Origin of the sequence: Brevibacillus sp. NSP2.1 (genome assembly GCF_000470975.2) — a bacterium.
Classification (GTDB): Bacteria; Bacillota; Bacilli; order Brevibacillales; family Brevibacillaceae; genus Brevibacillus; species Brevibacillus agri.
Genome location: NZ_CP048274.1, coordinates 3,779,813 through 3,837,483 on the forward strand (window position 1 = coordinate 3,779,813; position 57,671 = coordinate 3,837,483).

At 54.7% G+C, this 57,671-nt stretch carries 58 protein-coding genes and 1 other annotated feature (2 of these 59 running past the window's edge); of the genes, 5 read left to right on the forward strand and 53 right to left on the reverse strand.

Features of this window, described 5'->3' with window-relative positions; translation table 11 throughout:
* The 7 genes from M655_RS18410 to M655_RS18440 all read right to left on the reverse strand — a co-directional run.
* Positions 1-172, reverse strand: the beginning of a protein-coding gene (locus M655_RS18410) for a RelA/SpoT family protein (RefSeq protein ID WP_005832444.1). It extends 2,000 nt beyond the left edge of the window; the window shows 172 of its 2,172 coding nt (coding positions 1-172); it begins with the start codon at positions 170-172; its stop codon lies beyond the left edge, outside the window.
* Between the two features lie 289 nt (positions 173-461).
* Positions 462-974: an adenine phosphoribosyltransferase gene (locus M655_RS18415; RefSeq protein WP_005832442.1), complete on the reverse strand. Its 513-nt coding sequence runs from the start codon at positions 972-974 to the stop codon at positions 462-464.
* 12 nt (positions 975-986) lie between these two features.
* On the reverse strand, positions 987-3,341 hold the full coding sequence (gene recJ, locus M655_RS18420; RefSeq protein WP_005832440.1) for a single-stranded-DNA-specific exonuclease RecJ: 2,355 nt from the start codon (positions 3,339-3,341) through the stop codon (positions 987-989).
* Positions 3,342-3,414: 73 nt separating this feature from the next.
* On the reverse strand, positions 3,415-4,323 hold the full coding sequence (locus tag M655_RS18425) for a cation diffusion facilitator family transporter (RefSeq protein ID WP_005832439.1): 909 nt from the start codon (positions 4,321-4,323) through the stop codon (positions 3,415-3,417).
* Between the two features lie 105 nt (positions 4,324-4,428).
* Positions 4,429-5,343 carry a protein translocase subunit SecF gene (gene secF / locus M655_RS18430; RefSeq protein WP_005832437.1) on the reverse strand — a complete coding sequence of 305 codons (915 nt, stop codon included), beginning with the start codon at positions 5,341-5,343 and terminating at the stop codon, positions 4,429-4,431.
* On the reverse strand, positions 5,333-6,571 hold the full coding sequence (gene secD / locus M655_RS18435) for a protein translocase subunit SecD (protein ID WP_005832436.1): 1,239 nt from the start codon (positions 6,569-6,571) through the stop codon (positions 5,333-5,335). The genes secF and secD overlap by 11 nt, the downstream gene beginning before the upstream one ends.
* A 178-nt stretch (positions 6,572-6,749) precedes the next feature.
* A complete protein-coding gene (locus tag M655_RS18440; RefSeq protein WP_005832434.1) occupies positions 6,750-6,986 on the reverse strand; it encodes a post-transcriptional regulator in 237 nt (78 codons plus the stop codon).
* Between the two features lie 87 nt (positions 6,987-7,073).
* Here M655_RS18440 and spoVB point away from each other — a divergent pair, with 87 nt between their 5' ends.
* Positions 7,074-8,660 (forward strand): stage V sporulation protein B, encoded by a 1,587-nt coding sequence (gene spoVB / locus M655_RS18445; protein ID WP_005832431.1) that lies wholly within the window; start codon positions 7,074-7,076, stop codon positions 8,658-8,660.
* Between the two features lie 3 nt (positions 8,661-8,663).
* Here spoVB and M655_RS18450 read toward each other — a convergent pair whose 3' ends face one another.
* The gene (locus M655_RS18450) at positions 8,664-9,377 is read right to left on the reverse strand and encodes a DUF421 domain-containing protein (protein WP_005832429.1); all 714 of its coding nucleotides are present in this window, start codon (positions 9,375-9,377) and stop codon (positions 8,664-8,666) included.
* A 68-nt stretch (positions 9,378-9,445) separates the two neighbouring features.
* A complete protein-coding gene (corA, locus tag M655_RS18455; protein ID WP_005832428.1) occupies positions 9,446-10,423 on the reverse strand; it encodes a magnesium/cobalt transporter CorA in 978 nt (325 codons plus the stop codon).
* 132 nt (positions 10,424-10,555) lie between these two features.
* On the opposite strand from corA, the gene M655_RS18460 reads away from it, so the two are divergent.
* Positions 10,556-10,957: a TIGR04086 family membrane protein gene (locus M655_RS18460; protein ID WP_005832427.1), complete on the forward strand. Its 402-nt coding sequence runs from the start codon at positions 10,556-10,558 to the stop codon at positions 10,955-10,957.
* 64 nt (positions 10,958-11,021) lie between these two features.
* On the opposite strand, the gene yajC is transcribed toward M655_RS18460, so the two are convergent.
* The 9 genes from yajC to M655_RS18505 form a co-directional block, all read right to left on the reverse strand.
* A complete protein-coding gene (gene yajC / locus M655_RS18465) occupies positions 11,022-11,342 on the reverse strand; it encodes a preprotein translocase subunit YajC (protein WP_005832425.1) in 321 nt (106 codons plus the stop codon).
* A 15-nt stretch (positions 11,343-11,357) separates the two neighbouring features.
* Positions 11,358-12,488, reverse strand: coding sequence for a tRNA guanosine(34) transglycosylase Tgt (gene tgt, locus M655_RS18470; protein WP_005832423.1), 1,131 nt, complete (start codon positions 12,486-12,488; stop codon positions 11,358-11,360).
* A gap of 118 nt (positions 12,489-12,606) precedes the next feature.
* Complete coding sequence (gene queA, locus M655_RS18475) at positions 12,607-13,635, reverse strand: tRNA preQ1(34) S-adenosylmethionine ribosyltransferase-isomerase QueA (protein WP_005832421.1); 1,029 nt, start codon at positions 13,633-13,635, stop codon at positions 12,607-12,609.
* Positions 13,636-13,677: 42 nt separating this feature from the next.
* Entirely contained in the window at positions 13,678-15,624 is a 1,947-nt protein-coding gene (locus M655_RS18480; protein WP_026558422.1) for a SpoIID/LytB domain-containing protein, read from the reverse strand.
* 184 nt (positions 15,625-15,808) lie between these two features.
* On the reverse strand, positions 15,809-16,027 hold the full coding sequence (locus tag M655_RS18485) for a DUF2905 domain-containing protein (protein WP_005832418.1): 219 nt from the start codon (positions 16,025-16,027) through the stop codon (positions 15,809-15,811).
* Positions 16,024-17,022 carry a Holliday junction branch migration DNA helicase RuvB gene (gene ruvB / locus M655_RS18490; protein ID WP_005832416.1) on the reverse strand — a complete coding sequence of 333 codons (999 nt, stop codon included), beginning with the start codon at positions 17,020-17,022 and terminating at the stop codon, positions 16,024-16,026. Before ruvB ends, M655_RS18485 begins: the two co-directional genes overlap by 4 nt.
* A 4-nt stretch (positions 17,023-17,026) precedes the next feature.
* Positions 17,027-17,644 carry a Holliday junction branch migration protein RuvA gene (ruvA, locus tag M655_RS18495; RefSeq protein ID WP_005832414.1) on the reverse strand — a complete coding sequence of 206 codons (618 nt, stop codon included), beginning with the start codon at positions 17,642-17,644 and terminating at the stop codon, positions 17,027-17,029.
* Complete coding sequence (gene ruvC / locus M655_RS18500; RefSeq protein ID WP_005832413.1) at positions 17,641-18,141, reverse strand: crossover junction endodeoxyribonuclease RuvC; 501 nt, start codon at positions 18,139-18,141, stop codon at positions 17,641-17,643. The genes ruvA and ruvC overlap by 4 nt, the downstream gene beginning before the upstream one ends.
* Positions 18,142-18,268: 127 nt before the next feature.
* Entirely contained in the window at positions 18,269-18,460 is a 192-nt protein-coding gene (locus tag M655_RS18505; protein WP_005832411.1) for a hypothetical protein, read from the reverse strand.
* A gap of 132 nt (positions 18,461-18,592) precedes the next feature.
* On the opposite strand from M655_RS18505, the gene M655_RS18510 reads away from it, so the two are divergent.
* Positions 18,593-19,675 (forward strand): hypothetical protein, encoded by a 1,083-nt coding sequence (locus M655_RS18510; protein WP_026558423.1) that lies wholly within the window; start codon positions 18,593-18,595, stop codon positions 19,673-19,675.
* Between the two features lie 83 nt (positions 19,676-19,758).
* Here M655_RS18510 and M655_RS18515 read toward each other — a convergent pair whose 3' ends face one another.
* Complete coding sequence (locus M655_RS18515; RefSeq protein ID WP_026558424.1) at positions 19,759-20,328, reverse strand: BofC C-terminal domain-containing protein; 570 nt, start codon at positions 20,326-20,328, stop codon at positions 19,759-19,761.
* 259 nt (positions 20,329-20,587) lie between these two features.
* On the opposite strand from M655_RS18515, the gene M655_RS18520 reads away from it, so the two are divergent.
* Positions 20,588-22,576 (forward strand): bifunctional 2',3'-cyclic-nucleotide 2'-phosphodiesterase/3'-nucleotidase, encoded by a 1,989-nt coding sequence (locus M655_RS18520; protein WP_007782379.1) that lies wholly within the window; start codon positions 20,588-20,590, stop codon positions 22,574-22,576.
* A gap of 86 nt (positions 22,577-22,662) precedes the next feature.
* Here the strand turns inward: M655_RS18520 and M655_RS18525 are convergent, their stop codons facing one another.
* The 7 genes from M655_RS18525 to thrR form a co-directional block, all read right to left on the reverse strand.
* The gene (locus M655_RS18525; RefSeq protein WP_005832405.1) at positions 22,663-23,691 is read right to left on the reverse strand and encodes a YutH/CotS family kinase-like spore coat protein; all 1,029 of its coding nucleotides are present in this window, start codon (positions 23,689-23,691) and stop codon (positions 22,663-22,665) included.
* An 11-nt stretch (positions 23,692-23,702) separates the two neighbouring features.
* On the reverse strand, positions 23,703-25,127 hold the full coding sequence (locus tag M655_RS18530) for a LysM peptidoglycan-binding domain-containing protein (RefSeq protein ID WP_152344145.1): 1,425 nt from the start codon (positions 25,125-25,127) through the stop codon (positions 23,703-23,705).
* A gap of 113 nt (positions 25,128-25,240) precedes the next feature.
* The gene (gene pheA / locus M655_RS18535; protein ID WP_005832402.1) at positions 25,241-26,104 is read right to left on the reverse strand and encodes a prephenate dehydratase; all 864 of its coding nucleotides are present in this window, start codon (positions 26,102-26,104) and stop codon (positions 25,241-25,243) included.
* Between the two features lie 24 nt (positions 26,105-26,128).
* A complete protein-coding gene (gene thrB / locus M655_RS18540) occupies positions 26,129-27,058 on the reverse strand; it encodes a homoserine kinase (RefSeq protein WP_005832401.1) in 930 nt (309 codons plus the stop codon).
* A complete protein-coding gene (gene thrC / locus M655_RS18545; protein ID WP_005832399.1) occupies positions 27,055-28,137 on the reverse strand; it encodes a threonine synthase in 1,083 nt (360 codons plus the stop codon). Before thrC ends, thrB begins: the two co-directional genes overlap by 4 nt.
* Positions 28,137-29,438, reverse strand: coding sequence for a homoserine dehydrogenase (locus tag M655_RS18550; RefSeq protein ID WP_026558426.1), 1,302 nt, complete (start codon positions 29,436-29,438; stop codon positions 28,137-28,139). The genes thrC and M655_RS18550 overlap by 1 nt, the downstream gene beginning before the upstream one ends.
* A gap of 24 nt (positions 29,439-29,462) precedes the next feature.
* On the reverse strand, positions 29,463-29,906 hold the full coding sequence (gene thrR, locus M655_RS18555; protein WP_005832396.1) for a transcriptional regulator ThrR: 444 nt from the start codon (positions 29,904-29,906) through the stop codon (positions 29,463-29,465).
* A gap of 185 nt (positions 29,907-30,091) precedes the next feature.
* Between thrR and M655_RS18560 the strand changes: the two genes are divergently transcribed.
* Positions 30,092-30,244 (forward strand): hypothetical protein, encoded by a 153-nt coding sequence (locus tag M655_RS18560; protein WP_007782400.1) that lies wholly within the window; start codon positions 30,092-30,094, stop codon positions 30,242-30,244.
* Between the two features lie 90 nt (positions 30,245-30,334).
* Here M655_RS18560 and M655_RS18565 read toward each other — a convergent pair whose 3' ends face one another.
* The 27 genes from M655_RS18565 to M655_RS18695 form a co-directional block, all read right to left on the reverse strand.
* Positions 30,335-31,513 (reverse strand): NAD(P)/FAD-dependent oxidoreductase, encoded by a 1,179-nt coding sequence (locus M655_RS18565; protein ID WP_005832394.1) that lies wholly within the window; start codon positions 31,511-31,513, stop codon positions 30,335-30,337.
* 39 nt (positions 31,514-31,552) lie between these two features.
* Positions 31,553-32,002 carry a DUF1641 domain-containing protein gene (locus tag M655_RS18570; RefSeq protein ID WP_005832392.1) on the reverse strand — a complete coding sequence of 150 codons (450 nt, stop codon included), beginning with the start codon at positions 32,000-32,002 and terminating at the stop codon, positions 31,553-31,555.
* A gap of 292 nt (positions 32,003-32,294) precedes the next feature.
* A complete protein-coding gene (locus tag M655_RS18575; protein WP_005832390.1) occupies positions 32,295-32,960 on the reverse strand; it encodes a PilZ domain-containing protein in 666 nt (221 codons plus the stop codon).
* A 9-nt stretch (positions 32,961-32,969) separates the two neighbouring features.
* Positions 32,970-34,247, reverse strand: coding sequence for a GTPase ObgE (gene obgE, locus M655_RS18580; RefSeq protein ID WP_005832387.1), 1,278 nt, complete (start codon positions 34,245-34,247; stop codon positions 32,970-32,972).
* Between the two features lie 13 nt (positions 34,248-34,260).
* Positions 34,261-34,845 carry a Spo0B C-terminal domain-containing protein gene (locus M655_RS18585; RefSeq protein ID WP_005832384.1) on the reverse strand — a complete coding sequence of 195 codons (585 nt, stop codon included), beginning with the start codon at positions 34,843-34,845 and terminating at the stop codon, positions 34,261-34,263.
* Positions 34,846-35,025: 180 nt separating this feature from the next.
* Positions 35,026-35,319: a 50S ribosomal protein L27 gene (gene rpmA / locus M655_RS18590; protein ID WP_005832382.1), complete on the reverse strand. Its 294-nt coding sequence runs from the start codon at positions 35,317-35,319 to the stop codon at positions 35,026-35,028.
* Positions 35,320-35,326: 7 nt separating this feature from the next.
* Positions 35,327-35,677, reverse strand: a complete 351-nt coding sequence (locus M655_RS18595) for a ribosomal-processing cysteine protease Prp (protein WP_005832380.1) — start codon at positions 35,675-35,677, stop codon at positions 35,327-35,329.
* 15 nt (positions 35,678-35,692) lie between these two features.
* Entirely contained in the window at positions 35,693-36,004 is a 312-nt protein-coding gene (rplU, locus tag M655_RS18600) for a 50S ribosomal protein L21 (protein ID WP_005832378.1), read from the reverse strand.
* 10 nt (positions 36,005-36,014) lie between these two features.
* Positions 36,015-36,093 (reverse strand) — a sequence feature (ribosomal protein L21 leader region).
* A gap of 52 nt (positions 36,094-36,145) precedes the next feature.
* Entirely contained in the window at positions 36,146-37,639 is a 1,494-nt protein-coding gene (locus M655_RS18605) for an Rne/Rng family ribonuclease (protein ID WP_026558427.1), read from the reverse strand.
* 251 nt (positions 37,640-37,890) lie between these two features.
* Positions 37,891-38,727, reverse strand: a complete 837-nt coding sequence (locus M655_RS18610) for a M50 family metallopeptidase (RefSeq protein WP_005832374.1) — start codon at positions 38,725-38,727, stop codon at positions 37,891-37,893.
* Positions 38,720-39,499 (reverse strand): M23 family metallopeptidase, encoded by a 780-nt coding sequence (locus tag M655_RS18615; RefSeq protein ID WP_005832372.1) that lies wholly within the window; start codon positions 39,497-39,499, stop codon positions 38,720-38,722. Before M655_RS18615 ends, M655_RS18610 begins: the two co-directional genes overlap by 8 nt.
* A gap of 166 nt (positions 39,500-39,665) precedes the next feature.
* Positions 39,666-39,866 carry a cold-shock protein gene (locus tag M655_RS18620; RefSeq protein ID WP_005832370.1) on the reverse strand — a complete coding sequence of 67 codons (201 nt, stop codon included), beginning with the start codon at positions 39,864-39,866 and terminating at the stop codon, positions 39,666-39,668.
* A gap of 232 nt (positions 39,867-40,098) precedes the next feature.
* Positions 40,099-41,229, reverse strand: coding sequence for a rod shape-determining protein RodA (rodA, locus tag M655_RS18625; RefSeq protein ID WP_005832368.1), 1,131 nt, complete (start codon positions 41,227-41,229; stop codon positions 40,099-40,101).
* A 57-nt stretch (positions 41,230-41,286) separates the two neighbouring features.
* Entirely contained in the window at positions 41,287-42,081 is a 795-nt protein-coding gene (gene minD, locus M655_RS18630) for a septum site-determining protein MinD (RefSeq protein ID WP_007782416.1), read from the reverse strand.
* Positions 42,082-42,101: 20 nt separating this feature from the next.
* A complete protein-coding gene (minC, locus tag M655_RS18635) occupies positions 42,102-42,779 on the reverse strand; it encodes a septum site-determining protein MinC (RefSeq protein WP_005832362.1) in 678 nt (225 codons plus the stop codon).
* A 109-nt stretch (positions 42,780-42,888) separates the two neighbouring features.
* Positions 42,889-45,333, reverse strand: coding sequence for a peptidoglycan D,D-transpeptidase FtsI family protein (locus M655_RS18640; RefSeq protein ID WP_007782419.1), 2,445 nt, complete (start codon positions 45,331-45,333; stop codon positions 42,889-42,891).
* A 42-nt stretch (positions 45,334-45,375) separates the two neighbouring features.
* Complete coding sequence (gene mreD, locus M655_RS18645; RefSeq protein WP_005832358.1) at positions 45,376-45,900, reverse strand: rod shape-determining protein MreD; 525 nt, start codon at positions 45,898-45,900, stop codon at positions 45,376-45,378.
* A complete protein-coding gene (gene mreC, locus M655_RS18650) occupies positions 45,901-46,893 on the reverse strand; it encodes a rod shape-determining protein MreC (protein ID WP_005832356.1) in 993 nt (330 codons plus the stop codon).
* Positions 46,894-46,907: 14 nt separating this feature from the next.
* The gene (locus tag M655_RS18655; protein ID WP_005832354.1) at positions 46,908-47,951 is read right to left on the reverse strand and encodes a rod shape-determining protein; all 1,044 of its coding nucleotides are present in this window, start codon (positions 47,949-47,951) and stop codon (positions 46,908-46,910) included.
* 47 nt (positions 47,952-47,998) lie between these two features.
* Positions 47,999-48,697, reverse strand: a complete 699-nt coding sequence (gene radC, locus M655_RS18660) for a RadC family protein (RefSeq protein ID WP_005832352.1) — start codon at positions 48,695-48,697, stop codon at positions 47,999-48,001.
* Between the two features lie 99 nt (positions 48,698-48,796).
* A complete protein-coding gene (locus M655_RS18665; RefSeq protein WP_005832350.1) occupies positions 48,797-49,387 on the reverse strand; it encodes a Maf family protein in 591 nt (196 codons plus the stop codon).
* A gap of 8 nt (positions 49,388-49,395) precedes the next feature.
* The gene (locus tag M655_RS18670) at positions 49,396-49,635 is read right to left on the reverse strand and encodes a DUF4321 domain-containing protein (RefSeq protein ID WP_005832348.1); all 240 of its coding nucleotides are present in this window, start codon (positions 49,633-49,635) and stop codon (positions 49,396-49,398) included.
* A gap of 171 nt (positions 49,636-49,806) precedes the next feature.
* Complete coding sequence (locus M655_RS18675; RefSeq protein WP_005832346.1) at positions 49,807-51,099, reverse strand: hypothetical protein; 1,293 nt, start codon at positions 51,097-51,099, stop codon at positions 49,807-49,809.
* Between the two features lie 118 nt (positions 51,100-51,217).
* A complete protein-coding gene (locus M655_RS18680) occupies positions 51,218-52,210 on the reverse strand; it encodes a ketoacyl-ACP synthase III (RefSeq protein WP_005832344.1) in 993 nt (330 codons plus the stop codon).
* Between the two features lie 230 nt (positions 52,211-52,440).
* A complete protein-coding gene (gene murC, locus M655_RS18685; RefSeq protein WP_005826492.1) occupies positions 52,441-53,823 on the reverse strand; it encodes a UDP-N-acetylmuramate--L-alanine ligase in 1,383 nt (460 codons plus the stop codon).
* A 1-nt stretch (position 53,824) separates the two neighbouring features.
* Positions 53,825-55,198 (reverse strand): bifunctional folylpolyglutamate synthase/dihydrofolate synthase, encoded by a 1,374-nt coding sequence (locus M655_RS18690; protein WP_005826495.1) that lies wholly within the window; start codon positions 55,196-55,198, stop codon positions 53,825-53,827.
* Between the two features lie 43 nt (positions 55,199-55,241).
* A protein-coding gene (locus M655_RS18695) for a valine--tRNA ligase (RefSeq protein WP_005826497.1) crosses the window boundary here: on the reverse strand, positions 55,242-57,671 show its 3' portion. It continues 243 nt past the right edge of the window; only the last 2,430 of its 2,673 coding nucleotides appear in the window; the start codon falls outside the window, past its right edge; its stop codon occupies positions 55,242-55,244.

Consider the following 57,671-nt stretch of genomic DNA (forward strand, 5'->3'; position numbering starts at 1 on the left):
CGAGAATCCCTGCCACGGCAATCGGGTGCATGATGTACGGAACACCTGATTTTCTGATCTGCCCCTCATGGGCTTTTTCAGCCAACTGATAGGCGCGAGTAATCAGGTCCAGATCCGATTGTGATAAATAGGTGCTTGCTTTTTTTACTACCTCATCAATGCCGGTAATCATAGTTCCCTTCCCTTATCCTCTCATTGGAAAACTTGGCTTTGCCAAGCCTTATGTCACAGGCGAAGGCTTCGTTGCGGATAAAAAAAAGCCTTTAAAGGTTGAAGTTGTTGCGTAGAAGCAGGCTCGAATAATCGATCGTTTGTCTGGATGAAAAAAAACGTCATGTCTATTTCATACTATTATCTTTTATGTCGTTCGTATTGTAAAGCTGTTTCCCCTGTAAAGTATGAACAGGGCGCGGAAAAAAGAAAAAAACGGGCATATAGCCCGTTTTTCGTTGATGGTTCAATTAATATTGCACCAAAGATTTGATCGGCACGTCGCCGATTTTTTTGCGGCCTTCCAGGTAGGACAGCTCGATGAAGAAAGCAGCGCCTACCACTTTTCCGCCCAACTGTTCAATCAGGTTGATCGTCGTTTCGATCGTTCCCCCGGTTGCCAACAGGTCGTCTGCAATCAGAACGCGTTGCCCAGGCGTAACCGCATCTACGTGTACCGCGAGCGCGTCTTTGCCGTACTCAAGGTCGTAGTCCGCTTTGATCGACTCGTAAGGCAGCTTGCCGGATTTGCGGATCGGCACAAAGCCGATTCCGAGCTCGTAAGACAGAGGAGCCCCCACAACAAACCCGCGTGCTTCCGGACCTGCGATGACGTCTGCCTGCACTTCGCGGGCGAATTCAGCGAGATCCTGAATCGCAGCGCGGTAGGCGGAGCCGTCTTTCAGCAGCGTGGTGATATCTTTGAAACGAATCCCCGGTTGCGGGAAGTCCGGAATGACGCGAATGTATTGTTTGTAATCCATGAAAAATTCCTCCTATACGGTGACAGGTGTCACCAACTGTTGAAACGTTTGAATCAATGATTCCGAAGAAGAAAGCAGCAAATCCGTGGCAAGCTGTGCCTCTTCCTTCCACTCCGAATAAATAACCGAGCTTTCCAGCGGCCTTTTCTCTACCGTCTGCTGCAAGCGGTACTGTTCTGCGTCCTCGCTGACAAACTGCAGCTCGACAAAAATGGCGAGCATCCCGTCCAGCAAGTTCCTTTTCCATTGCAGCTTGCGGGCCAGCGCGTCGAGATGAATGCGCTTGACAACTGGCACCTGCACAAAAAACTGGTACAATTGCTTGAAGTGCTCCCGGCTCGGACAGGAAAGCCGCTCCATCCCCAAATCCGGGTCGCCGAACAGGCAGTAGATGCGCTCGGCCTGTTGCAGCATGGCACTGATCGCATGCAAATCCGCCCGGCGCTTGGGTAGATCGTAGAGGATGATCGTCTGCTTCGGCCCTTCGTGTTCGAGCTTTGCGGATGGCCCGAGCAACAGCAGCGACGACAACTGCGCTTCTGCCGTCTTCTGCGCCAACTGCTCGTAGCTTTCCGTGCGAAATACGATCGTCACCGTTTCTGACTCCGCTGCAAGCTGCTGCCATTTTTCTACTTTATCACGACTTCCCCGCCAATCAAAAACTTGCTGGTGATTGACCGACAAATCGCGAATGGTCAACTGTGGCTTGCGGTTGCCGTTCCATTCATTGACCGACAGCTCGCCCAGCACCTGAAAGCGCGCTTTCGGGGTCACCTTTTTCGTCACGTGCGCCCAGTTGAAGCCGATGGCATCCAACGCTTGGCCTGACCTGACGAGTGTGCATTTCAAATGATTGTCGTCGCGCCCGATCGTGCGCATTCCCTGGGTTTCCACTTCCTCCAGCATGACGAGCGGAGTCGGGTTGCCCATTCCGTACGGAGCTAGCCGCTCCAACTGCTCCGCTGCCTCCAGGCTGATCTCTTCCATGCTCATCGCCACATCGACCTTGGTCAGCGGGATAAAGTCTTCTTTCGTCAGCCACTGGCCTGCCAGTTCGTTCAGCCTGTTGCGCAGCAGGTCGAGATTTTCCACAGGCAAGGTCATCCCTGCCGCCATGGTATGTCCGCCAAAATGCGGGAGCCATTCCTTGCACGCGGTCAGCCCTTCGTACATGTCAAAGCCGGCAATGCTTCGCGCCGAGCCTTTGGCCGTGCCTTTTTCCGGGTCGATGCCGAGCACGATGGTCGGACGGTAAAACAGCTCGACCAGCCGAGACGCCACAATTCCCACGACGCCGACGTTCCAGCCTTCCTTGGCCAGCACGAGGACGTTGTTTTCTTCCGGTGGGTACAGCTCTCTCACCATCTGTACGGCTTCTTCCGTCATCGCCGCCACCAGTTCCTGGCGCTCGCGATTCAGGTCGTCCAAAGCTTGCGCACACTGCTCGGCTTCGGCCTGATCCTCGGTCGTCAGCAGCTTGACGGCGGACTCTGCCGTCTCCAGCCGTCCGCTCGCATTCAGCCGCGGTCCGAGGGCAAATCCGACATGGCCTGCCGACAGCTCGCTGTCAGCCAGCCCGCACACGCGGATGAGCGCCTGCAAGCCGATATTGCGCGTCTGGTTCAGCCGCTTCAGTCCTACCCTGGCGAGAATCCGGTTTTCATCGACCAATGGCACCAAGTCGGCGATCGTCCCGAGTGCAGCCAGGTCGGCCAAGTGCAAAGGAGGCTCCTTCAGCAAGGCATGCCCCAGCTTGAAGGCGACCCCGACTCCCGCGAGCATGTCAAACGGGTACGTACAGCCCGGCTTTTTCGGGTTAATCACAGCAAATGCCTCCGGGATGACAGCCGGAGGTTCGTGGTGGTCGGTTACAATGACGTCAAGACCTAACTGTGTGGCATACGCTACCTGCTCTACTGCACTGATTCCTGTGTCGACGGTAATAATCAGCTTGTAACCGCTTTTATGCAGATGCGCCAAGGCGTCTTTATGTAACCCATACCCTTCGGTAAAACGGTTGGGAATGTAGTAGTCAAAAACAGCGCCGAGTTGGCGCAGCAGATGTACCATTAACGATGTGGAACTGACCCCGTCCGCGTCATAGTCGCCGTAAATGCAGATCGGCTCTTGCCTCTCTATGGCTTGTTGAATGCGATGCACGCTCTGTTCCATTCCATCCAGCAAAAAAGGGTCATGAAACAATTCCGGGCCAGCTTGCAAAAAATCACGGGCCTTCTGCGCTGTGTCGATGCCGCGAATCACCAGCAGCTTGGACACGAGCGGAGTTAGCTGGCACTCCTCAGCTATACTGGCCGCAATCTGTTCATCGTAGGTGGCCAGTTTCCAGCGTGTTTTCGCTTTCAGCATAGGCTCTCCTCCAATCCTCATTCATTATAGAGGATGGAGCGGGAGACTGACAACTGCATAAAACATGGCGTTTTTACGGTTTTTGCCGGGGAGCGGGATCGTATGGGTTGACATGGACAAAAACGTCGCGGACTTCTGCGAATGTTTCCAGCAACGTATGCTTGACACGCTTGCCGATTTGATGCCCCGCAAGCACAGTAATCGACGGGTCTACGCTGATTTTTACATCGACAATCTGGTAGTGCCCGTGCTCTCTCGCTCGCAACGAATCAATCCGCAGCACGCCTTCGACCTGTTCGATCGCCTGGCGCAGCTTTTGCGTATCCTCTTCGTGCAAAACGTGGTCGAGCGTGCTGTGAATGGATTCCATCATGATGCTGTACGCCATCTTCAGCACGAGGGCAGAAACGAAAATGCCGGCAGCCGGGTCCAGGTACAGCATCCACGCTACTCCCAGCCACTCCCCGGCAATCGCGCCGCCGATTCCCACCAGCGCCGCAAAAGACGAATAGACGTCCGAGCGATGCTCCCAGGCGTTGGCAATCAGCGACTGGCTGTTCAGCTTTTTGCCGAGCTTGTACTTGTAGCGGAACATCCACTCCTTGACGATCATCGAGCCGATGGCGGCCCAGACAGCCAGCAAGCCGGGAGCTTCCAGCGGAGCGAAAAACGCCTTGAGCGACGACATCGCAATTTCAAAGCCGACAATCGCCAGCAACACCGAGACGATAATCGCTGCGATCGACTCCGCTTTCCCGTGTCCATACGGATGATCGGCGTCAGGCGGACGCTCTGCCGCTCGCAGACCGATCAGAACAGCCACCGATCCGACGACATCGGACGCCGAGTGGACGGAGTCTGCGATCAGCGCCTGCGATTTTGCCGCAAGCCCGATCGCGAGCTTCACTCCTGCCAGCGCGAGATTGCCCACAATGCCTACCCACGCGCCAAACTGGGCTTTTGCCAGCCGATCATCACCCATCGCTATCTCCTCCTCCATCCGCACGCTTTTTTGTGTAAGAGTAGAAAACCGCAGGGAAAAATCCCTGCGGTCTACGTTGCGAAAGCTTTTGTTGAAGCAAATGGATTACGCTTCTTTTTTCTTTCTCATATTCCGCTCCTTCAAGTTTACCCAAACTTGAGCAGCAATAAAGATCGAGGAGTACGTACCGCTCACCAGACCGAACAAAAGCGCCAGCGAGAAGTTGCGAATGCTTTCGCTGCCGAGTACCGCGATAGCAAGAGCGGTAAAGAACACGGTCGCTACGGTGTAGACGGAACGGCGCATCGTTTGCCAGAGAGACACGTTCACCAGATGCTCCAAATCCGGAATCGTTTTGGACTTCATGGTGCGCAAGTTCTCCCGGATACGGTCAAAAATAACGATTTTGTCGTTGATCGAGTAACCGAGAATCGTCAACAGCGCGGCGATGAAGGTAATGTCTACCTCCAGATCGAACACGGAGAACAGCGCGATCGGGATAATCACGTCATGCAAAAGCCCGACGACGCAGGCAATCCCGAACAGCAACTGGAAGCGAATCGCGATGTAAACGACGATCCCGAGCGAGGCAATCGCTACCGCAATCGCTGCCTTTTTCACCATTTCCTGGGCGATACTCGGGTCAACGGACGATACTTGCTTCGTTACCTGATCGCCGAATTTTTTCTTCAACGCCTCTTCTACCTTCATCAGTGTGTCAGAGGAAATCGTTTGATCGAAGCGGGTGTACGCCTGATTCGTTCCGTACGGCGTCACCTTGGAAAAGGATACGTCCGGAATCTCCTGCTTCAACACCGCTTCGACGTCAGTCGGGTTGAACTCTTTTCCTACGTAAATGTCCAGACGGGTCCCCGCCTTGAAGTCAACGCCAAGGTGCAGCCCCTGGAACAGCATAAACAAAAAACCGATGACGATAATCGCGGAAGAGAAAATGAAAAACTTCCGGCGATTCTTTACGATGTCAAATCGAACGACAGTGTGTTCACGATCAAAGCTCACCGATCTCACTCTCCTTTACCCCGAACCAGAACGGCTTTTTAAACATGTTGGAACGGACCACCAGCCAGAGGAGGAAGCGAGACCCAAACACGTTGGTAATAACACTCACGATGATTGTCATTGCCAGTACGACAGCAAAACCTTGCACGGAGCTTGTCCCGAAGTAGAACAACACGCCTGTCGCAATCAACGTCGTCACGTGCGCGTCGATAATCGTAATCAAGGAACGGCGCTCACCGGCACGGAATGCCGACAAAATCGTTTTGCCCGAGCGAATTTCTTCTTGGATACGCTCATACGTAATGATGTTCGCATCGACCGCCATCCCTACTGCCAAAATAAAACCGGCGATACCAGGCAGCGTCAGGGTAGCATCCATCCAGTCGAGTACGACCATACAAAAATAAGTAAACCCGGCCAGCGTAATATTGGCAATCATCCCTGGCATGCGGTAGACGAGCAGCATGAACACGAAGATCAAGGCAGCCCCGATGTAGCCGGCATAGAGCGTTTTCTCCAGAGCCAGCGCACCGAGGGAAGCCCCTACCGATGTCACTTGCTTCTCTGTCAGCTTCGCAGGCATCGCACCGGAATTGAGCAGGTCAGCCAGTTCCTGTGCAGTCTCTTGGGTATAGTCTCCTGTGATTTGAGCGCTTCCGTTTGTAATCACAGCTTGAATGGTAGGATTTGTTTGCATGTTTTCATCCAAATAAATCGCCATGCGCTTGTACAGGTTCGCGCGGGTAACTTCCTCTACTTTTTTCGCGTCGGAAAATTTCAAGGTTACCAACGGGCGTCTCAAGTCATCGTAGCCGACCGCTGCCCCGTTTGGCGCCAGGTCGCTACCTTGCAGGATGATCTTGCCCGACTCGTCGCGGAACGTCAGTACAGCCGGTTTGCCGATCAGCTCGCGCAGCTTGTCCTGATCGGCGGATTGCGAAGCGATTTGCACGCGAATCCGGTTTGGCAGCTCGGTAGAGATCACAGGCTCTGCCACGCCACCGATGTTAATCCGTTTCTCAATCATGTGTGCGGTTGATTTCAACAGCTCGATATCAACCTTGTGTCCAGCCTCAAGAGGCTCAACCTCGTACAAAATCTCAAACCCGCCCTGCAGGTCCAGACCGAGAGTGATGTTTCCTGCCACCTGTTTGGTCGTAGTTGACACAAGTGTCGCCAAAAGGCCGACAACAACCAGGAACAGGAGAAATCTTCCCCATTTTATCATCGTTGTGATACCCCTCTTTCATAAACAGGGTCCCGCGCCAAGGCGAGAAACCAATATGCCCATTATAGCGAAGTATGAAAAAACGTGTCAATTATTGCTGGAAGAGCGAACCATGGTAACCAACCCCTTATCTACAATGAGCATGCTACTTATACGAATGTAGAGACAGGAAGTTTCACTAAGAATTTTTATACATTTGAATCATGAGATAGTTCATGTATTTGTTCGGCTTGAGAGACAGAATATCGTTGACGAGACGGTGCATCGGGGGGAATTCCTTGTACCCGTTCGTGACGCATTCCCACACGTCCGTAGCCTCCACATTTTCATAACCCAGCATGGCAAATTCCTCGGCCTTGCTCTGGCAAAGACTTGCTACTCGCCCATACCATTCCTGTTTTTGCGCTTGGTCCATCTCCGTTTCCCCCTCAAAGTAGTCATGCCGACAGCGGCACGTCCATATTCTTTACTGAGTGAATTTTTCGTTGCAAAGGAGCCTTCCATGAGACAGTCATTCTTTTACGGAACGGTTATCCTCATCATTGCTGGCGGCATCACCAAAGTGTTTGGCTTTGCTCACAGGATCGTGCTTTCACGCATCATCGGAGCGGAAGGAATGGGGCTGTATCAAATGGTCGTGCCCCTGTTGTACTTTCTGATTACGGTGACGACGTTCGGCCTGCCTGTTGCCATCGCCAAGCAAGTGGCAGAGACGGAAGCGGCGAACAATCCGCGGCTGACCCGGCGCTACCTGCTGTTGGCCTTGTCGGTGGCCGGCGGCATCAGCCTGTTCATCTGCACGCTGCTCCTGTTGTTTTCCCACTGGATTGCGGGTGCCCTGTTCACTGACCCTCGCGCCCATATCGTCATGCTCGCCGCCATCCCCGTTATTCCGATCTCCAGTATTTCCCTCGTGCTGCGCGGGTACTTCCAGGGCAAGCAAAACATGATTCCGACAGCCGTCTCCCAACTGCTGGAGCAAGTAGCCCGCATGGCGCTGGTCGTCGTCATGACGATGTCGTTTTTGGCGGCAGGGATCGAGTACGCCACGGCCGGTGCGGTCGCCAGCATTATTTTCGGGGAAGCCGCCGGACTCCTCTACATTCTCTGGCAATACCGAAAAGGAAGCAAAAAAGCGGCCGCCCAGCTTCTGGAAACGCCGTTTCGCAAAGCAGTTTCCAGAAGCAAGGCGAACTTGTCCCAACTGATCCACGTCGCCCTGCCCGTCACGCTGAGCCGGATCATCGGTTCCATCGCCTACGTCCTGGAGCCGATGCTCGTTCCGCTCGCACTCGTCATCGCAGGCTACACGACGGCAGCCGCAACCGGGCTGTACGGGCAATTTGCCGGGATGGCGGTCCCGCTGCTGCTTTTTCCCACTTTTTTAACCTATTCCTTGTCCGTTTCGCTCGTTCCTGCCGTCGCCGAGGCTGCCTATCAAAAAAATGCTCCTCTCGTGCATCGGCGCATCTACCAAGCGATGCGCATCACACTCGTAATCGGAGCACCTTGTACCGTCCTGCTAACTATTTTTGCCGAGCCGTTGTGCGTGCTGCTCTACGGCAGCGAATATCGTGAGGTCGGCGTGCTGTTGAAGGAGCTTGCTCCCTTTTCCGTCTTTCTGTTTTTCCAGGCGCCGCTGGCTGCTGCCTTGCAAGGTCTCGACTACGCCCAGGTCGTCTTTCGCAATACGCTGCTTAGCGCCATCATCAAGACAGGGGCTATGTTCATGTTTACCGCCCAGCCCGCTTTCGGCATCCACGGCGCGGTAATCGCCACCAACATCGGCATCACGTTGGGGACGCTGCTTCATTTTGCCAGTCTCATCAAAAAAATCGGCTTTGTCATCGACGTATGGGAGTTCGGAAAAATAGGGATCGCCATGCTGGCCATGGGTTACCTCGGCTCGTACATGGCGGATCACTGGTTCCTGCATTCCTCGACAGGCAAGCTGCTTCTCGCCAGCACCTGCATCAGCACCTTGCTGTACGTAGTGCTGCTCGTGGCGATGCGCGTCCTGGGCAAGCAGGACGTCCGCCTCATTCCGTGGATCGGCGAGCAGCTCGCCGTGTTCTTCCCCCGCCGCTAACACCTAGTGTAGCGGCTTGTCTTTTTTGTCGAGGTAGATGATGCCACGCTCGTCAATGCTGCAAAAGGACACTTCGCGAATGTCCTTGATCCCGTACTTGCGGATTTCCCGCTTCAGCCACAACTGATTTTGCCCGATTTTTTGCAAAGCCTCCTGCCTGACCTTGCCGTCGAGAATCAACGGAATCGGCAGACCTTTATAAGAAACAGGACTTACCGGCTTTTCGTCAGGCAGTCCCACATCTTCACGCGTAAGATGTTCTTTTTCCTGCTTCAAAAAGACGCTCATCTGCCCTGTCGGCTCTATCAGCGCAAACTCGACGTCTGCGATGTTTTTGATGTTTTTTTGCCGCAGGTGAACCAGCAGGTCATCCATATTCAGCCGATTTCGGCGCATCGCTTGCTCGCGAATTTCCCCGTTTTCGATAATCATATCGGCGGAGCCGTCGACAACATCGCGAAACTTTTTGCTTTTGAGTGAAAGGTACGCCATTCCGACTTCCATCAGAGCAATCAGCAGCATCGGCAAATAAAACCGAAGTCCGGGCTTTTCCACGTCTTCGATAGCCAGTGCCGCCATTTCCGCCAGCATGATAGAGATCACGACATCAAAAACGGACAACTTTCCCAGTTCTCGCTTGCCCATGACGCGGAGCAAGATCAGGAGGAAAAAATACGAGAAAAGGGTGCGCAATATGATTGTTGAAATATCTTCCACTTCCCGCTGCCCCCTAACGAACATTTGCTAGTAGTGTTCGGCAGGGGGCTTGCAACTATTAGCTCCAATTACAACCACTTTCGTTTGCGGAAGATGTGCAGCATGAAAAAGGTCATCGCCAGCATGATGACGAGTGCGACGATCAGCATGTAAGGCTCTGCCTGTTCGCCCAGCCAGCCGAACGTGTTCATCCCGAACAAGCCGGTAATGAATGTAAGCGGCAGGATGATCGTGGAAATAATTGTGAGAACACGCATCGTTTCCGTCGTCTTCGCGCTGATGATCGTGTAGTACGTGTCGAGTGCACCGTTCACCAGGTCGCGGAACGTCTCGGTTGAGTCCGAGATGCGCTCCAGGTGGTCGGTCAAGTCGCTGTAGAACGGAACGTTTTCCTCGGAAATGTCGAAAGAGAAGCGGCCATTCACGTTGGCGAAGATTCGTTTTTGCGGCATGATGACACGCCTAATCAAAATAATCGTCCGCTTCAGCGCCAGGAACTCTTCCGTAATTTCCTCCATCTGATGCTCGTAAATCTCGTCCTCCAGTTCGTCAATCCGCACGCTGATCCGGTCGATAATCGGGAAATACTCATCGGTAATCCCGTCTACGATCGCATAGAGCAAGTAATCAGGCCCCCGGTTCAGATAGGAATTGTTGCGGTGACACATGGCAGCGATCCGGCCTATCGTGTTCATCGGCGATTTGTGAATCGTAACGATGTAGTTGGGGCCGAGAAAAACGTTCAGTTCTACCGTGGTAATCTCGTCGTCGCTTTCTTCATTGTAACGCAGGGCGTGAAAAACGAAGAAATAATAATCGTCGTACTTGTCTACCTTGGCCCGCGGACTGACGTGCAGGCAGTCCTCGATGGCCAGCGGGTGAAAGTCGAAGATTTTGGCAATATAGGGCAACTCGTTGTTCCCCACATCATACAGGTCGATCCAGAGCAAGTCCTCGGGAGATTTCAGCCATTGATCTTTTGTGGACAAATCAACATCGTGAAACATTTTCTGCTCTGAATGGTTGTAAAAGTACGTTTTAATCATTCTTCCTCACCCCCGTCTCGTTCCCCATCCATCATACGAAAATTCCTCCCAATGTTCAACGCGAAGATGAATACAGCGGCCAGGCCTTTCATATAGATGGTACAAACAGTGACCAGTGAGGGGGTAAATACCGTGCGGAGTGCGTCCACCTCTGTGCTGACAGGACTTTTGTACACGACAGGACTTGTCTTGTTTGGGGCATTGCTCGCTACCTTGCTTCTTAGCTTTACCAGCATGCGCGAAGGCTCTCTGCCTTATTTTACGTACATCATCAACGCGATTGCCTTGCTCGTCGGCGGTTTCGTCACCGGAAAGCGCTGCGGCGGCAAAGGCTGGTACTACGGAGGCTTGACCGGGTTCTCCTATTTTCTTCTGATTCTTTTGATCGGCTTTCTTGGCTTCGATGCCCCGATGCAGTGGGGAACGCTCCTCTTTTTGCTCGGCGCGTTCGGCATTGCCGCGCTGGGAGGGATTCTCGGAGTCAATTCGGCCAACTCCAGCAACAAGCCCAAAGGCTTCAAGCCGAGACGGTAAAAAGCTTGGCAGGCAAAAAGCAAAACAAAAGCAGGCGGGAACTCCCACCTGCTTTTGTTTTGCTTTATTTGGACTCTTCTTTTTCCGCTTCCGCTTTTGCCGGCTCGCTTTTCGCTGGCTCGTTGCTTGTAGAAACAACGCTGTTGATCGCGCCGCGATCAAACGTAACGTTGACGTTGTGCGCGATGCGCAGCGTCACCGAGTCGTCGTTCAATTCCTGAATCGTACCGTGCATGCCGCCGATGGTGACGATTTTGTCGCCCTTTTTCAGAGCTGCAAGCATGGCGTTGCGCTGTTTGGCTTTCTTCTGTTGCGGACGAATCAGCAAGAAGTAGAAAATCGCAAACATGATGATAATCGGTAAAAACTGAGTCAAGCCCTCCATGAAAATCCCCCTCGATTAAAAAGATCTATCTTCACTCAATCCATACTGAGCGAAAAACTGGTCCCGGAAATCTTGCAAGCGGTCTTCAGCAATCGCCTGGCGCACCTGCTCCATCAGCTTCACGAGGAAATGCAGATTGTGGTAGGTGGTCAAACGGATGCCAAAGGTCTCCTCCGCCTTGATGAGATGGCGGATGTAAGCGCGGGTGTAATTCTTGCACGTGTAGCAGTCGCAATTCGGGTCGAGCGGAGTAAAGTCGCGTGCGTATTTGGCATTGCGGATGACCAGTCGTCCCTGGCTTGTCATGCATGTCCCATTGCGAGCGATCCTCGTCGGCAAGACGCAGTCAAACATGTCAATGCCGCGGATTGCGCCGTCGATCAGAGCGTCTGGCGAGCCTACTCCCATCAGGTAGCGAGGCTTGCCTGCCGGAAGCAGCGGAACGGTATGCTCCAGCACTTCGTACATCAAGGAAAACGGTTCGCCCACACTCAGCCCGCCAATCGCATATCCCGGAAAATCCATGGAGATGAGGTCTTTGGCGCTTTGCTCGCGCAGGTCGTTGAACATTCCGCCCTGTACGATCCCGAACAGAGCCTGCTCGTTCGGCCGTGAGTGCGCCTTCAGGCAGCGCTCCGCCCATCGGGTCGTGCGCTCCATCGACTTTTTCACGTAGTCGTACTCCGCAGGATAGGGCGCGCACTCGTCAAACGCCATGAAAATATCGGCGCCGAGCGCGTTTTGAATCTGGGTGGCCTCCTCCGGGCCGATAAACAGCTTTTCCCCGTTCAGATGAGAGCGGAAGGAAACCCCTTCCTCTGTGATCTTGCGGAGGTTGCTCAGGCTGAACACCTGAAATCCGCCGGAGTCCGTCAGAATGGCGCGGTCCCAGTTCATGAAGCCGTGCAGCCCGCCTGCTTCGCGGACGATTTCATGCCCCGGACGCAAAAACAGATGGTAGGTATTACTGAGGATAATGCCCGCTCCGATCGCTTTCAGCTCCTCGGGACTCATCGTCTTGACCGTTGCCTGCGTGCCGACTGGCATGAAGACAGGAGTGTCAATCGTCCCATGGGGAGTGTGCAGCTTTCCGAGACGAGCGCCTGTTTGCTTGCATGTTTTGATTAATTCGTAGCGTACAGCCAAATTGTCGCACTCCTCAAGCTATGTATGTAAGTCTTTCCTATTATAAGAAAACTTGAGAGTGAAGTAAACCCACCCGACTTATAAGTATACACTTATACGGGTGGGATGTGTACCTTTTTTAAACGATCAGCATCGCGTCCCCAAAACTGAAGAAGCGATATTCCTCCTGGACGGCCGCTTTGTACGCATTCATGACATGCTCCTTGCCAGCCAGCGCGCTGACCAGCATCACGAGCGTCGACTTGGGCAGATGAAAATTCGTCAAAAGCCCGTCGAGAATCGAGAACGTGTATCCCGGGTAAATGAAGATGTCCGTCCAGCCCGACGTCGCCGCCAGCTTGCCGCCGTTCGCACGTCCGACCGTCTCCAGCGTCCGGCACGAGGTCGTTCCGACCGCAATGACTCTTCTCCCCTCCGCCTTCGCCTTGTTCACCAGCTCAGCGGTTTCTTCCGGAATCTCGTAATACTCGGCGTGCATGACGTGCTCCTCGACCGAGTCGGCAGAGACCGGCCTGAACGTGCCGAGTCCGACGTGCAGCGTCACGTACGCGAGCTGTACGCCTTTTGCAGCGATTTGCTCCAGGTAAGGCTTGGTGAAGTGCAGCCCGGCTGTCGGCGCCGCCGCTGAGCCTCGCTCGCGCGCATACACCGTCTGGTACCGTTCGCTGTCTTCAAGCTGCTCATGAATGTAAGGAGGCAGCGGCATCGAACCTAACTGGTCGAGAATCTCGTAAAAAATGCCCTCGTACAAAAAGCGTACGATCCGCCCGCCTGTCTCTGTCGCTTCTTCGCATACGCAGCGCAAAAGCCCGTTGCCAAAGACCACTTCCGTTCCCGGCTTCATCCGCTTGCCTGGCTTTACCAGCGTCTCCCAGCGATCGTCCCCGAGCGATTTGAGCAAAAGCACCTCGATCTTCGCTCCCGTCTCGGCCTTTTCGCCGATCAGCCTTGCGGGCAACACGCGGCTGTCGTTCATGACGAGCACGTCCCCCGGCTGCAAATGGTCGATCAAGTCGGTAAAGCGCTGATGGGAAATGGCGCCAGTCTGTTTGTTCAAAACGAGCAGCCGCGAAGCTGTCCGGTCTTTCAATGGATGCTGGGCAATCAGATGCTCCGGCAGTTCAAAATCAAATTGTTGCACGTCCACGAATCGTTAACTCCTTTAATGACAGTTCATGTGGCAAAAGCCTTACTTGTCAATTGTCACATCCTGGTAATAGTGTTGCAAAATCTGCAGGTAGTCATACCCTTTCTCGGCCATTGCGCGAGCGCCGTATTGCGACACCCCGAGGCCGTGTCCAAAGCCGTAGCCGCGGAACAGGAACTGCGGTCCTCCCTGCTTGCCGCCCTGGATCACTTCGACATCAAACTTCGTGCTGCGAAGCGGGCTTCCCCCTTGCTGGAAAAGCGAGCGGAAGGCATCCGGGGAAGGAACGGCAATCGGAACCCCGTTCGCCTCCATCGCGATCACGCGCCCGGACGGTCCTCGCTTCGTCACTTTCAGACTGGTGACGTTCCCCTGAATGCGCGGTGCCTTGTTTTTGTCCTGGTTCGCATTGAGCAAGGCCGTCAGTTCAGCGGAAGTAAACGGGCCACGCGTCCACGCATAAGCATTTTCCTCAGCCTCTTCGGAAAGAATCGTCACCTCAGCGCCGCTTGGCAAGGTAGACAAAACCCGATGCGTCGTCGTGCTCGGACCCGTGCGCAAGTTCGTGTTTTCCGTTGTGATGACGGCTATTCTGGCGCCATTGGCCTCTGTGCCTGTCAGCCGCACCAGGTCGCTGCGCACATATCCGATCGTCCCGTCCGCGAGCTTTACCCGATACCACAGGCTCGCCGCTTCCAGCGGATACGTATCGTCGCTCTCGACGGGCTGCAAATACGGAACGGGATTTCCCCACACTTCTGTGCCATCGGCGGTCATTCCGCCTGCGTTCGAGTAGAACAGGGACTCGACGAGCTTGCCCTGGTAGTAGATGACTTCCCCTGCCGTCTCATCCACCGCCTCGCGGACGTCCTCCGACTCTTTTCCATAGCCGTAATACGCCTGCTCCGTCACCGTATCCGACACGTTGGCAATCCCGTACTTGTTTCCTTGCCACAAAGCTCTCGTTCTCGACAGGACCGCCTGCGTTTTCAACGCTTCCAGCGGCCAGCCCGGAGCCATTTCCGAGCCGACAACCCCGTACAGATACTCCTCCAGCGGCAGTTCATTTACAACCGTCAGGTGACCGTTGTATTCCGACAGCTCCATCTCGCCGCGGTACGTCCGCTGCTCGCGTTCCACGACGCCGATCAACGCTTCCGGCTCCGCCTTTTTCGCCTCGACCGTCAGCTTGGCTTGCGGCGAGAATACGTACTTCCAGATCGGCTCATCCGGAGAGCCGTAAACATCTTGCTTCAGTACGACATACGACTGGCTGTCAGGCGCCTTGTAGGAAAAGTTCGGGAAAGCGCTGCTCGCTTTGCGCGCCAATGCCGCAAGCGCTTCCTGGCTGACCTCGTCGCCGATCCAGACCGCGTATTTGACTTTTTCGCCGTTTGACAACAGCACAGGGTACGCCGGGATGCCTTTTTGCTCAAACGACTCCTGCCATTTCTGGGCTTCGCTCAAGCTTTTGAACTGCCCCGCTTCCAGCCGGAGCGGGCCTTGGACAACCGGCTTTTGCCCCGTCGCCTGGGCCACGGCCGCCACTTGATTGGCCGCTGCCTGATACGTGTCGTATGTACCGCTGACAACCTGGTAAACGGTTTGTCCGCCTCGTTTCGCCACCTGAATCGAGCCTTCATATTTGCGCTGGCTCAAAAGCTGAGCGATTTGCTGCGCTTGGTTCCAGTCTGGCGTCTGCGCCACGATCAGATGATATTCATCCACCCGGTAACGGGCAGCTTCCCCTTTTAATTCTGGCAACTCGATCTTGCCTTCCGGGCCTGCTAACGTCACTTCCATTCCTTTTTCAGCAGTCAGCGTAACGGAAGGAACAACTCCCCTGTAGCCTTTGCCCGTATCCACAAAGAGCGCCACCCGGATATGTTCAGAAGCCGCCTCGGCCGGCGCTGGTCCTCCCATTAGAGCAACTGTCATCAGGCTCACCGAAAGGACTTTCCCCATCCACTTCTTCTTCATGTCGTCCAACATCCTTCCTTTCTCCTGATCTCATCTCGTCGAAAATTGGCATGTACTCCCATCTTTTTCGACAATCACAGGCGATTTTCCTGCCCTCGCCCGCAAAATGGGACCAGGCGACGCAAACAAAAAGCCACCGGACGAAACGGCTCCGATGGCGTACAAACAGGCTGTGTGTGCAAGGCAAATGCCCTCATTTGAAAAGCCGGAACAAATACATCCCAAGAGACAGCACGATGCTGATGACGATGCACGTCACGACCGGAAAGTAAAATTTGACGTTTTCCTTTTCCACCACAATATCCCCAGGCAGGCGTCCCAGCGGCAAAAAGCGGCCGCCCACCTGCCACAGCAGGCCGATGACGATCAGCACGGCTCCGCCGATAATGAGAAGCTTGGCTATTGGATTCACGATTTCATCTCCCGCCCAAAGTGCTGGTACGCGCTCGGGGTCAGCACGCGGCCCCGCGGCGTCCGCTGCATGAAGCCGATCTGCATCAAATACGGCTCGCACACGTCTTCAACGGTTTGCGCCTCTTCGCCAATCGTGGCGGCAATCGTATCGAGCCCGACCGGACCGCCGTCAAAGCGGTCGATGATGGCGAGAAGCAGCTTATGGTCGATATGGTCCAGTCCGCAGGCGTCTACCTGCAGCCGCTCCAGCGCTTCTTTGGCAATCTCCGTCGTGATGACGCCCTCGCCTTTTACCTGGGCGAAGTCGCGCACACGCTTTAACAGACGGTTCGCCACGCGCGGAGTTCCCCGCGAGCGACGCGCGATTTCTTCCGCGCCGCCTTCGCGAATAATCACCTGAAGAATATCCGCTGCCCGAGAGACGATAAAGGTCAGCTCGGGAACGGTGTAAAACTCCAGGCGGTTCACCACCCCGAAGCGGTCGCGCAGCGGCGCAGAGAGCATCCCTGCCCGCGTCGTCGCGCCCACAAGCGTAAACGGCGGCAAATCGAGGCGCACACTGCGCGCGCTCGGCCCTTTGCCGATGATGATGTCGAGCGCAAAGTCTTCCATGGCCGGATAGAGCACTTCCTCGACGCTCCGGTTCAGCCTGTGAATCTCGTCGATAAACAGCACGTCGCCTTCCTGCAGGTTGGTCAAAATCGCCGCCAGATCGCCTGGCCGCTCGATCGCCGGTCCGGACGTCGTGCGGATGTTCACCCCAAGTTCGTTGGCGATAATTTGCGACAGCGTCGTCTTGCCCAGTCCCGGCGGTCCGTACAGCAGGACGTGGTCCAGCGATTCCTTGCGCATTTTCGCCGCTTCAATAAAAATTTTCAAGTTTTCCTTGACGTGCTGCTGTCCGATATACTCATTCAAATAACGAGGACGGAGGCTCAACTCCGCCGCATCTTCTTCCCAGTTCATATGCGTCGTGATGATTCGCTGATCCAAAATCCTACCCCCTCATGAGCAGGGCAAGCCCTTGTTTGATGAGCTTTTCCACACTATCGCCCTCTTTTGATTTCTCCGACAGCGCATTTCTGATTTTTTGCAGCTCGCCGTCCGAGTAGCCGAGCGCCGTCAAGGCGTCGAGCGCCTCGTTCAACGCGGAAACCGCCTGCTCGCCTGCTGTCAGATCGCCTGCCGCGACGGTCAGGATCGCCGATGGCGTGTATCCGACCAGTTTGTCCTTGAGATCGAGAATGATTCGTTGCGCGGTCTTTTTGCCGATTCCAGGAAACTTCGTCAAGTAGGTCACATTTTCCTGTTGCACCGCCATGACCAACTGCTCGGGAGTCGCCGCCGCGAGAATCGCCAGGCCGCCCTTTGGCCCGATACCGTTCACGTCGAGCAGCTTGCGAAACAGGTCGCGCTCGTCACGGGTGGCAAAACCGTAGAGCAATATCGCGTCTTCGCGGACGTGATGGTGCGTGTACAGCTTGGTTTTGCTGCCTTCGTAGCGCACAAACTGGTACGGATTGGGACAAAACAGGCGATACCCGATCCCTCCAGCTTCTACCACTATGTATTCTGAATCGAGGTAACAGAGTGTCCCTTCCACAAAATCAATCATTTTTGAACTCCTTCCGAGATGGAGATGAACGCCCGAAACTGTGCGTGCGTAATCGCAATGCCCAATGCATCCGCCACGTCGTCAGGCTTCGGCACTTCTTTCAGCCGCAGCAACAGCTTGGTCATTTCCTGTATTTGCTTTTTCTCTGCCCCGCCGTAGCCGGTCACCGCCTGCTTTACTTGCATCGGCGTGTATTCATACACAGGCACTCCGGCCAGCTCCGCCGCCAGCAGGATGACGCCGCGCGCTTGCCCCACCGTGAAGGCCGTCGTCACGTTTTTATTGAAAAACAGTTTTTCTACTGACATTTGATCCGGTCGATACGTTTCCAGCAGGCTTTGCATCGCTTCAAAAATCTGCTTCAAGCGAAGCGGAACGGGCAAGCCTGCCTCTGTCTGAATGCTGCCATACTGGACGGGACGCAATTGGCTACCCTGTTTATCCAGAACCCCAAACCCAACGATCGCAATGCCAGGGTCGATTCCTAAAATGCGCATGGTCCACTCTCTCTCCGTGTGCAAAGTTTCTACTCTCTACTGTATCACAAAGCGCTCGAAAAGCGAACGTGTATTTCCATGCAAAAACCCGCTCCTGCCAAAAGGAACGGGTCATACGGCGTCGCTTTTAGTGTTTGTTCATTCCAAGTGAGTCCGACACATCATGCTGCATGTGCGCGTATTCATCTACGCCGCTCTGCATCTGCTCCTGGATCCGGTTGATCTGCTGGTAATTGAGCTTGTTGTGTCCTTGGTTCAATTGAACGTACAAACGCTGGTGGAACTGGTCCTTGTAGCTACCTCTGGGCATGGTAGACATAAGAAAAGATTCCTCCTTCGATCGCCGTATGAGTACAGTATGGCGTCCCGCCTCCGGCCTTATGATGCCAAGATTTACAGCTCATTTCCGCCGTTTCGTCTTGAAACCATATAGGGTGGAGGTGCTGATTCGGTGCGACGTTTACTAGCCGCTTTCTTACTCGTCACGCTTCTCTTCTCTGTCTGCTGCGCAAAGCAGCCCGCCCAGGCGAAAGGCAAAGAACCGATTACCGTTTCTGTCTCTGTATCGCCGACTTCGCCTTTTCACTCTACGCTCAATGTTCGCGCCCAGCATTCGTTCGTCAAACGGCTGTTTGCCGCAAAAAAGGTTCCGGCTTTCGTGAATCCCCACTGGGTTCGCGCCACCTTGACCGTCAAAAAGCGCCAGTTTGTGTACGACCACGACGGGAATTTGTTTGAAAGCAACAAGCCGCTGCAATACCTTTTGCCGACGGATGTTCACCAGCGAATCGAGGAGCTTGTCGCGCAGGTGGAACGCGTGCATTATGCCAAAGCGACGCCGTGGGAGCAGGTCAAACACACCTTCGGCCGCATGGAGTACGCCACCGTCATCGACCTGGAGACTGGCGAGCGGTTCCACGTCCAGCGCCGTGCGGGCAGCAGGCATGCCGATGTGCAGCCGCTGACGCGCACAGATACGCAGACGATGAAAAAGATTTACCAGGGCAAATGGAGATGGAAGCGCAGAGCGATTCTCGTCGAGGTCAACGGCGTTTATTTTGCCGCCTCCATGCACGGCATGCCGCACGGTGCAGGGGCGATCGCGGGCAATGACTTTCCCGGCCATTTTTGCATCCACTTTTTCGGAAGCTCGACCCACAAGCGCAAGGAGCCCGATCCCAGCCACAGCCTGATGATCGAAAAAGCGTCCGGCTCGCTTGCGACGACGATCACAGGTGCTACTGCCGAGGAGCTGGTGGGGTATTTCCTCACTGCCCTGCACGAACAGGACAACCACGTCCTGCAAATGACGACAGACGGCTTCCCGCTGCCTGCCCGGCTGTCTGACGTAGCCTCCGTCCGCAAGACCGAAATCGTCATTCCTTCTGACGAGCGGGGGCCGTTGCTCTCGGAGGTCCACGTCCACCTGACTTACTTCACGCATGACAACCATGAACGGAACGAAGAGTGGACGTTTCTGCTGCGCCGCTCCACGCCGTGGGACAAGTGGCGGATTATCGCTGTAGACTTGTAACGAAATGCAGCACAACAGTACGGCAGCACGAAAAAAACCGACCATTCCCCCTGCGGGATCGCCGACTTTTTCCTCTGCTCGCTTTAGTCGCCATCCAGTTGAAACTCCCCGTACGTCGACAGGACGCTGTTATACTCTGCCAGATTGCGAATGCGGATGCCCCGCTTCAAACTCTCCAGCTCTTCTTTTGGCAGGCTCGCTTCCATTTTTGCCGTGTTGATGCGGTAAAACGTCTGGATGACGTCCTGCTCGGCGGGAACCCCGTGAAACAGCGTCAGCATTCCGTCCGCCGACAAGCCGAAATGGCCGTTCTCCTTGCATGCGGGAGAAATGTCCTGTTCCCTTCTCATTAAAATCATTTTGCTCGGATCGGCTGTCACGATCTCCCAGCCTTTGTAATCCCCCAAGGCTTCCGGCAAATGGCCTGCGGCGATCGGTTGACGCTCTTCATCCCGGACGCCGCACAAGTAGCTGCGGGTCAACACCAGTTCATACGGCTTTCCTGCCACCGTTGCCGTCTTGCCGATGTCTGTATGCAGCAGTTGAAGCAGTCCGTTCTCTCTGCCTCCGCTGCCTGCCAGCAGGATGCCCAATACGACACCGGTGAGAAGCGCAGCGCCCCACGATGCGTACACCATCCATTTTTTTCGCATGATTTGATGAACCCCTTCTTATACCTTTTTTCCTAGTTTTGCCATGTTTGAAGGGGGACATACGTGAATCTCTCAAGGATTCGTAATTGGCGAGAAATTTATCGCGGGCAAACGGCAAATTGAGCAATCATTATATCTTTTTTGTCAATAGACAAAATTTAATAATCTTAACCTACAATTATCTACCAATCTACAGATTGTAGTGATAAACTATTTTTGCTTGGCACTTATTGTGAACTTATTGGAGGTCAACCAAAAAATGAAAAAGACAAACAAACAAATGCTGACCGCTTTTCTCCTCAGCACTTCTTTAGTTGTCAGCGCTCTCACGTTCCCTGTTACCCCTGTGAGCGCCGAAACTGGCTCCACCCTGAAGCTCCGCCTGCTTGAAACTACCGATATCCATACCAACATCGTAAACTACGACTATTACCAAGACAAAGCCACGGACGAGTTCGGCTTCGCCAAAACCGCTACGCTGATTAAAAAAGCGAGAGACGAAGCGAAAAACAGCATCCTCATCGACAACGGCGATCTGCTGCAAGGAAACCCGCTGGGCGACTACGTAGCGAAAATCGATCCGCTGCAAGACGGAGAAACTCACCCGGTTTACAAAGCGATGAACCTGTTGAACTACGACCTTGGCAACATCGGGAACCACGAGTTTAACTTCGGTCTGGAACATCTGGATCGCAGCCTGAAGGGCGCGAAATTCCCTTACATCAACTCCAACGTCTACATCGACGACAAGGATAACAACCCGAACAACGACAAAAACATGTTCACTCCTTATCAAATCCTCGAGCGCAAGTTCAAGGACGAGAGCGGTAAAGAAGTAACCTTGAAAGTCGGTGTCATCGGCTTCGTTCCGCCGCAAATCATGCAGTGGGACAAAGCGAACCTGGAAGGCAAAGTGATCGCCAAAGACATTGTGGAAAGCGCCAAAAAGTTCATCCCTGAGATGAAGCAAAAAGGTGCCGACATCATCGTAGCGGTTCCGCACTCCGGCATCGGCCCGGTTGAACCGGCAGCGAACCTGGAAAACGCGAGCTACCAACTGAGCAAGGTCGAAGGCATTGACGCGATCCTGTTCGGCCACTCCCACCTCATCTTCCCGGGACCTGGCTTTGAAAACATCCCTGGCGTTGACGGCGAAAAAGGCACTATCAACGGCAAACCGGCTGTCATGCCTGGCTACTGGGGCAACAACCTCGGCGTGATCGACCTGACGCTGAAGCAAGAAAACGGCAAATGGAAAGTGGCTGAGTCGGTTACCAAAACGATTCCGATCTACGACAAAACAAACAAAGCTTCCTTGGCAGATGCAGATCAGGCCGTTCTCGATGCCGTCAAAGAAGACCACGACCACACCGTGGAATGGGTGCGCTCCGCTGTAGGGAAAACGTCTTCCCCTATCTTCAGCTACTTCGCGCTGGTACAGGATGACCCATCCATCCAGATCGTGACGAATGCACAAAAATGGTTCGTAGAGAAAAACATTAAAGGCACAGAATACGACGGCATTCCGGTTCTGTCCGCAGGAGCTCCATTCAAGGCAGGCGGCCGCAACGGCGCATCCTACTACACCAACATCCCTGCAGGCACGATCGCCATCAAAAACGTATCTGACCTGTACATCTATCCAAACACATTGAAGGCTGTTCTGATTAACGGCTCCCAACTGCAAGAATGGCTGGAGCGCTCCGCAGGCCAGTTCAACCAGATTGATGTGAAGAAAACAGAAGAGCAGCCGCTCATAAACGAAGCGTTCCCTACTTACAACTACGACGTAATTGATGGCGTAACCTACCAAATCGACGTGACACAGCCATCCAAATACGCGATTGACGGCAAGCTGGAAAACAAAGATGCGAACCGCATCAAAAACCTGTCCTACAACGGCAAACCAGTCAAACCGGAAGACAAGTTCATCGTCGTCACCAACAACTACCGCGCAGGCGGCGGCGGCAACTTCCCTGGCCTGGACGGCAAAAACATCGTCATCGATTCTCCGGATGAAAACCGCCAAGTAGTGATCGACTACATCCTGAGCCAAAAAGACATCAACCCGGCAGCAGACAACAACTGGACGTTTGCGCCAATCAAAGAAAAAGTGAACGTAACCTTCACTTCTTCTCCAGACGCGAAGCCTTTTGCCGAAAAAATGCCCAACCTGAAATTCATCGGCCAACTGGAATCCGGCTTTGCCAAGTTCGCTATCGACCTGTCCAAGCCAGCTTCCAAGTAAGCTTAGCGTCTCCAAGACAAACATCCCTCTTTTGCAAGAGGGATGTTTTTTTCGTATCGTCCAATCCGAGCGGACAAAAGAGCAATTTACCCGACAAAATGATATTCTCCCCACGGCGAACGCTGGAAGATGCGCTCCCCGTCATTCAAAAACTTTTGCCGGTTTTGGGCAAGTTTTCCCTCTAGCATGACAAGCTGCAGGACGCCGCGCATATGGTAGCCTGGTCGCCTGCTGTACAGCCCTGTCACCTCGCGCAAAAAATTGTCCGGGTAACGGAGCAGTTGATGAACGGTCCAAATTTGCGTGTCGCTCAAATAGTTAATGTTGCTGTATGCCTCCATCGCTTCCACAAACGATTCCATCCGATAGTCCTGCATCAGCAGCATGCGCGACATCAACTGGACGAGGTCGACGAGCTGAATGTCGTGGCCGACCGTATCCAGGTCGATGAGATAGCAGTTGCCCCGCTGGGTGAGCAAAAAGTTGTGGCTGGCAACGTCCCGATGCGCGAGCGTACCTCTCTCCATGGCCAGGAACATTTCCGGCGTCAACGGCAGCTTGTAGGCAGACTGCAGCAACTGCTGGCCGTCGCGCAGCACTTCATCAGCCGAGTGGGCGATGATTTGCTCCAGCTTGTTTTGCGGGCCGTTTTGCTCAATCATCCAGGTGAGCCGCTCGAAGTATTCCAGGCGGCTTTCCCATTTATCCAGCAAGTTCGGCTTTCCTTCGTACGCATACGAATGGGAGACGGGAAAGCCTTGCGCCGCGACATGGAAGCGCGCCAACGTCTCCGCTGTCTTTTTCACGTCATAGAGCGACGCGTTGTCGGCTTCCTCGCCGTCGATCAGCTTCATGATCGTGTAATAACGATCCTCGTAAGGAAAAATTTTGGCGCCCTCCGCATCGGAGACGTAGTGCACCGTGTGAACAAAGCCCTTTTGCCTCAAGGCATCGGCTAACTCCGTGACCCATACTGCTTTTTCCAACTGCTTATACCCTTTGATGATCCAGTGTCCCCGGTCTGTTTTGAGCAGATTGACGTTCCTCTTAGGCTTAACCCCGTGCACCTCACAACGAAAAGCTTTTTCGATCGCTGGTATGAGTCCTTTGTTCATAACCGTCCCTCTCAGTACGAAGAGGATTCATCGAGCCCGTCTCCCCAGTTTGGCCATGCGCCTTGCTCTGGCATGGAGGCGACGCACTGGGTAGGCGGGAACATCATGTTGTTGTGAAACGGCTGCGGGCCACGGCTGCTTCTCACGCGTCTGCGCTTTCTGTACTCCGGGCTGGCCGAGGAACACTCACATGATGACGATGACTCCACTGGTTCTGGGCAAACAGGCAGCTTCGCGCGAGGCTGTCTAGGCGGAGACGGTGGATATGGCATAGGCATGGGCGGATGCATCGGTTGCAGCGGATACAGCGGCATTGGAAGCGGCATCGGACGTATCGGCGGCATTCCGAACGGGATCATCCCCGGGAATGGCGGCATCATCTGCCACGGGCTGACAAACGGCCTGTAGGGAAACATCGGCTGTCCCGGGCCTGGACCTGGGAACGGCCTTTGCCATGGCCCTGGCCCCATCTGCTCCGGACTGACCAGTTGTCTTCCCGGCTGCTGCGGCATAGGCATTCTCGGAGCCGCGCACGGCGGGCAAGGTCGCACAGGCGGGCATGGCCGAAACTTTGGCGCAGGCGGCAGCGGGTGCACTTGCTGCTGCGGCGGTCTCGGTGGCATCGGCATCGGGCGTACCTGCTGTGGCGGCATTGGCTGCAGAGGGCGCACCTGTGTCGGAGGCATCGGCGAAAACGGCCTCACCTGGCCTGGTGGGATGTTTGGCTGAGTCTGAACAGGCGGGCATGGCGGACACTGGATCGCAGGCGGTGTCTGCGGCTGAAGCGGCCTGATCTGTGTAGGCGGCAGCGGCGGTACGTTCGGCATCGCGATGTTCGGCGGGCTGGGAGGCTGGTAAATATACGGGCTTACTTGCGTTGGCTGCACGGGCGGAACGACAGGCCGGGCTGGCGTCGTCGGCACTGGCGGCCTCTGCGGCTCTAGGTTGATGTTCGGTCCGGGTGGCTTTGGCGGAACGACCCTCTCCGGCAGCGGTGCAGGCGTTGGCGTTGGCCGGATCGTCTCTGGCGACACAGACGGGGTTGGCGAAGCCGGGGGCCTTTCCTTCGCTGGCGGCGTAAACGGAATCTCCGGACTCACTCTTGGCTTGGATTCCGATTCAATCCGCACCTCTTCCTCTTGTTCTTCCGGCTCGATCGGACGCCGCTCAATCTGCAGCGGAACTTCCTCCGACTCAGGCTCGGTAATCGGCCGTTCTTTTACATATGGAGCCGCCTCGCTCATCGGGTGAGGCGTTGTTCGTGGCTGTGGTCTGACAGGAACGCGCTTTGCCGGAATTTTGATTCTCGCTCCGGGATAGAGCGTGTCGGGAGTTTTGATCTGGCTGTTTAAGCGCAGCAGTTCCTTGTAATCGACGCCGTATTTTTTGGCGATCTTCCACATGCTCTCGCCTTTTTGTACGATGTGAATCCTCAATGTTTCTCCTCCCTTGCGTAAAAACTCCCTACCATGGTATGCACCCATGGGCGTTTTGCTCCTTTACGCCTTGGCTTTCTTGAACGGGGGAGAGAAAAGAAAAAAGCCAATTTCTAAAAATTGGCTTTTTGCATATAAAACGGATACGTTCCAAGCTGGCGCACCTGACAGCCGATCGCTTCAATCTCGGCAAAGGCTCCCGGCAGCAGGACATCATCCATTTTTTGCTCGATATCAATGACAAAATAGTAGCTTCCCAATGCTTTTTTCGTCGGGCGGGATTCAATCCGCGACAAGTTGACTTTTCTCCAGGCAAACGCCGCCAGCACCTGGTACAGCGCCCCCGGGAAGTCTTCCGGCAGCGTGACGAGAATCGTCGTCTTTTCGCGCGCAGACGCCGGCAGCGCAAGCGGTTCCTGGCCGACGAGCACAAAGCGGGTGTAGTTATTCGAATAATCTTGAATTTGCTCGCGTGCGAATTCCAGCGGATAAATCTCCACATTCAGCCTGGTGCCGACAGCAGCCCACGGCTCTTCGGGATGCTCGCTCACGGTTTTCGCTGCCAGCGCCGTGCTGTTCACGTACTCGATCTGGGCGTGCGGCAAGTTTTCGCGCAAAAAGTTGTGGCTTTGCGCGATCGCCTGCGGATGCGACAAAACTTTCGTAATCGCAGACAAAGGCAGCGGCTGCTCCCTTTTTGCCACCAGCAAGTTTTGCGTAATCGGCAGCGCCAGCTCGGCCATAATCGGCAAGTCGACTTCGTGAATGAGCCAATCCAGGGTGGAGTTGACGGTTCCTTCGATGGAATTTTCCATCGGCACAACCCCGAATGCCACTTCCTTGTTGGAAACGGCGTTCAGCACATCAATAATGCTCGGGTACGGAACGAGCGAGATCGGCTGGTCTTGCGTCAAAGACCGGGCCGCCTCTTCCGTGAACGTTCCGCGAGGTCCGAGAAAAGCGAGTTTCTTCTCCATGGCGTTCTCCTATCCAACTATGCTCTATCTCTGATGGATTTCTACTTGTACGCCATTTTCGTCCGGCTGCAAAATCATGACACGGTAAGTAATGCCGTGCCCTTTCATCACGCTGTCCACGAATGCGCGCAGTCGTCCCTCCTCTTCTGCGGTAGAAAAGAAGCAAAGAATCGTCGGACCCGCGCCGCTCAAGGCAGCGCCTACGGCACCGTGCTCAGTCGCTTTGTCCAGGATTTCGTTCAAGCCAGGTACAAGTTTAGCGCGATACGGCTGGTGCAGCCGATCTGACATAGCCCGTCCCATCAGGTCGAGTCTGCCTTGTGCCAATGCGGCAACGAGCAAACTGCTATGTCCCACATTATATACAACATCTTCCTTGCTGTACACCTGCGGCAAAACGTTGCGCGCCTTTTGCGTCTCCAGCATGAAATCCGGGATGACGACGAGCGTTTGCAACCCGGCGGGAGGGGCGAAGCGAACATACGGGACGGGCTCCCCCGCTTTTTCCGGCATGGTCGCCACGATGATGCCGCCAAACATCGAGGCTCCCACATTGTCGGGGTGTCCCTCCATCGCTGTTGCCCGTGCGAACAGCTCTTCGCGGGTAAATGGCTCCCCGGCAAGCTGATTCGCCGCCACCAGCGCGCCGACAATCGCCGCGGCACTGCTGCCCAGCCCGCGCGTCAAGGGAGCGTCGCTCGAAGCCCGTATCGCCAGCTCCGGAACTGCCAGCCCGGCTTCTGCAAACAAGCCCGCGGCTACTTGATACAACAGATTGCTTTTGTCTGCCGGCGTCCCTTCCAGCTCTTTTCCAACCAGCTCGACGGTTGTCTGCTCGCTTACTTCCATTTCCACTACCGAATACAGTTGAAAAGCCATTCCCAAAGCATCGAAGCCCGGCCCCAGATTGGCTGTGCTTGCGGGAATCGTTACTTTTACGCGCTGCTCGCTCATGACACGACTTCGCTTTCGCTCTGGCGAACCAGTTGCATGACGGCTTCATGTGTCGCAGGCACCGAGCGCGGCTCCTCGCCTACGAGCTTCAGGGCGATGTTCGGGTCTTTCAGGCCATTTCCGGTCAAAACGCAAGCAACCTTGACGCCCTGTGGAAGCTTTCCGGCCTGATGCAGCTTGATGATGCCCGCCAGCGATGCGGCAGATGCCGGTTCGCAGAAGACGCCTTCGTTTTTCGCCAAAAGCTGGTACGCCTGCATGATCTCTTCGTCCGTCACGCTGTCGACGAGTCCGTTCGATTCGGCGATCGCGTTCAGAGCGCCATCCTTGCTCGCAGGGTTGCCGATGCGGATTGCTGTTGCGATCGTCTCCGGATTGGGTACAGGCTGTCCGAGCACGAGAGGCGCCGCTCCCGCTGCCTGGAAGCCGTACATGTGCGGCAAGCGGCTGGATTTGCCCGCTTTCTTGTACTCTTTGAAGCCTTTCCAGTAGGCGGTGATGTTTCCGGCGTTGCCCACGGGAATCGCCAAAATGTCCGGTGCGTCAGCCAAGGCGTCGCACACTTCGAACGCTCCTGTCTTTTGCCCTTCGATCCGGTACGGGTTGACGGAATTGACGAGCGTAATCGGCTCTTTCGCCGTAATTTCGCGCACGATGTTCAGCGCCTCGTCGAAGTTGCCGTCGATGGCGATCACTTCCGCGCCATACGCGATCGCTTGCGCCAGCTTGCCGAGGGCGATGTTGCCGCTCGGAATCAACACGATGCAGCGCAAGCCGGAGCGCGCGGCGTAAGCAGCGGCAGCAGCCGACGTGTTGCCGGTGGAAGCGCACATGATCGTTTTGCTGCCTTCCTCTACTGCCTTGGCGACAGCCATCACCATGCCCCTGTCCTTGAACGAGCCTGTCGGGTTCAGCCCCTCGTACTTCACGTACAGCTCGACGCCGAGCTGTTTGGACAGGTTTGGCGCGTGAATCAACGGTGTATTTCCTTCGTGCAGGCTGATGAGCGGTGTCTTGTCCGTAACCGGAAGAAACTCCCGATAGCGTGCGATGATGCCAGATTGTCGATCCGAACTCATTATTTGTCTCCCCCTTCTACCCGGTAGCAGCTTTCAATCTTGGACACGATGTCCATTTGTTCCATGTAGGCAATGACTCCGTCCATGTCGCTTTTCGAGGACAGGTGCGTCACCATGATGATTTCCGCCTCGCCGCCATTGTTGTACGGCTGCTGGATGACTTGCTCCAGGGAAATGTTTTTGTCAGCCAAAAGCTGGGTGATCTGCGCCAAAACGCCGCGCTTGTCTGTCACTACGATCCGCAGGAAGTATTTGGACAGCTTTTCGCTGTCGTCCTTGAGAATTTTTTCTTTGTACGGAGCGACCATTCCGCGTCCGTTTACCCCGAGCTTTCTGTTTTTCACAACGGTAACGAGGTCGGACACGACTGCGGTCGCAGTCGGAAGCTCGCCCGCGCCCGGCCCATAGAACATCGTCTCGCCAACCGCTTCGCCGTGAACGTACACTGCGTTGAACACGCCGTTGACGGAAGCCAGCGGATGCGATTTTGGCACCATTGTCGGCTGCACGCTCACCTCGATCGCTTCCCCATCGCGTCTCGCCAGGCCCAGCAGCTTGATCTCATAGCCCAGTTGCTTGCCGTAGGCGATGTCCTCTTTGCTCACTTTGCTGATTCCTTTGACGTCCACGTCTTCGAGCTTCATCGGTACGCGGAAGCCGAGCGTCGCCAGAATCGCCATTTTGCGGGCCGCGTCGAAGCCTTCCACGTCAGAGGTAGGATTCGCCTCCGCATATCCCAACGCTTGCGCCTCCTTCAAAACGTCGCTGTAGTCTGCCCCCTCCTGGCTCATTTTGGTCAAAATGTAGTTGGTCGTCCCGTTGACGATGCCCATCATTTTGGTGATGCGGTCAGAGGAGAAGCCTTCCACCAGCGCGCGCAAGATCGGAATGCCGCCTGCCACGCTCGCTTCGTAAAACACGTCGCAGCCTTTTTCCTGCGCCTTGTTCAAAATTTCAGCGCCGTGCAGCGCCATCAAGTCTTTGTTGGCTGTCACCACATGCTTGCCGCGCTCCAGTGCTGCGAGAATGTACTCCTTCGCCGGATGGATGCCACCGATGACCTCGACGATCACCTCAATGTCCGGATCATCCAGAAGCTCAGCAGGTTCTGTCGTCAGCAGATTATCCATGGAACTGATATTGCGGGATTTCTCGGCGTCCTGCACGAGAATTTTCGTAATCTCAATCCCCAGTCCCGTCTGCTTTTGCAAGTCGTCCTGATGCGCCTGGATGATGCGGACAACCCCTGTCCCTACTGTGCCAAACCCCATTAACCCCAGATTGATGCTTTGCTTCTCCATTGTTTCTCTCCTCCTACCCTTCTTTTACCCTCTGCCGACGATCATCGCTTTGCGAACGCCGGGGATTTCTTGCAAGCTTTCCAGAAATTCCGTGCTGGATACGCGCAGGTTGGCCATATCGACAGACATGGAAATGTTGGCAATCCCTTGCAGCGGAATCGTCTGGTTGATCGTCAGCACGTTCCCGCCTTGTTCTGCTACGTACGTGAGCACCTTGGACAAATAACCGGACATGTGCTCCAGCGAAAACGTGATCGTCATGATCTTTTCGCTCATCATGGCATTGAAGGGAAAGATACCGTCCTTGTATTTGTAAAAAGCACTTCGGCTCAGTCCCACCCGCTCCACTGCCTCATTCACGGTGTCCACTTCGCCGGATTCCAGCATCTTTTTCGCTTCGATCGTCTTCACGATAGATTCTGGTAAGATGTCAGATCGTATCAAGTAGAACTTCTCTTCCCGTTTCACCGTCGTGTCCTCCTGAGAAAAACAGTTGTTTCTTCATAGAGGACATTATAACGGATACCGTCCGCTGTGACAATCCTTGAACGCCAATTTTTTTCACCCAACCTGATTCGGTTCACTCGGGTTACATGAGCTTGGCGCGCTTCGCGCAAACTAAAAGCGGTTGAGGAAGAGGAGGTGAAAGACAGATGGCAGGACGCGGAAAGTCGGACAAATCAGAGCGCCGCAACAATCACCCGGCCGGGAAGCCGAGCAGCCTGGATCAGTTTGGCGCTGATCTGCGCGGCAAAAAAATGGCGCAATCCCCGAACATCGTCGAAGATCCGAGCGGCAACAAATAAGTCCGCCAGAGTGATCTGCACCTTTGCTCGCTGAAATAGGAAAAACCCGGGATGCCAGATCCCGGGTTTTGTGCGTGTTACTCGTATGAATTAGTAGGCCAGCGAGGACAGGCCGTTGATATGAGTCAGGTAGCGCACGTTGCTCGCTTCCTTCATCAAGGTAGCTGGCAAGCCTTTCAGCTTCAGTTGGCTTGCGCCGATGGTGCCGATGGCGTCTTTGCGGCCCAGGCTGCCCAGCGTACCGGAGAATACCGGCTTGAACGTGTCCATTTTGGAGCCGTTGAAGTGCGCGAACAGGTTGTAGCCCACCACTTCGCCCATTTGCCATGCCAGTTGCGCAGTCGGCGGGTATGGACGGCCTTCTGGTCCCATCACGACCGCGCTGTCGCCTGCGAGGAATACTTCTGGGTGAGAAGTGGATTGCAAGTATTCGGTAACGGTTGCACGGCCGCGGTTTACTTCAATGCCGCACTCCGCCACTACGCGATTGCCTTGCACGCCGCCTGTCCAAACCATTGTTTTGGTTTCGATGGTGTTGCCGTCTTTTAAGCATACCGTCGTTTCTTTCATTTCAGTTACCGGAACGCCCGTCAGGAACTGAACGCCGCGTTTTTCCAGGCTTGTTTTCGCACGCTCTACCAGGTCAGGGGCAAAGCCTGCGAGGATGGATGGTCCTGCTTCTACACAGTAGATGGACAGGTCTGCAAAATCTACGCCGTATTTGCGGCACAGGTTCGGCAGCATGTCGGCGAACTCGCCAACCAGCTCGATCCCGGTCAGGCCGCCACCGCCAACCACGAAGGTGGCATCTGCCTTGTTTTTGCTCTTGCTGTACTCTGCTACGCGCTCTTCGAGGTGCGCGCGCAGACGGTTTGCTTCCTCTACCGATTTCAGCGTGAAGCTGTACTCTTGCAGGCCAGGAATGCCGAAGAATGCCGTCTCGCTGCCCAGCGCGATTACCAGTGCATCGTATTTGATAGACTCGCCGCTCGCCAGAGTCACACGCTGCGATTCGAGGCCGATTTTTTCCACAGTATCAATCACGAGGTTGATATCTTTGCCGCGCAGCAGTCTTTCCAGTGGCAGCGCCACGTTTTGCTCAGACAGGTTTCCTACTGCCAAGCGGTGCAGCTCCGTGATGATTTGGTGCGTAGGGAAACGGTTCACAACCGTGATCGTCGCTTCTTCAGCCGTCATGTGTTTACGTGCAGTCAAAGCGGACAGCAATCCGCCGTAGCCGCCGCCCAAAATGAGAATATGCTTCGCCATGCCCAATCCTCCGTCCTTGTCTCTCGTAGGTTATCGTAATTAGCGTTTTTGCTGCTGGCGCTCTGCCAAAACTTCCAGGAATGCCTGGGCGAAACGCAATGTTTTTTGTACTTGCGGGTCTTTCAGCATTTTGAGCATGCCAAACAAACCGATAGTGGATTCCTCCGCGTGCGCGCGGTCGTTTGCTTCGATCGCCGCTTGTGCGATGCCTTTTGCCTTGTCAGAGATCGGCTTGACGAACTCTTCCACGCCGCCCTTGATGTCTTCGATGAGCACTTGGTCGTTGGCTACGGTTTGTACCAGGTCGTACGTTTTGGTGAGGATGGTTGTCATCTCGGCCAGCTTCGGCAAGTTTGCCACCAACACATTCAGGGATTCTTGAATTTCTGGCTTCATCAACTGATCGAGTACATCCATTTGCTGCTCAGGTGCCAGGGTAGCGGTGCTTGCTACTTCCGCCTGAGCTTGTTGCGTGGTTGTTTGAGACATAGAAAAACGTCCTCCTTTGCTTTGGAATAGAGGCCTTCTTTCTCGATGCCTGTTCATACGAGTAACGGCCGCCATTCTCCCAAAATACCGAAAAGCCTATGTGCTTGTAATATTTTTCACAAACTGAAGCAACACAACAGCGTAGAATAATCAAAAGTGCAAGATTTCACAAAGTGATATTCAGGAAAGCGTACAAAACAAATCCACCAGGTGAACAGGCTCGATTCAGAACTCTATGTACTCTACTATATACCTTCTTCGCGGGAACAGCAAAGGAAAAAAAACCGCTTCCTCAGGAAGAAGCGGCAGACGTGAGTTTTTTATAGTAATCTTTGATGAGTTGGTGATGCTTTTCATTGATATCCGTAAAAATCAACTCGATCACGGTTTGCTTGTCGTCGAAAGTTTTCTCCACGATTTTTGCCATCATGACGATTTCCTGGCCAGTCGACGGAACTGTGAACGAGAGGTGGAGAAACTCTCCCTTTGCCACGTAGCCTTCTGTGCCGAGAATAAGCCGTGTGGGGGAAAGCTTCAGCAGCACAGCCTCTCCTTTTTCCTCGATCGGCCTTGCCCCCATCACCTTGTACGGGACTCGGATGTCGATTCCCGGGGAGATGGGCTCCTGCTTGCGGCCTGCCACAATCTCGACGCCGACGCTGACCGGAACCATCGCCAACAGCTTGATTGGCCAGACCGTTTCTTCTGAAATGACTTCCAGATCAATCGTGTTAATAGCCGCATCCGATTCCCACCGAACACGTACCGTTGATCCGAGCAGTTCGGTCCTTGCTTCGGCCTTCATCTCAAGAGAGACAACGAGATAACTGCTTTTGACATGCTCTACCATTACTTGAATGGGCGCTTTGACCTGTCTTGAGATCATCATCGGCAAAGAAGCACCGCGTTGGAGGCGTTTGTCCGCCATGAAAGGGGTAAGGGATGGGATATCAATCATTTTTGTTTGTCACTCCACAAAGTCAAACTCTAATTTGCCAATCCGAACGGTATCCCCGTCTTTTGCGCCGTGCTTGCGCAATGCCTCGTCCACGCCCATGCTGCGCATCTGTCTTGCGAAGCGCTGAGCGGCGTCATAGCTGTTGAGGTTCGTCATGCGCACCAGCTTCTCGATTTTCTCGCCGCTGACCACGAACACATCGTTGTCGCGGGTAATCTCGAATGGCTCCGGCTCTTTTTCCGCCCGGAACACCACGCGCTCTTCCACTTCTACAACTTCCTCGACCGTCGGCTTGTCCGGAATCGTCGAGAGCATGTCGCCTATCGCGTACATCAATTCCTGGACGCCTTGTCTGGTCGCTGCCGAAATCTCAAACACGTTGACATCCGGCACTTTTTCCTTGAAGCGTCGCAAGTTTTCCGCCGCTTCCGGCACGTCCATCTTGTTGGCCGCGATAATTTGCGGACGCTCCTCAAGCTTCAGGTTGTAGAGCTTCAGCTCGCGGTTAATCTGCAAGTAATCTTCGTAAGGATCGCGTCCATCCACCCCTGCCATGTCGATGACGTGAACAATCAGGCGGGTGCGCTCCACGTGGCGCAGGAATTGGTGGCCAAGCCCCACACCTTCGTGCGCGCCTTCAATCAGCCCCGGCAAGTCAGCCATGACAAAGCTCTGCTCGCCCAAATCCACGACACCCAGATTCGGCGTCAACGTCGTAAAATGGTACGCTGCGATCTTTGGCTTCGCCGCAGTCACACTGGAGAGCAGTGTCGATTTTCCGACGCTCGGATAGCCAACCAGACCGACATCCGCAATCAGCTTCAGCTCCATGACGATGTAGCGCTCCTGGCCCGGTTCTCCGTTCTCCGAAATATGTGGGGCGGGATTGGACGAATTGGCAAAACGGATATTCCCCCGTCCGCCACGTCCGCCTTTGGCGATCACAGCGCGCTGGCCGTGCTCGACCAGATCGGCAATGACTTCTTTTGTGTCGTCATCAATGACGGTCGTGCCCGGCGGTACGCGGACGATCATATCCTCCGCTCCGGCTCCGTGCTGCGACTTGTTGCGTCCGTGCTCTCCGCGCGGCGCCTTGAAATGTCTTTGGTAGCGGAAGTCTACGAGCGTGCGCAGTCCTTCATCGACTTCAAACACGACATCGCCGCCTTTACCGCCATCGCCGCCTGCCGGTCCGCCAAGCGGCACGTACTTCTCCCGGCGAAAAGAAACGGCTCCGTTCCCACCGTCTCCGCCTTTTACATAAACTTTTACCTGATCGACAAACATGGTGTCACCTCTTTCATTGCGCGAATGGAATCAGCAAGTCCAACACCCATTCGCCTTCCGTCTGTATCCACTCGGTGACCTCCACCGTACTTTGCTCGCTATTCCGTATCAGCTTTTCCAATTTTTCCATTCCGGATGCATTCAGCTCTCCGGCCAGGTCAAAACGAAAATGAACGCCTCGTTGATCCGCCTGCAAGCTTACGTGCATACTGGCTGGCTCGTAGCCATTTTGGTCTACATGATCGTTCACTGTGCATAATATCTCCGACACCAACTGAAACAAGTGCTGCTCGTCCAATGCTATTCGCGTGAGATCCACATCATTGCACACGTCTACTTCCAAAAGCATTTCCTTGTTCAGCGCATTGAATGTCAAGAAGAAGACGGACAACAGGGAGTTGTTCAAACGCGCGACCATTGATTCCTGCATCGCCATCTGCGCGATGCGCTTCAAGTGCGCCTCTCCCTGCTCAGTACGGTTCATATGCAAATAGCCGAGCAGAACCTGAACGTGGTTCAACCAGTCATGCCGCTGCCGATTCAGTACGGCCAGCAACTGGTCTGTCTGATGCGTAAGCAGTCTCCGCTCGTCCCCCATCACATTCACCCAAGTCGATAAGAATTTCTTTCCTAACTATTGTACCATAAAAGAAGCCGGGACAATGAGAAAACTTGGCTGCGCCCAACTATTTTGGCGCAAACTGTTCCGCTTTGTTCCGTTTGCCCGAAAAGCAAAAGAAAACCCAGCAACGATGCTGGGTTTTCCTGGAACAAATATTTACGCTTCGGAAGCAACTGGTTCGATCACAACTTGCTTGCGATCGCGGCCCAGACGCTTGAAACGAACAACGCCATCTGCAGTTGCAAACAGAGTGTCGTCTCCGCCTTTCATTACGTTCGCACCTGGGTAAATCTTCGTTCCGCGTTGGCGAACGAGGATGTTTCCGGCAGTAACGAATTGACCGTCACCGCGTTTCACGCCCAGACGTTTGGAAATGGAATCACGTCCGTTTTTAGTGGAACCTACCCCTTTTTTCGATGCGAAAAACTGAAGGTCCAAATTAAACAGCATGTTCATATCAGACACCTCCCTGCCATTTATGGTCATTCACTTTTACGTATTTCCCGTACTGCGCCGCAACTGATAACAGGGCGATCACCATGCTCTCAGCCAAAAGCTGCTGCTTTTCTAGTATGTCCGCCGCTTCCGAGGAAGCGAGCGTCCACTTCAGAAAGCCGCCGCCTTCTTGGGCGACTGAAACTTGCGGTGTCAGTCCCGTCAGCGGCTGCACGCTGTTTAATATACCAAAGCTGATGCCTGATACGGCGGAACAAACGATGTCCGCCCCATAAGCACCCGCATTGGCATGTCCGGAAATACTAATTTCATGGATACCGTGCTGCGCACGGCTCACGATCACTTCGATCATATCAGGTCACCAAAATTAAGCGTTGATCTTTTCGATCACAACTTTGGTGAACGGTTGACGGTGACCTTGTTTGCGACGGTAGTTTTTCTTGGCTTTGTATTTGTACACGATGATTTTTGCAGCTTTACCGTGTTTTTCTACTTTACCAGTTACCGTTGCACCAGCTACTGTAGGAGCTCCTGCAGTAACTTTGCCGTCTTTGCTTACGAAGAGAACTTTGTCAAAAGTAACAACTTCTCCTTCATTGCCAGCCAATTTCTCGATGAAGAGAACGGAACCCTCTTCAACTTTGTATTGCTTTCCACCGGTTTCGATAATTGCGTACACTGTGTGCACCTCCTATACTCAGACTCGCCTCTACAGGTGCGCCGACTGGCGGCGACTTATGTACCCGATTCGTGCGGTTACAGTATGCACAAGACATAGCTGCATGACAAACATTAGGTTATCATAGCAGCAAGCGCCCAGTCAAGTCATTTTGCGATTGTTTTCGGACAAACGCTCTGCCTCCACCGCATTTCCCGCGTAGGTAATCCGGTAGCCGTCCGGGGCAAGCCGCGGTTGCTCGCGCTTATAGATGCGCAGAGGCCAGTTGGTGGCAGCGGCTGTTCCCCCGTCCCCGGCGTCCACGAGCGGGAAAAGTCTGGTGGAAAGCTCCACGACCGCCGCCTCCGCCTGCTGCGAACGGGCCAGTCCGGCGAGCTCGTCTTGCAGACGCCGGAGGCACTCGTCAGCACGCAAAACTCGCCCGCGTCCCTCGCACGCCGCACAAGGCTCGGTCAGCCGCTCCACCAGGCTCGCTCTCACCCGTTTTCGCGTCAGCTCGACCAGTCCAAGCGCCGTCATTCCAAGCACAGTCGCTGGAACTGCATCCCGGGCCAGCTCTTTTTTCAGCGTCGCCAGCACCCTTTCTTTGTTGGCAGGCTCCTTCATGTCAATAAAGTCAATGATGACGATGCCCCCGATGTCGCGCAACCGAAGCTGTCTGGCGATTTCCTTTGCCGCCTCCAGGTTGGTTGCGGTGACAGCCTGCTCTCGCTGCTGGCCGCCTCCTCCGGTAAACGAGCCGGTGTTCACGTCGATGACGGTCATCGCCTCCGTCCTGTCAAACACGAGAAAGCCGCCGTTGCCAAGCGGTACCTCGCGCTGGAGAGCCCGCTCCAGCTTGGCCTGCACGCCCAGTTCGTCAAACAGCGGCGCTTTGCCCGTATGTTTTCGCAGCAGGCTTTGCGCATCCGCTGCAAAGGCGGCAAGCGCTGCCTTTACTTGCTGATACGTAGCGGCATCCTCCACCACCACTTCATCGAGCCCTTCCGCCAGCGCCTCTCGCAGCGCCGCTTCGACCGCGTCCAGATCGCTGCCGATTCGCCCGGGCGACTTGCGCGCAGCAGCCTGCTGGCACACGCCCTCCCACCGCTTGCGCAAGTAGGCTAGCTCGCTCGTCAACTGCTCGCTGTCCACTTCAGCCGCCTCCGTCCGCACGATGACTCCTTCTTTGCTTCCGAGCAGCGGCGCGATCATCTGCTCCAGCCGCTGCCGTTCCTCTGGCGCGCTAATTTTTCGCGAAAGAGACAATCCTTCCTCTACGGGCAAATACACGAGGTAGCGCCCTTGCAGGCTGATTTTCAGCGAAATTTTCGGAGCCTTGAGCTCTGAGCCTTCCTTGATGACCTGGCAGATGACATACTGACCCGCTTGCACACGCTCGGAAATGCTCGGCTTGCCCTTTTCGCCAGACGCGGCTGGAAGCGTGTCATCGACATACAAGTAAGCGTTTTGCCCGCACCCAATGTCAACAAAAGCGGATTGGATTCCTGGCTTTACGTCCGCGATCCGTCCGTAGTAAACATCCCCTGCGCTGACGTGCTCGCCTGTCTCCTGCGTCCGCCATTCGCTCAGTTGCCCATCCGTAAGAAATGCGATCCGCACGCCGCACCTGCCGCTTATTGCCAATTGTCTCACTGCACTCACACTCCGTATTCCCGTCCTTTTCCGGCAGCCCAGCAGGATTGCCGGACTCACAGGAAGTAATCTAACATAGGCATTCGGAAAAAGAAAGGCGAGATTTCCCCCGTCCCGCTCGACGCTTCAGCCAAAGAGCAGTACGGCTACGCCAAAAGAAAAAGCTTCCCCGCCCCGAATGGCACGAAGGAAGCTTGCGCGATTGCCTGCTGCTGGAATGGCGTCCGCCAGCATCCGTTGAGCGTTAACCGTTACAGGAGCTTGCCCACCGCAGCATCGTGCTTTTGTTCGAATAACAGGGCGTGCAGCAGTTGCTCCTCTGCCAAAAGTCCCGCCCCCTGCACGTAGAACAGGTGGGAGCGGCCCCGGCGCAGCTTATGCGACACCGCCAGCACCGTCTCCTCCGGGCGGACGCGGATGGCCTGCACGGCCGCTTCTTCCTGCCTGCGCCCGTACTTTTCCACCAGAAAGCGAAAAAATTGATACGGAAAGCGCAAAAACGACTGAATGTTCATCGCGAGCAAGTACAGGCCGATGATGAGCAGGTTGAGCTTCAGATCGAGGCCGGACACCCCGACGAGAATGCCCGCGAGCAAGGTGCTGCCCGCCAGCGAAACGAGTGCTGCCTGGCGGTAGGACATGAACCAGCAAAGCATCGCCAGCACGATCCGCCCGCCGTCCAGCGGCCAGATCGGCAACAGATTGAACAACGCGATCGTAGCGTTGCTGACGAGAAAAAACCGGGACCATTCTTCCGTCCAGACGCCTGTGTACCAAAACAGGTACGAGGCTGCCATCATCACCATGTTCATAAACGGCCCGGCAAGCGCCACAGCAATCTCATCCAGCGGGTCTGTGGCGTAGCTGTTTTCCACCGTCGCCACCCCGCCAAAAGGGAGCAACTGGACCTCCTGCACTCGCCAGCCCAGCTCGCGAGCCATCGCCACGTGTCCCAGCTCGTGAATGAGGACGATCACAAACAGCGTAATCACTTCCAAAAAGTGGCCTGTAAGCACAGACACACCGATTACTGCCCAAAAGAGCAGGTGAATGCGAAAACGTATGTCCAGCCATCCGCCATTATTCAAACGGGATCACTTCCAGCGGATCGACAAACTGCTCATCTGTTTTCGCTGCGAAGTACAAATGGCGCTCTGTTCCGTTCACCACCCGTGCCGTTCCAATCACCTGTCCGGGCGACAACACCTCGTCTTTTGCCACGCCGACACTGTCCAGATTGCCGAGCCACACTTCCCGTCCTTTGGTCAGCCGGACAATGACAGTCGTCCCGAAGCCAGGCTGCTCCCCGACGTAGGAAACCCATCCCGCCTCCCCGATTTTCACCTGCTCGCCGACTCCCGTATCCAGCACAACCTTCGTATCTGGCGCTTCATAAGCTTTCACGACTTTCCAGCTCGCAGGCAGCTTCCAGACAGCCACATCCTTGGCTGTACTTGTCGCCGGAACCGCGCTTGGCCCCGGAACCTGAGGCAGCAGCGTTGGAATCGGGCCGAACCGGGCTTCGTACCAATCTGCCACGCCCGCGAAGTTAAAATCCCGCGTCATGACCTCGCGCGCGGAATCTTTCCAGTTAGCCGGGATCAGCGACGTTTGGAACAACAAGTACGCCATCCCCAGCAAAAGGACGGAAGCAAAAATTTGCAGCCCCCATTTTTCATGAGAAGGCGGCGGCGTCCCTTCGTCGTTTTCCTTCAAGGAAAACCCGAACGGATCAGTCTCTACTTCGATTGGGTCCTTCCAGTCGTCCACGTAAGGAGAGAAACTGTCTCGTGATTGTGTACGGATTCGCTCCAGCCGCTCCCGCCGTCTTTCTTTTACACGATTTGCTCCACCGAACATGTCCATCCCTCCGCAGGCCAAGCCTTTGTTCCAGTTTATGACTTGTCTGCCGGCTTTATGCCGCCCGCTCCCAGGACTTCCTCCGCTTGCCCTCTTGCCAAAACCGCTCCCATACGCAAAAAAGACAGTCTCCCCATTGAGAGACTGCCTTTGAATCTGTCGAAGTTTACAGTTTGGTTACGCTAGCAGCTTGTGGTCCACGGCTACCTTGAACGATTTCGAACTCAACTTTTTGACCTTCGTCCAGAGATTTGAAACCTTCAGACTGGATCGCGCTGTAGTGTACGAATACATCGTCTCCGCCTTCCACTTGGATGAACCCGTACCCTTTTTCCGCGTTAAACCATTTTACGATACCTTGTTGCATGAAACAAAACCTCCCTGAACATTTCGCCCCATGAGGCGAAAAAGTGTAGCGTTAACCCCTTTTTTACAGATAAGCCTTTTGCGTCAAGGAAAAAAGCCGTACCAATGCGATTGACAATGGTGACGTCTCTCACAACGGTACGACTCCATAACCAATCATCCAAACCACTATAACTTGTAAAAATGGTTAACTTAGGATGATTTTATCACACGATTTCCGATTTGTCACGCATTTAGTCAAATCGCAATTTGTCTTTGCGCATGCCGATATTGAGGACGACGCCGATGATTAAAAAGTTGGTAATCAGCGAGCTGCCCCCGTAGCTGATGAACGGCAACGGAATCCCCGTAATCGGCATCAACTGGATCGTCATGCCGATGTTCTCAAAAATTTGGAAGGTGAGCATCCCGACCACGCCGGCTACGACGTAGGAGCCAAACGGATCTTTGGCTTCCATCGCGATGCGGATCATGCGGTAAATCAAGGCGAAGAACAGGATCATCAACAGACCGGCCCCGACAAAGCCGAGCTTTTCCGCAATTACCGTGAAAATAAAATCGCTTTCCCCGACAGGTACCCAGCCAAAGCTCGCCTGTGTAGGTGTGTCGATGCCTTTTCCGAAAAGCTGGCCCGAGCCAATCGAAATCAATGCCTGCTTCAACTGGAAGCCTCGCCCCATCGGTTCCAGATCAGGGTCCATCCAGAAGACGACGCGATCCCACTGGTACGGCTTGATGATCTTGAAAAAAATCTCCTGCTTGTACTCGTACAATAGCGTCATCGCGGCAAAAAAGCTGCCGATAATGCCCACCAAGTACAAGACGTGCTTCATGCGGATTCCGCCGACGATCAGCAGAGTGGCGAGCATCCCCGTAAAGACCATCGCCGTCCCCAGGTCAGGCTGAACCAAAATAAGCAGCAGCGGGACGCCTACGAGCGCCGCTACCGGAATCAGCTTGTAAAAATAGTAGAAGCGGTCGGGGTCCTCCGCCCTTTTCGCCATGAAGCGGGCGACCGTCAAAATCGTAAACAGCTTCATCGGCTCCGAGGGCTGAAACAGGACTGGCCCGAGATCGTACCAGCTCGTCGTATTGTTGATCGGCTTTGTCTGGAAGACCCCGATCAGCAAAATCAGACCGAGTACATACAGGACGTAGGCGAGGTTGTGAAACAGCCGATAGTCAAACAGCAGCGTGACGCCGAGCACGATAAACCCGATCACATACCACATCACCTGCTGATGGGCCTTGTCCACCCCGGCAGCCGACCCGGAGATCCCCAGATAGCTGAACACACCCAGTCCTGCCAAAATCAAAATAATCGTCCAGTCAATTGATTTTAAGTGACGTTTTTCCAGGTCCATGTTTTCCTCCTAGAAAACGTGACTCCCCTCTGTAAAAGAAGGGGAGCCATGCATAGCCTATTTTAGCCCAAAAAATTTACGCATTTTATGGAACACGCCTGCCTTTTCCTCCAGCGGCTGCAGCGGAACCGCTTCACCGAGCAAGCGGCGCGCGACATTGCGATAGGCGAGCGCTGCCCGCGATTCATGATTCATGACAGCAGGCTCGCCCTGGTTGGCAGACTTGATAACGTAATCATCATCAGGCACGACACCGATCAAGTCAATGGCAAGCAAATCCAAAATATCTTCCACATCGAGCATGTCGCCATTTTTCACCATATGAGAGCGCACGCGGTTGATGACGAGCTTGGGCATCCCGACTTTTTCCCGCTCCAAAAGGCCGATGATGCGATCGGCATCGCGCACGGCCGCCTTTTCTGGCGTCGTCACGACGATAGCCTGATCCGCTCCTGCTACGGCATTGCGGAACCCTTGCTCGATCCCGGCCGGGCAGTCGATAATGACGTAATCAAACTCGCGCTTCAACTGCGTGACGATTTCCTCCATTTGTTCAGGAGAGACTGCCGATTTGTCTTTTGTTTGCGCCGCTGGCAAAAGCGACAAGTTTTCGAATCGCTTGTCCTTAATCAGCGCTTGCGGCAGGCGGCAAGCACCCTCGGCCACGTCGACCAGATCGTAAATGATCCGGTTCTCAAGTCCCATGACGACATCGAGATTGCGCAAGCCGATATCAGTATCTACCATGCACACCTTTTGGCCCAGCAATGCAAGCGCAGTTCCCAAATTGGCGGATGTGGTCGTCTTGCCCACGCCGCCTTTTCCTGAAGTTACGACTATTCCAATACCCACGTCCGTTCCTCCTCTTCCCTTCAACCCTCACGCTTTTTCGCGCCAAGATCCGGGCGTATTCGCGACAGGTAGTTCATTTTTGCTACGAGCATGGTCTCATTTTCCAGATAGGCAAATTCTGTGCCTCCGGAATTATTCGTCCATTCCTCCCCTGGCTTGCTGATTACCTCGGCAATCCGTAGCTGGGTCGGGCTCATGACAGCAGCAGCAATAATGACTTGCGTATCACCGGAAATACCTGCATGGGCGTACCCGCGCAGATGTCCCATCACGTATATGCTTCCTGTACTGCGAACAGTTCCCCCTGGATTGACATCACCCAATAAGAGCAAATCTCCGTCAAACTCCAACACTTGACCGGAGCGTACGGTGTTTACCTGTATAGAAAAATGGGTTTTTAAGCGTTCAGCAAAAGCTTCCTCCCGCGTGATTACATCTGCTTCGATCGTGTGAATCACGAGGTTTCCCTTTTGCCGGATAATTTGTGTCAACTGCTCCTGTTGTTCAGGCGAGCAGTAACGTTTTCCTAATTTGATCGATACCCGTATGAGTGGCCCTGACAATATCTGTTGGTGACTGTGCTCTATTTTTTCACGCACATCTTCCAGCAGCTCGTCGAAGGAACAGGCATCATCCATAAAGAAGACGAGACCCTCTTTAGTCCCTTTGATTGTGACCTTGCTTTTCACAGTCGTCACCCGGTTTCACCTCGACCGTTACCATTCGCCATACAGAAAGATTTCTCCTGCTCTGCATGAAAAAATTGCCGAAACGGGTCAGATGCTGCCACGAGAGGGGCTCGCTCCCTTATTTATGAGAGGAGGGCGGATTGGGAATCGGGACTCCGTTTGTGAGAACTCCCGGATTCAATTCGTTGTAAGCTTCCAGCAGGCGACGCGCAATCGGGCCCGTCGCATCGGAACTGGAGGTTCCGTCCCGCAAGCTGTTTGGCGCGATCACGACGAACACCACTTGCGGATTTTCATACGGTGCAAAGCCTACAACCAGGGCGTTTTCCGCGCTTCTGCCTGTCTGCGCGGTACCGGATTTCGCGGCAACGGTAAACGGCAAGCCGTTGAAACGCTGCACAGTACCGCCTGGCTGCGTAACCATGCGCATCCCTTCTTTGACGACCTGGATGTACTTCGGATCAATGTTGACCCGGTTCAACACTTGCGGCTCGATTTGCGCAAGCGTCTGGCCCTTCTGCTTCGGATCGGTTGTACCTTTGCGTATTTCCTTGACAAGATGCGGACGAATCCGGTATCCGCCATTGGCAATCGCAGAGACGTACTGGCCGATCTGCATCGGGGTAAACAGGTCGTACTGGCCGATCATCGCGTCAGCCAAGTTCCCGTAGTACAAGTTCGGGTTTTCCCATCCGGTCTTCTCGCCTGGCAGGTCCACCCCTGTTTTGACGCCAAGCCCGAACTGGGCATTGTAGTAATCCAGCACGGAAAATTGTTGTTCCCAGCCTTCTTTGCCTTTTCTCGCCAAGCGGATCGCCATTTCGTACATATACGTGTTGTTCGAAACTTGCAGCGCACGGCGCGCGTTGACGATCCCGTGTCCGCCAGGCTTCCAGTTGCGCTTGTAGGACGTACCGACATTCAGGCCGCCGCGGTCATTAATCGTTTCGTTTGGCGTTGTCAGCCCTTCTTGCAGGGCAATCATGACAGACAACGGCTTGTAGGTGGAGGCCGGCGGGTACGGCGTGTAAATGAACCGGTTAGACTCGTTCGGCAAAATGAGCGAGGTGTAGTTTTGGTTGAACGCCTTGCGATCGTAGTACAGGTTCAGATCGTAATCCGGGTAGCTGGCCATCGCCAAAATCTCGCCCGTATTCGGATTCATGACCAAGACGTGCGCATCCTTGAACTCTTTTGGCGTCGTAGGCCGTTTTTTAAACGCTTCTACTTCTTCCTTCAAAATCGCTTCCACTTTGCTCTGATAGCGCCAGTCCATCGCCAGCACGAGGTCGTTGCCTGGCTCCGGTTCCCTGCCCGGGCGCATTTCTTTTTTGATCGTCTCGGAATTTTTGTTCACGTAGACGTCCATGATCCCGTCTTTGCCGCGCAAGTATCTTTCGTAGGAGCTTTCCAGTCCGGTGACGCCAACGCGGTCAATCGCATTGTAGCCTTGTGCCTGGTACTCTTTCAGGCTCTCAGGGCGAATGGCGTTGATATAGCCGAGAAAATGAGTCCCGAAGGCAGAGCCGTCAGGGTCTTTGAAAATTTGCCGGACAGGCTCCAGCACGACGCTAATCCCGGGAAGCTCCGTGCGCCGCTCCTCGATTTGGAACATTTCTTCGTCGCTGATGTTCACCTTCACCCGGCGCGGAATGTAGCTCGGCATCTGCGGAGAGCGCATTTCCTGCAACAGCGAAAGCTTGTGCCACTGGAATTGCCGTTGCTCCGCGGTGAGCGGCAGATTGACATCCAGCTCGAACAAGGAAGCGTAGCGCAACAAATCCATGTCCGATTTGTCCGATAACTCGTTCGGAGCCGGAAGCTTGCGAATTTGTGCCTTCACTTCTTTTATCAAGGCGTCGCGGTCTTCCTTGTCCAGCGTGAGCACGAGCTTCATGTTTGCGCTGATCGCCATTTTGAGCAGTTCCAGGTCGGAAGTGTTGTCTTCCGTCAGAACGGTCCCTGCTCCTTTTGCGTTGGCATTGAGCTTTTTGATAACGTCTTTGCGCTGGTTGTCATCAAAAGGCGAGCGCACGCGCAAGCCGACATACAATGCCGTTTTGACCAGCTCGAAGTCTGACATGCTGTCGACAGCTTCCTGCTTGGGAACGGCTTGCAGCTTGGCTGCCACCCTGTTTTTCAGCGCGTTCGTTTCCTCGTTGTTGAAAGCGATCGGCAATGTGGAGCGCAGCTCGATCGTCTTTTTGAGCAGCTCTTTGTCTGTGCCGATTTTTTCCCCGTCAGGCAGCAAAATTTTCGCCAGACGATCCGCCACTTTTTCTTCGTCGATGTCCTGCCCTTGCTCTTCTACGTATTGAACCGTGTAAACAGGTTTGTTGGAGACGAGCACTTCGCCATTTTTGTCCAAAATCCGGCCGCGCGGCGCAGGGATCGGCAACTCGCGGATACTGAACTTTTCCAGCTCGTGCCGATACTGCTCCCCTTCCACCAGTTGGACGAAGGCGAGCCGCAAAATGATGGCGGCAAAGAACAGAAAGACGATCAGAAACAATATGTTAAGCCGCACGGGTATGTGCGATTTCGGTTCTTTGGTCTCTTCCATGAGCGATCCTCTCCTTTCCGGGTAACATCCCCTGTCTCCTTGTTACTCCACGTGCATTTCCTTTTTGTCGAGCACCTTGTTGCAGCCGTTTTTGATCGGTATGTACACAATCAGGCCGAAGACGAGGTTCAGCAATACAGTGGGCAAAATTTGACGGGTGAGAATCCATTGCACATCATAGGGAGCGACCGAGAACAGACGGTACAAGGAGTACAAGAGCCATTCGTGCCCGAACAGGATCAAGAAGCTCGTCACAAAGACCATGCCGATCCCGCGCTGGAACAACAGCACGATCAAACCGGCAAAATAGCTGGCTACCATCATGGACATGGTGTAAATGCCGATCACCTGCCCGAACAGGACATCCTGCAAAAAGCCGAACGCAAGCCCGTAGTACAGCCCTTCCCGCCTCCCGAGATACATGGAAATGAAGATACAGCATACGAGCGCGAAGCGAGGGACTGTCATCCATGACAGTCCCCATAAATCAGGTGAGAGGACCTGCATGACTGTCCCTTCCAGAACAAACAAGACCACGACACCAAGCGTCAATAAAAAACGCGCCATCTATTGACCACCTCCGCCAGTAGTTGCGGAGGAAGTCCCCGTCGAATTGGGCGTTGCCGCTTTGCCTCCCGTCGCAGGCGGCTGCACTTGTCCAGCCGCCTGCTTTGGTATCAGCTCACCGTTAGGCGAAATGGTAAAGTCGCGCTCTACCACCATCACTTCGCTCAATTGCGAAAAGTCTGCGCTCGGCTGTATGTAAGCCGTTTGCGTCAACCCGTAGTCGTCCGGCACGACCCGGACAATGTAGCCGATCGGCAGATTTCGCGGAACCACTCCCCCCCGGCCGGAGGTAATGACTTGCTGCTTCGGTTCGATTTTTTTGCCCCAAGGAATTTTGCGCATGACCAGCAATCGCTCCTGCGGATCGTATTCCTCGATGACACCGCTGACAGGCTCATGGACAGTCTTGCCGTCGACGATATACGTGGCCTGAATGTCGGCGGAGATGTGGTCGCGCCGTTCATAGCTGGTCAACAATTCAACCGTAGCGGAAAAGTTGGCAACACTCTGTACACGTCCGATCATCCCTTTTTCCGTGATGACCGCCATATCTTTTTTAATGCCGCTCTTCAGCCCCAGATCGATGGTAATGACGTTGTTCCACGTATCGGGATTGCGCGCCACGACTTCCGCAAAGAGAAGACTGTACGACGACTTGAACCTGTTTTTCGCATCCAGCTCTTTTCTCAGCCGCTCATTCTCTGCCTTGAGGTCGTGGAGTTCTGCCGTCAGCCGGGCATACTGGTCCAGCCCTGCCTTGAGGGCCTTGTTTTCTTCGTAGACGCTGTACGCGTCTTCTATTTCCCGAAAAAAGCCAGAAACAGCTTGGGCAGGGCGATAAAACAAGCCCTGCACCACGCTGAACGTATCTTTGAAAAACATTTCTGGCCAGGTCAGGTTAACCCGTTCACGGGAAGTGTAGCCCACGACGGAGATTAGCAGGACCAAGCCTACAAGTACGATAATAAGCCGCTTATTCCCGAAAAACGACATGCCCTACCCTCCGTTTATTTACCCCGTTTTTGTCGGGAAGAGGTGATGCCTTGTTTCGATTTGAACAGGTGGATATTCTCCAAAGCCCGGCCTGTCCCGATCGCTACGCAATCCAGCGCATTTTCCGCAACATGCACGGGCATACCTGTTTCCTTGCTGAGCAGACGGTCGATATTGCGCAGCAGCGCTCCCCCGCCTGTCAACACGATCCCGCGATCCATAATGTCTGCGGCAAGCTCCGGCGGACTCTTCTCCAAGGTCACCTTCACAGCTTCAATAATGGCAGCAACTGTTTCTGCCAATGCTTCTGCGATTTCCGTGCTGCTGACCGAGAGTGTTTTTGGCAAGCCAGTCACGAGGTCGCGGCCGCGAATATCCACGTTTTCCGGTTCCTCTGGCGCGATGGCAGAACCAATCTCCAGCTTCAACGTTTCCGCTGTCCGTTCCCCGATCATCAGATTGTAGCGGCGCTTGATGTACTGGATGATCGCTTCATCCATCTCATCCCCGGCCACGCGAATGGAACGGGAGGTAACAATCCCGCCCAAAGAAATGATCGCCACTTCTGTCGTACCGCCGCCGATGTCGACGACCATGCTTCCGGTCGGCTCCCATACAGGCAGATCGGCTCCGATCGCTGCTGCAAACGGCTCCTCAATCGTGTAAGCCTCGCGCGCGCCAGCCTGCTTAGTCGCGTCTTCAACAGCACGCTTTTCGACAGCGGTAATTCCCGATGGCACACAGACCATCACGTTCGGGCGACGGCTGAACAGACCCTGGTTTTTCTGGGCCTGATTGATGAAATAGCGCATCATCGTTGCAGTCGTGTCAAAATCCGCAATAACCCCGTCCTTCATCGGACGAACGGCGACGATGTTGCCAGGCGTGCGGCCGATCATACTCTTTGCCGCATTCCCTACCGCTTCAATGGAATTGTTGTTGGTACGAATGGCTACTACAGAAGGTTCACGCACTACAATTCCTTTTCCCTTAACGAAAACAAGTGTATTGGCAGTGCCGAGGTCAATCCCCAAGTCACGTGTAAATCCACCAAACATAAAAAAACTCCTTCCAATAATATACAAATGACAAGCAATGTTACATCCTACAAGTACCCTTGCTCTTTCAAGCTGACGTACCTGCCATCCCCGATAATCACATGATCCAACAATGAAATCCCTACCAGTTCCCCCGCTTCACGCAGCGTATGCGTGATCGCGATATCTTCCCTGCTAGGTGTCGGATCCCCACTTGGATGGTTATGTAGGCAAATTACCGATGCACTGCTACGACGGATCGCTTCTTTAAAGACTTCTCTAGGGTGCACGATGGAAGCGTCCAGACTGCCTACAAAAATAGTCTGCTTGCCAATCACGTGGTTCTTGGTATTTAGAAAAAGGCAGACAAAGTGCTCCTGTGTCAAATGAGCAAGCTCAGGCGACATCAAGTCAGCCACATCGCGGGGCAGACGGATGGAGGTGCGGCTTTGCCGCGGTACGCCGACCATTCTGCGCCCGAGTTCAAAGGCGGCATGCAGTTCCACTGCTTTTACCGGGCCGATCCCTTTCAGTTCCCTCAGCTCAGCATGAGAGGCTTGCGCCAATCCACGCAGGTCGCCAAATTTGGCTAACAAGCGCTGAGCCAACTGATAGACTGACTCCTGCTCACTGCCTGTCCTCAGTAAAATGGCAAGAAGCTCTGTATCAGACAGATGGACCGCTCCTTCGCGAAGCAGTCGTTCACGTGGACGGTCATAGTAAGGGACGTTTTTGCCGTCTGTTTTGTTACAGGTATTTACTGCCATTTTTCGCCGCCTCCCACCTATCTCATTATCGTCAACGGCTTACTAGAAGAAGGTCGTGAGGTGGTTGGCCGTTGTCACTTGCACACAAGCACAGCTTTCCTACAAAATCGGCATCCCGAAACGCGCGAGCAGCTTGGAGGTCAAGCAAAGCGGAAGCCCGACAACCGTAAAGTAATCTCCGGTTATCCCTTCCACGATCGTCGCTCCAATCCCTTGAATCGCATAAGAACCCGCTTTGTCCATCGGCTCTTTCGTTGCAATGTACGACTTGATCTCTGCTTCGCTCAACGGGCGAATTTTCACATCGGTGTGGCTGTGCGCCACTTCTGAGCGCCCAGACGCTGCATCAATCAGGGCCACGCCGCTATAGACGGTATGCTCTCGCCCCTGGAGCATGGACAGCATGCGAAACGCGTCCGCTTCGTCTGCCGGCTTGCCCAAAATATGTCCATCCAGAACGACAATCGTGTCTGAACCGAGCACGACGCCTTCTGTCAGGCGGGCGGCTACTTCCCTAGCCTTGCGCAAGGACAGCTCCTCTACCACTTGCGCAGGAGACAAGCCAGGCGCAGTCGTCTCGTCCACATCGCTGGTCATCACCGTAAACGGAATGCCCAGCGCCTGCAGCAGTTCTCTTCGGCGGGGCGATGATGAAGCAAGAATGAGCGTATCATGTTTTTCTGTCGTCATTTTTCAACCTACTTTATCCGTCGATGTATCCAAAACGCGAGGGCAAGCCCCCCGATACTGGCTAGATTTAGTTTTACCTGAAAGTTCAGGTCGTACTTCAAAATTTCTAAATCTGCCGCAGGTGACCATGTAATCGTTTTGCTTTTGGTCAGAAAAGGCACCCAGGGACCGAGAATTTCCCCGACGATGCTCCCGCACAAAAGGCCACTCACCAGTAGAAACACGAGTGTAAGCGTTTCTTTCCCCATTCCTTTTCCCAACTCCCTTTTACGAAGGGATTCTCTTTTTGCCAACCATAAGTTTAGCAAATGGAAGGGGGTGAAACAATCCCTGTTTGCTCTTGCTAGTTACTGTATAAAAAGAAAAGGCCTCCTGCAAGAAAACTTGCGGAAGCCTTATCAGCGCTCGCTTATTTGTCTTTAGCGCGCCAACTGCACCCAGCTCGCGTAGCTCTCCAAATATCCGAGCACGCCCGCCTGTACTTGCCACGCGTACGATTCGGCGCTTTCCCCTTTTTTTCCGGCGCTTGCTTCCGCCATCTTGTCGCGGGCGGCCAGCGCCTGATTGATCCCGTTGACCATCCCTTCGAACAGCGGCTTCCACGCATCCTGCACCTGAATCAAGCGGCTTTCCTCCAAAAATTGGCGATGCCATTCCTTCAGGTCGGCCGTCTCCTGCGCCGAGGCAGAAAGCTGTCCCGATGTGATAATCAGGCCGGATTGGGCAGAGAGCGCCTGCGCCAGCTTCACGCCATTGTCAAAAAACTGCTGCACGTTCGGCCCTTCCGTGGCGGCAGCCGGTTTGCTCACCGGAACCGCTCCCTGGAAGGCCGGGAAGGCAAACTCCTTGACGTACACGTCCATCCCCTTGTTTTTCAAGCTGGCGGCAAAGCCCAGCACGGCATCTCGCGTAGGCGCGGCAGCGGCAAACATATACTGCTTGCTGCCATCCTTGTACAAAAGGTGCGGGATTCCCGCTTTCGCCAGCGGCTCTACCGCAGACTGTGGAGACGCGTCCGGCTGAAACACGCCTGCCTGGGCGACGAACATGCTGATCTGCGGCACTTGCAGCGAGACATTTTGCTGCTCGCCAGAAGCGGTATTGCCGGCTGCAGTTCCTGCTCCTGCCTCGGACGAACCGGGGCCAGCCAGCGCCTCCTGGCCTCCTGCCTGCCCGCCTTTTGCCTCTTGTGCCGTCAACGTCTGCACGGTCTCGCTTAAAACTGATCCATACGATTGCGAAAATTCCTCCTGCGTGAAAACCGACAGCACCAAAAAGCCGAACAACAACCCGATCGCTACTGCTCCCCCTGTCGTCAGCACGGTCCGCCAGATGGGAGTTTTCGGCCAAAAAGCGAGGAAGCGCTTTGCGGGATTTTTGCCGGAGCTGCTGTAAGCTCCCAGAAGTTCCTCCTGCTCTTGCGTCTCTTCCAGCTCGGGCGAATCATCGAGGATCGGCCCCGGCTCTCTGCTCGTCTCCCGCTGCGCGGCCCCTCTCAGTTGCATCATGCGTTCCCAGGCGTCGTTTTCCTTTTTCGGTGGAAGCGTGCCGTGAAAAGGGATAGGTGGCCCCTGAATTTTTACCCGTGGCGTGTCGTCTTTGGGGGTACGCTTCACACTCGCTTCTTGCTTGATGGTCTCGCGCTTTTCGTCCCAAAATCTGCCGTTCATCTTGACTGTTACATGATTTTTCTTTTCTCCGTTCACGCTCATGCCCTCCCAGCTTGCAGGCTCTTTGTACTAGCTTACGTCTGGGCGGGACGGGTTATGACTGCGATCTAGCAAATCTAGCAAATTCTCTAGCACAGCGGCGAAGCTTTTTCGCCAAAGCTTACGGCTGCCAGGTCAAAAGCAGCCCGGCGTGAACGAGTCCCCCGCCGAAGCCGTAGAGTAAAATTTTGTCCCCCGCCTTTACCTTGCCTTGCTCGATGCCCAGCCCGAGCGCAAGCGGGATCGTAGCGGCCGATGTGTTGCCGTAGTAGGCCAAGCTGTACAACGTCTTCTCAAGTGGAAAGCCGCTGCGCTCGCAAATCGACTCGATCATGCGCAAATTGGCGCTGTGCGGGATGAACCAATCCACCTCATCGAGCGCAATGCCTGCGCGGCTTGCGACCTCCTGCATGCCTGTCGGCACCGTCGTAACCGCCCACTTGTACACTTCTCTGCCGTTTTGCACGATGCAGCCATTCCCCGCAAGCTCTCTGCCATCCATGCTCGTCGACAGCCCCGAGCGGTAGACGTGAATGCCGCCGTCTCCCTTCGAGCCTAAATAGGCAGCATGAAAACCGGGAGCGTCCGGGTCGGCTTCCACCAGCACTGCACCCGCTCCATCGCCAAACAGGATGCAGGTCGTGCGGTCGGTGTAGTCGGTCACCTTGGAAAGCGTTTCGGCTGCCACCACCAGCACTTTGCGGTGCAGCCCGGAGGCGATCATCGCGTTCGCGGTGTGCAGCGCGTACGTAAACCCGGCACATGTGGCGGAAAGATCCATGGCGCCCGCCTGCGCGATGCCGAAATGAGCCTGGATTTGGCTGGCGACGCTCGGAAACGGAAAATCCGGCGTGCTCGTGGCCACGAGGATCAAGTCGACGTCTGTGAGGTTTTTGCCATAGGCAGCGGCCATGTTCTCTACGGCCGCAATCGCCAAATCGCTTGTAAACTCATCTTTTGCTGCAATGCGCCGTTCGTGGATGCCCGTTCGCTGCAAAATCCATTCGTCGGACGTCTCCACCATCTTTTCCAGATCGGCATTGCGAAGCACACCGCTTGGCACGTAGGTGCCGATCGCCGTTATTCGGGAAGGAATAGCATTTGCGTTCATCATATCGAATCATCACCTCTGCTTGTTTGTGACTACATTATAACACTAGATATTAATACCTGGTACTAATTTATGCTTTTGCGCATTAGAAAACTAAGGCTGCGCCAAGCCTTTGGCGCAGCCTTAGTTGCACTTATACTGGATAAGAATCTTATAAATTCTTTTCTGTATGAAAAAAGACTTGGCTCCGCTTCCGAACCAAGTCTTTCTTCTTTGCAGCACTCGTGCTGCTGTTATTTTTCCAGCTTTTCTGCCAGCCAGTAGGCGGACTTCCAAATGTCTCCCGCGCCCATGGTCAGCACCAGGTCGCCAGCTTGCAATTCCTTGACCAACTGCTCCTGCATCTGCTCCTTCGTCGGGATGTACTGCGCCCGCGGGTGGCTGTTGGTGCGGATTTTTTGAACTAGCACCTCAGAGCTTACCCCTTCGATTTTGGCTTCGCCAGCCGGGGAGTAAATATCCGTAACGATGACTTCGTCAGCCTGTGAAAAAGCACGGCTGAACTCATCCATCAGGAAATACGTCCGCGTGTAGCGCTGCGGCTGGAAGACAGCGATGACCCGTCGGCCGGACGCCTTGGCTCCGTTCAACGTCGCAATGATCTCTGTCGGATGGTGGGCGTAATCGTCCACCACGAGAATGTCGCGCGCCTCTCCGATGATCTGGAATCTGCGCTTCGCTCCCCGAAACGAAGTCAGTGCCTCGGCAATCTGTTCAAACGACAGCCCTGCATCCAGGCAGACGATGATCGCCGCCAGCGCATTGGCAATATTGTGCTTGCCCGGAACCGTCAGCGCGAGCGTCCCGAGCAGTTTTTCTCCATGATACACCTGGCATGTGCTGCGGCGATCTCCGCACTCGATCGACACGGCGCGAAACTCGGCCTGCGACACAAAAGCCGGATCGATCGCATACGTTACTACCGTGCCTGCGACAGACGGCATCACTTCGCGAACGTGCGAGTCATCTATGCACAAAATCGCTTTGCCGCCCGGCTTCAGATGGCTCAAAAACTGGACGTACGCCTGTTTCAAATTGTTGAAATCGCCGTCGAAATGCTCCAGATGGTCCGGCTCGATGCTGGTCACGATTTCGTACATCGGTCTGTATTCCAAAAAGGAACCGTCGCTCTCGTCCGCTTCGGCAATGACAAAATCACTCGTCCCTGCCTTGGCGTTTGTCCCTGCATTCATCAGCTCTCCGCCAATGATGAAGGTCGGGTCTACCCCGCACTCCTCCAGTACGTGCGAAATCATGGAGGTCGTGGTCGTTTTGCCGTGTGCTCCGGCAACGGCTACACCTGTTCGTTCGTTCAAGATGCGGGCGAGCATTTGGGAACGGTGCATGACCGGGATTCCCTTCGCTTCTGCTGCGACTACCTCCGGATTGTCCTTGGGGATGCTGGTAGAGTAAACAATGATGTCTGCTCCCTCCACGTGGGCAGCATTATGGCCGATATGAACGACCGCCCCTCTCGCTTCCAGCTTCTTCGCCAATTCGTTCATGGCGACGTCGGAGCCGGTTACCTTGTATCCAAGGTCGATCAAGACGCGGGCAATGGCACTCATGCCATATCCGCCGATGCCCACAAAGTGGACGTGCCTAGCCTGATCCACCCTATTCACCTGCCTCTTCTACTGTAGTGGGAAAGAATGCGCGCACTTGGGCGATGAAGTAGAGCGAACCGCAGACGACCAACCAGTCATCCGCTTTCGCCGATTGCTTCTCCCGCATCCAAGAAAGGAGAAACGCTCGCCAGTCCGGGACGGCTTCGAGGTTTTCCTCCGCCCATCCGCCTTGCAAAAACGCATCGCGCAGCGTACTTGCCGCTGCTGCACGCGGAAAGTCAAATTCCGTCACGTTCAGCGACTTGATTTTCGCCTTTACGGGCGCCAGCGCTTTTGCCATCTCGGAAAGCGGCTTATCAGCCAAGCCGGAAAACAGCAGGTGCAGCCCTGCATCGTTCGGCAAAAGCCGCTCCAGGCTATTGGCGAGTGCTTCCATTCCCTCCTGGTTGTGTGCCCCGTCCAAGATCACAAGCGGTCTTGGCGAGACGACTTCTAGACGACCAGGCCAGCGTGTTTGTTGCAAACCACGGGATATTTCTTCTTCCTCCAGCAGGAAAGAGAAATAGTTGCGCAAGACATCAATGGTCATCAACGCGACCGCTGCATTTGCCGTTTGATGAATGCCGTTCATGGTCAAGCGATAGGTAGCTTCATGGCGCCGATGGATGCTGCTGTAGCGAATCCGCTGCTGCCCCAGCTCTTCTTCTACCTGTTCGGCAAAGAAATGCTCCTGCAAGCTGTACACGGTGCTTTTCGTCTCAGCAGCCCGCTCCTTGAGTACGGCGAGTATTTCCGGTCGGGTCTCGCCCGTGACGACAGGTACGCCCGGCTTGATGATGCCAGCTTTTTCGCGGGCAATCTCCTCCAAGGTATCGCCCAACACCTGTGTATGGTCCATGCCAATATTTGTGATAACGGAGACAAGCGGCAGCACGACATTCGTCGAGTCCAGCCGTCCTCCCAGCCCCGTCTCCCAGACGACGACAGCCGGTCTCGCCACTCTCGAAAAATAAAGAATGGCGATCAGCGTGATGACTTCAAACTCTGTAGGCGAGCCAAATTCCGTCTCGCGCTCGCAGCGCTCGATCAAGACCTTGACTTCATTCACCAGCCGGAGCAGATCGGCTTCCTCGATCATGCTCCCGTTGTAGCGAATGCGCTCGCGAAAATCTACCAGATAAGGCGAGGTGAACGTGCCGACACTGTAGCCGGCCTCCATCAGCATTTGCGTCAGGAACGCGCACGTCGAGCCTTTTCCATTGGTGCCTGCCACATGGATGAACGGGATTCTCCGTTCCGGATGGTCCAGTTGCTCAAGTACCCACTGCATTCTCTCAAGCCCCGGCCGCTGACCGAAGCGAAGCAGTCCATGCAGCCAGTCGAGCGCTTCTTTGTATTCAACAAATTGTGCTTCAGCATGCATACCAAAATGCTCCATTCTCAAAAATATGCGTTGGTACGGCGGATCATTCGCCCTTCAGTTCGGCAAGGCGAGCGATGACCTTATCCCGTTTTTCCATGTAGTCAGCCATTTTCGCTTTTTCTTCTTCCACGACTTTTTCTGGTGCCTTGGCCATAAAGCCGGCGTTGTTCAGCTTTTTCTCGATCCGCTCCACTTCGCCGTGCAAAGTAGCCAGTTCTTTTTCCAGTCGCTTCAGCTCTTGCTCGATGTCGATCAGGCCAGCCAGCGGCAAGAACAGCTCCGCTCCTGTCACAACCGCAGACATCGCCTTTTCCGGGATCGCCAGCTCCGCGCTGATCGTGAGCGTCTCCGGATTGCAGAAACGGGCGATGTACTCTTCGCCGCGCGCCAGACGAGCCGCAGAGGTCGCATCGCTTGGCTTAATCAACAGCTCGATTTTTTTGGACATCGGCACGTTTACTTCAGCACGGATGTTGCGCACGCTGCGGATAATTTCCATCAGCATGGTCATCTCGCTCTCCGCCTCGGTGAAAATCCATTGTTCGTTCACCGTCGGCCAAGGTGCTACGGTAATGCTCTCGCCTTGGTGCGGCAGCGCCTGCCAAATTTCCTCGGTGATGAACGGCATAAACGGATGGAGCAGCTTGAGCGTTTGGTCGAGCACCGTCACGAGCACGGATTGCGTCGTCTTTTTCGCTGCTTCGTCACTGCCGTACAGCGGCAGCTTCGCCATCTCGATGTACCAGTCGCACAGGTCATCCCAAATGAAGTTGTACAGCACGCGGCCCGCTTCGCCAAACTCAAATGCGTCGGACAGGCGCGTCACGTCAGCGATGGTCGCTTGCAGACGGGAGAGAATCCACTTGTCTGGCGTCGACAGCTCGCCGCTAAGATCAATGTCGTCGTACGTAAATCCGCTCAGGTTCATCAGGGCAAAGCGGGAGGCGTTCCAAATCTTGTTGGCGAAGTTGCGGTTCGCCTCGACTTTTTCCCAGTAAAAGCGCTGGTCGTTCCCTGGCGAGTTGCCTGTCGCCAGCGTGAAGCGCAGGGCATCCGCGCCGTATTTTTCGATCACTTCCATCGGATCGACGCCGTTTCCGAGCGACTTGGACATTTTGCGGCCTTCGGAGTCGCGGATAATGCCGTGAATCAGCACGGATTCAAACGGGCTTCTTCCGGTGAACTCAAGACCGGAGAACATCATGCGCGCTACCCAGAAGAAAATGATGTCGTAGCCGGTTACGAGGACGTTTGTCGGATAGAAATACTTCATGTCCTCGGACTCTTCCGGCCAGCCGAGCGTGGAGAACGGCCACAGACCAGAGGAGAACCAGGTATCGAGCACGTCGTTGTCCTGCTCCAGCTTGTGGCTGTGGCAGCTCGGACATTCGGTGACATCTTCGCGGGAGACGACGGTCTCGCCGCACTCCTGGCAGTACCAGGCGGGAATGCGGTGGCCCCACCAGAGCTGGCGGGAAATGCACCAGTCGCGAATGTTCTCGATCCAGCGCAGGTAGTTGGTCTTGAAGCGCTCCGGAACGAATTTGACGCTGTCTTCGCTGTTGGCGTTGGCAAGCGCGAGGTCAGCCAATGGCTGCATTTTCACGAACCACTGGGTGGACAAATACGGCTCTACAACGGCGTCGCTGCGCTCGCTGTGGCCTACCTGGTGGATGTGCTCCTCGATTTTGAACATGACGCCTTGCTCTGTCAGGTCTTTGATGATTTGCTTGCGGCAGGCAAAACGGTCCAGCCCTTTGTAGATGCCTGCCTGCTCGTTCATCGTGCCAGTCTCGTCCATGACGACGATTTGCGGCAGTTGGTGGCGCAGTCCCAGCTCGAAGTCGTTCGGATCGTGCGCAGGCGTGATTTTTACCGCGCCGGAGCCGAACTCTGGATCGACGTACGTATCCGCGACAATCGGGATTTCGCGACCGACAATCGGCAAAATGACGGTTTTTCCGATCAGGTGCTTGTAGCGCTCGTCTTCCGGATGGACAGCGACAGCCGTATCGCCCAGCATCGTTTCCGGACGGGTCGTCGCCACTTCGATGTAGCCTGTGCCGTCAGCGAGCGGATAGCGCATATGGTGCAGGGCGCCTTTTACTTCCTTGTAAATGACCTCGATATCAGACAGGGCGGTACGGGCAGCCGGGTCCCAGTTGATGATGCGGTTGCCGCGGTAAATCAGCCCTTTTTCGTACAGGCGGACGAATACTTCGCGCACAGCTTTGGACAAGCCTTCATCCATCGTAAAGCGCTCGCGGGAGTAGTCCAGCGCAAGACCCAGCTTTTCCCACTGCTCGCGGATGTGCGAAGCGTAAATGTGCTTCCATTCCCATACTTTTTCGATGAACTTGTCGCGGCCGAGGTCGTGACGCGAGATGCCCTCTTCGCGCAGCGTCGCTTCTACGCGGGCTTGCGTAGCGATCCCGGCGTGGTCCATCCCAGGCAAAAACAGCGTGCTGTAGCC

Excerpts from the sequence above, each read along its gene's own strand:
- M655_RS18415 (WP_005832442.1), bottom strand. The coding sequence starts at position 974 with ATGGATTACAAACAATACATTCGCGTCATTCCGGACTTCCCGCAACCG.
- recJ (WP_005832440.1), bottom strand. The coding sequence starts at position 3,341 with ATGCTGAAAGCGAAAACACGCTGGAAACTGGCCACCTACGATGAACAG.
- M655_RS18425 (WP_005832439.1), bottom strand. The coding sequence starts at position 4,323 with ATGGGTGATGATCGGCTGGCAAAAGCCCAGTTTGGCGCGTGGGTAGGC.
- secD (WP_005832436.1), bottom strand. The coding sequence starts at position 6,571 with ATGATAAAATGGGGAAGATTTCTCCTGTTCCTGGTTGTTGTCGGCCTT.
- M655_RS18440 (WP_005832434.1), bottom strand. The coding sequence starts at position 6,986 with ATGGACCAAGCGCAAAAACAGGAATGGTATGGGCGAGTAGCAAGTCTT.
- spoVB (WP_005832431.1), top strand. The coding sequence starts at position 7,074 with ATGAGACAGTCATTCTTTTACGGAACGGTTATCCTCATCATTGCTGGC.
- corA (WP_005832428.1), bottom strand. The coding sequence starts at position 10,423 with ATGATTAAAACGTACTTTTACAACCATTCAGAGCAGAAAATGTTTCAC.
- yajC (WP_005832425.1), bottom strand. The coding sequence starts at position 11,342 with ATGGAGGGCTTGACTCAGTTTTTACCGATTATCATCATGTTTGCGATT.
- ruvA (WP_005832414.1), bottom strand. The coding sequence starts at position 17,644 with ATGATTGATTTTGTGGAAGGGACACTCTGTTACCTCGATTCAGAATAC.
- ruvC (WP_005832413.1), bottom strand. The coding sequence starts at position 18,141 with ATGCGCATTTTAGGAATCGACCCTGGCATTGCGATCGTTGGGTTTGGG.
- M655_RS18505 (WP_005832411.1), bottom strand. The coding sequence starts at position 18,460 with ATGTCTACCATGCCCAGAGGTAGCTACAAGGACCAGTTCCACCAGCGT.
- M655_RS18515 (WP_026558424.1), bottom strand. The coding sequence starts at position 20,328 with ATGCGAAAAAAATGGATGGTGTACGCATCGTGGGGCGCTGCGCTTCTC.
- M655_RS18520 (WP_007782379.1), top strand. The coding sequence starts at position 20,588 with ATGAAAAAGACAAACAAACAAATGCTGACCGCTTTTCTCCTCAGCACT.
- M655_RS18525 (WP_005832405.1), bottom strand. The coding sequence starts at position 23,691 with ATGAACAAAGGACTCATACCAGCGATCGAAAAAGCTTTTCGTTGTGAG.
- pheA (WP_005832402.1), bottom strand. The coding sequence starts at position 26,104 with ATGGAGAAGAAACTCGCTTTTCTCGGACCTCGCGGAACGTTCACGGAA.
- thrB (WP_005832401.1), bottom strand. The coding sequence starts at position 27,058 with ATGAGCGAGCAGCGCGTAAAAGTAACGATTCCCGCAAGCACAGCCAAT.
- thrC (WP_005832399.1), bottom strand. The coding sequence starts at position 28,137 with ATGAGTTCGGATCGACAATCTGGCATCATCGCACGCTATCGGGAGTTT.
- M655_RS18550 (WP_026558426.1), bottom strand. The coding sequence starts at position 29,438 with ATGGAGAAGCAAAGCATCAATCTGGGGTTAATGGGGTTTGGCACAGTA.
- M655_RS18560 (WP_007782400.1), top strand. The coding sequence starts at position 30,092 with ATGGCAGGACGCGGAAAGTCGGACAAATCAGAGCGCCGCAACAATCAC.
- M655_RS18565 (WP_005832394.1), bottom strand. The coding sequence starts at position 31,513 with ATGGCGAAGCATATTCTCATTTTGGGCGGCGGCTACGGCGGATTGCTG.
- M655_RS18570 (WP_005832392.1), bottom strand. The coding sequence starts at position 32,002 with ATGTCTCAAACAACCACGCAACAAGCTCAGGCGGAAGTAGCAAGCACC.
- M655_RS18575 (WP_005832390.1), bottom strand. The coding sequence starts at position 32,960 with ATGATTGATATCCCATCCCTTACCCCTTTCATGGCGGACAAACGCCTC.
- obgE (WP_005832387.1), bottom strand. The coding sequence starts at position 34,247 with ATGTTTGTCGATCAGGTAAAAGTTTATGTAAAAGGCGGAGACGGTGGG.
- M655_RS18585 (WP_005832384.1), bottom strand. The coding sequence starts at position 34,845 with ATGGGGGACGAGCGGAGACTGCTTACGCATCAGACAGACCAGTTGCTG.
- rpmA (WP_005832382.1), bottom strand. The coding sequence starts at position 35,319 with ATGCTGTTTAATTTGGACCTTCAGTTTTTCGCATCGAAAAAAGGGGTA.
- M655_RS18595 (WP_005832380.1), bottom strand. The coding sequence starts at position 35,677 with ATGATCGAAGTGATCGTGAGCCGTGCGCAGCACGGTATCCATGAAATT.
- M655_RS18615 (WP_005832372.1), bottom strand. The coding sequence starts at position 39,499 with ATGTTCGGTGGAGCAAATCGTGTAAAAGAAAGACGGCGGGAGCGGCTG.
- M655_RS18620 (WP_005832370.1), bottom strand. The coding sequence starts at position 39,866 with ATGCAACAAGGTATCGTAAAATGGTTTAACGCGGAAAAAGGGTACGGG.
- rodA (WP_005832368.1), bottom strand. The coding sequence starts at position 41,229 with ATGGACCTGGAAAAACGTCACTTAAAATCAATTGACTGGACGATTATT.
- M655_RS18640 (WP_007782419.1), bottom strand. The coding sequence starts at position 45,333 with ATGGAAGAGACCAAAGAACCGAAATCGCACATACCCGTGCGGCTTAAC.
- mreD (WP_005832358.1), bottom strand. The coding sequence starts at position 45,900 with ATGGCGCGTTTTTTATTGACGCTTGGTGTCGTGGTCTTGTTTGTTCTG.
- mreC (WP_005832356.1), bottom strand. The coding sequence starts at position 46,893 with ATGTCGTTTTTCGGGAATAAGCGGCTTATTATCGTACTTGTAGGCTTG.
- M655_RS18655 (WP_005832354.1), bottom strand. The coding sequence starts at position 47,951 with ATGTTTGGTGGATTTACACGTGACTTGGGGATTGACCTCGGCACTGCC.
- radC (WP_005832352.1), bottom strand. The coding sequence starts at position 48,697 with ATGGCAGTAAATACCTGTAACAAAACAGACGGCAAAAACGTCCCTTAC.
- M655_RS18665 (WP_005832350.1), bottom strand. The coding sequence starts at position 49,387 with ATGACGACAGAAAAACATGATACGCTCATTCTTGCTTCATCATCGCCC.
- M655_RS18670 (WP_005832348.1), bottom strand. The coding sequence starts at position 49,635 with ATGGGGAAAGAAACGCTTACACTCGTGTTTCTACTGGTGAGTGGCCTT.
- M655_RS18675 (WP_005832346.1), bottom strand. The coding sequence starts at position 51,099 with ATGAGCGTGAACGGAGAAAAGAAAAATCATGTAACAGTCAAGATGAAC.
- M655_RS18680 (WP_005832344.1), bottom strand. The coding sequence starts at position 52,210 with ATGATGAACGCAAATGCTATTCCTTCCCGAATAACGGCGATCGGCACC.
- M655_RS18690 (WP_005826495.1), bottom strand. The coding sequence starts at position 55,198 with ATGCATGCTGAAGCACAATTTGTTGAATACAAAGAAGCGCTCGACTGG.